This is a genomic window from Streptomyces sp. NPDC046727 (assembly GCF_040645635.1).
In the GTDB taxonomy this organism is placed as follows: Bacteria; Actinomycetota; Actinomycetes; order Streptomycetales; family Streptomycetaceae; genus Streptomyces.
In genome coordinates, this window is the sequence record NZ_JBEYYR010000029.1 from 72,294 (window position 1) to 119,582 (window position 47,289).

The 47,289-nt window shown below is 70.4% G+C and carries 38 protein-coding genes and 6 pseudogenes; 30 read left to right on the forward strand and 14 right to left on the reverse strand.

Translation table 11 applies throughout. The features are described 5' to 3' along the window. Positions 1–19 precede the first annotated feature (19 nt). From ABZ937_RS29860 to dpgC, 6 genes are read left to right on the forward strand one after another with little or no spacing between them, the layout of a single operon-like run. Positions 20–3,409 carry an amino acid adenylation domain-containing protein gene (locus tag ABZ937_RS29860; RefSeq protein ID WP_361696424.1) on the forward strand — a complete coding sequence of 1,130 codons (3,390 nt, stop codon included), beginning with the start codon at positions 20–22 and terminating at the stop codon, positions 3,407–3,409. Between the two features lie 11 nt (positions 3,410–3,420). Continuing rightward, positions 3,421–4,593 carry a phosphopantetheine-binding protein gene (locus tag ABZ937_RS29865; RefSeq protein ID WP_361696425.1) on the forward strand — a complete coding sequence of 391 codons (1,173 nt, stop codon included), beginning with the start codon at positions 3,421–3,423 and terminating at the stop codon, positions 4,591–4,593. Then, positions 4,590–5,909: a PLP-dependent aminotransferase family protein gene (locus ABZ937_RS29870; protein ID WP_361696426.1), complete on the forward strand. Its 1,320-nt coding sequence runs from the start codon at positions 4,590–4,592 to the stop codon at positions 5,907–5,909. The genes ABZ937_RS29865 and ABZ937_RS29870 overlap by 4 nt, the downstream gene beginning before the upstream one ends. Before the next feature lie 8 nt (positions 5,910–5,917). Continuing rightward, positions 5,918–7,000, forward strand: a complete 1,083-nt coding sequence (gene dpgA / locus ABZ937_RS29875; protein ID WP_361696466.1) for a 3,5-dihydroxyphenylacetyl-CoA synthase DpgA — start codon at positions 5,918–5,920, stop codon at positions 6,998–7,000. A gap of 31 nt (positions 7,001–7,031) precedes the next feature. After that, a complete protein-coding gene (dpgB, locus tag ABZ937_RS29880) occupies positions 7,032–7,727 on the forward strand; it encodes an enoyl-CoA-hydratase DpgB (protein ID WP_361696427.1) in 696 nt (231 codons plus the stop codon). Positions 7,728–7,783: 56 nt separating this feature from the next. Continuing rightward, the gene (gene dpgC, locus ABZ937_RS29885; RefSeq protein WP_361696467.1) at positions 7,784–9,061 is read left to right on the forward strand and encodes a (3,5-dihydroxyphenyl)acetyl-CoA 1,2-dioxygenase DpgC; all 1,278 of its coding nucleotides are present in this window, start codon (positions 7,784–7,786) and stop codon (positions 9,059–9,061) included. A 5-nt stretch (positions 9,062–9,066) separates the two neighbouring features. On the opposite strand, the gene ABZ937_RS29890 is transcribed toward dpgC, so the two are convergent. Both ABZ937_RS29890 and ABZ937_RS29895 read right to left on the reverse strand, forming a co-directional pair. Continuing rightward, positions 9,067–9,900 (reverse strand): ABC transporter permease, encoded by an 834-nt coding sequence (locus ABZ937_RS29890; protein WP_361696428.1) that lies wholly within the window; start codon positions 9,898–9,900, stop codon positions 9,067–9,069. Between the two features lie 33 nt (positions 9,901–9,933). Beyond that, a complete protein-coding gene (locus ABZ937_RS29895; protein WP_361696429.1) occupies positions 9,934–10,845 on the reverse strand; it encodes an ABC transporter ATP-binding protein in 912 nt (303 codons plus the stop codon). Positions 10,846–10,986: 141 nt separating this feature from the next. Here ABZ937_RS29895 and ABZ937_RS29900 point away from each other — a divergent pair, with 141 nt between their 5' ends. The 3 genes and pseudogenes from ABZ937_RS29900 (at position 10,987) to ABZ937_RS29910 (ending at position 14,414) form a co-directional block, all read left to right on the forward strand. Further along, on the forward strand, positions 10,987–12,321 hold the full coding sequence (locus tag ABZ937_RS29900) for a lysine 2,3-aminomutase (RefSeq protein ID WP_361696430.1): 1,335 nt from the start codon (positions 10,987–10,989) through the stop codon (positions 12,319–12,321). 118 nt (positions 12,322–12,439) lie between these two features. Further along, positions 12,440–13,552, forward strand: a pseudogene (locus tag ABZ937_RS29905) (penicillin acylase family protein); the annotation flags it as partial. 55 nt (positions 13,553–13,607) lie between these two features. Further along, a complete protein-coding gene (locus ABZ937_RS29910; RefSeq protein ID WP_361696431.1) occupies positions 13,608–14,414 on the forward strand; it encodes a methyltransferase in 807 nt (268 codons plus the stop codon). Between the two features lie 41 nt (positions 14,415–14,455). Here ABZ937_RS29910 and ABZ937_RS29915 read toward each other — a convergent pair. Then, positions 14,456–14,844, reverse strand: a pseudogene (locus ABZ937_RS29915) (VOC family protein). On the opposite strand from ABZ937_RS29915, the pseudogene ABZ937_RS29920 reads away from it, so the two are divergent. Together ABZ937_RS29920 and ABZ937_RS29925 are read left to right on the forward strand one after the other, a co-directional pair. Continuing rightward, a pseudogene (locus ABZ937_RS29920) lies at positions 14,845–15,179 on the forward strand (transposase family protein); the annotation flags it as partial. Then, positions 15,179–15,972, forward strand: a pseudogene (locus ABZ937_RS29925) (transposase family protein). The pseudogenes ABZ937_RS29920 and ABZ937_RS29925, both read left to right, overlap by 1 nt. A 235-nt stretch (positions 15,973–16,207) precedes the next feature. Here the strand turns inward: ABZ937_RS29925 and ABZ937_RS29930 are convergent. Then, positions 16,208–17,140, reverse strand: coding sequence for a LysR family transcriptional regulator (locus ABZ937_RS29930; RefSeq protein ID WP_361696432.1), 933 nt, complete (start codon positions 17,138–17,140; stop codon positions 16,208–16,210). A gap of 71 nt (positions 17,141–17,211) precedes the next feature. Between ABZ937_RS29930 and ABZ937_RS29935 the strand changes: the two genes are divergently transcribed. The 3 genes and pseudogenes from ABZ937_RS29935 (at position 17,212) to ABZ937_RS29945 (ending at position 19,547) form a co-directional block, all read left to right on the forward strand. After that, on the forward strand, positions 17,212–18,138 hold the full coding sequence (locus ABZ937_RS29935) for a dihydrodipicolinate synthase family protein (protein WP_361696433.1): 927 nt from the start codon (positions 17,212–17,214) through the stop codon (positions 18,136–18,138). A 198-nt stretch (positions 18,139–18,336) separates the two neighbouring features. Beyond that, a pseudogene (locus ABZ937_RS29940) lies at positions 18,337–18,411 on the forward strand (IS5/IS1182 family transposase); the annotation flags it as partial. Positions 18,412–18,731: 320 nt separating this feature from the next. Next, entirely contained in the window at positions 18,732–19,547 is an 816-nt protein-coding gene (locus ABZ937_RS29945) for a TauD/TfdA family dioxygenase (RefSeq protein WP_361696434.1), read from the forward strand. Between the two features lie 429 nt (positions 19,548–19,976). Here the strand turns inward: ABZ937_RS29945 and ABZ937_RS29950 are convergent, their stop codons facing one another. Next, positions 19,977–20,549 carry an XRE family transcriptional regulator gene (locus ABZ937_RS29950; protein WP_361696435.1) on the reverse strand — a complete coding sequence of 191 codons (573 nt, stop codon included), beginning with the start codon at positions 20,547–20,549 and terminating at the stop codon, positions 19,977–19,979. Positions 20,550–20,716: 167 nt separating this feature from the next. Here ABZ937_RS29950 and ABZ937_RS29955 point away from each other — a divergent pair, with 167 nt between their 5' ends. The 4 genes from ABZ937_RS29955 to ABZ937_RS29970 are packed head-to-tail and all read left to right on the forward strand — an operon-like array spanning position 20,717 to position 24,442. Continuing rightward, on the forward strand, positions 20,717–21,553 hold the full coding sequence (locus ABZ937_RS29955; RefSeq protein ID WP_361696436.1) for an ABC transporter permease: 837 nt from the start codon (positions 20,717–20,719) through the stop codon (positions 21,551–21,553). Beyond that, the gene (locus tag ABZ937_RS29960) at positions 21,550–22,299 is read left to right on the forward strand and encodes an ABC transporter ATP-binding protein (RefSeq protein ID WP_361696437.1); all 750 of its coding nucleotides are present in this window, start codon (positions 21,550–21,552) and stop codon (positions 22,297–22,299) included. The genes ABZ937_RS29955 and ABZ937_RS29960 overlap by 4 nt, the downstream gene beginning before the upstream one ends. 8 nt (positions 22,300–22,307) lie before the next feature. Further along, positions 22,308–23,300 (forward strand): NrtA/SsuA/CpmA family ABC transporter substrate-binding protein, encoded by a 993-nt coding sequence (locus ABZ937_RS29965; protein ID WP_361696438.1) that lies wholly within the window; start codon positions 22,308–22,310, stop codon positions 23,298–23,300. A gap of 8 nt (positions 23,301–23,308) precedes the next feature. Further along, positions 23,309–24,442 (forward strand): aryl-sulfate sulfotransferase, encoded by a 1,134-nt coding sequence (locus ABZ937_RS29970; RefSeq protein WP_361696439.1) that lies wholly within the window; start codon positions 23,309–23,311, stop codon positions 24,440–24,442. Positions 24,443–24,649: 207 nt separating this feature from the next. On the opposite strand, the gene ABZ937_RS29975 is transcribed toward ABZ937_RS29970, so the two are convergent. The 6 genes from ABZ937_RS29975 to ABZ937_RS30000 all read right to left on the reverse strand — a co-directional run bounded on the left by ABZ937_RS29975 (position 24,650) and on the right by ABZ937_RS30000 (position 29,797). After that, a complete protein-coding gene (locus tag ABZ937_RS29975) occupies positions 24,650–25,153 on the reverse strand; it encodes an AAA family ATPase (RefSeq protein WP_361696440.1) in 504 nt (167 codons plus the stop codon). Positions 25,154–25,156: 3 nt separating this feature from the next. Then, entirely contained in the window at positions 25,157–26,224 is a 1,068-nt protein-coding gene (locus tag ABZ937_RS29980) for a phosphotransferase (RefSeq protein WP_361696441.1), read from the reverse strand. Further along, entirely contained in the window at positions 26,221–26,982 is a 762-nt protein-coding gene (locus ABZ937_RS29985; RefSeq protein WP_361696442.1) for an ABC transporter ATP-binding protein, read from the reverse strand. The genes ABZ937_RS29980 and ABZ937_RS29985 overlap by 4 nt, the downstream gene beginning before the upstream one ends. Beyond that, positions 26,979–27,740, reverse strand: coding sequence for an ABC transporter permease (locus tag ABZ937_RS29990; protein ID WP_361696443.1), 762 nt, complete (start codon positions 27,738–27,740; stop codon positions 26,979–26,981). Before ABZ937_RS29990 ends, ABZ937_RS29985 begins: the two co-directional genes overlap by 4 nt. Beyond that, positions 27,737–28,768, reverse strand: a complete 1,032-nt coding sequence (locus tag ABZ937_RS29995; protein ID WP_361696444.1) for an ABC transporter substrate-binding protein — start codon at positions 28,766–28,768, stop codon at positions 27,737–27,739. The genes ABZ937_RS29990 and ABZ937_RS29995 overlap by 4 nt, the downstream gene beginning before the upstream one ends. Before the next feature lie 108 nt (positions 28,769–28,876). Next, on the reverse strand, positions 28,877–29,797 hold the full coding sequence (locus ABZ937_RS30000) for an ABC transporter substrate-binding protein (RefSeq protein WP_361696445.1): 921 nt from the start codon (positions 29,795–29,797) through the stop codon (positions 28,877–28,879). A gap of 373 nt (positions 29,798–30,170) precedes the next feature. Between ABZ937_RS30000 and ABZ937_RS30005 the strand changes: the two genes are divergently transcribed. Next, positions 30,171–31,052 (forward strand): rhodanese-like domain-containing protein, encoded by an 882-nt coding sequence (locus tag ABZ937_RS30005; protein ID WP_361696446.1) that lies wholly within the window; start codon positions 30,171–30,173, stop codon positions 31,050–31,052. Positions 31,053–31,086: 34 nt separating this feature from the next. Here ABZ937_RS30005 and ABZ937_RS30010 read toward each other — a convergent pair whose 3' ends face one another. Further along, the gene (locus ABZ937_RS30010; protein ID WP_361696468.1) at positions 31,087–32,232 is read right to left on the reverse strand and encodes a homoserine O-acetyltransferase; all 1,146 of its coding nucleotides are present in this window, start codon (positions 32,230–32,232) and stop codon (positions 31,087–31,089) included. Further along, positions 32,229–33,590, reverse strand: coding sequence for a bifunctional o-acetylhomoserine/o-acetylserine sulfhydrylase (locus ABZ937_RS30015; RefSeq protein WP_361696447.1), 1,362 nt, complete (start codon positions 33,588–33,590; stop codon positions 32,229–32,231). The genes ABZ937_RS30010 and ABZ937_RS30015 overlap by 4 nt, the downstream gene beginning before the upstream one ends. A gap of 538 nt (positions 33,591–34,128) precedes the next feature. Between ABZ937_RS30015 and ABZ937_RS30020 the strand changes: the two genes are divergently transcribed. From ABZ937_RS30020 to ABZ937_RS30065, 10 genes and pseudogenes are all read left to right on the forward strand, one after another. Further along, complete coding sequence (locus ABZ937_RS30020) at positions 34,129–35,154, forward strand: 2-oxoglutarate and iron-dependent oxygenase domain-containing protein (protein ID WP_361696448.1); 1,026 nt, start codon at positions 34,129–34,131, stop codon at positions 35,152–35,154. Beyond that, positions 35,151–36,447: pseudogene (locus tag ABZ937_RS30025) on the forward strand (PLP-dependent transferase). The gene ABZ937_RS30020 and the pseudogene ABZ937_RS30025 overlap by 4 nt, the downstream one beginning before the upstream one ends. A gap of 35 nt (positions 36,448–36,482) precedes the next feature. Next, positions 36,483–38,036 (forward strand): ABC transporter substrate-binding protein, encoded by a 1,554-nt coding sequence (locus ABZ937_RS30030; protein ID WP_361696449.1) that lies wholly within the window; start codon positions 36,483–36,485, stop codon positions 38,034–38,036. Positions 38,037–38,043: 7 nt separating this feature from the next. Beyond that, positions 38,044–38,994: an ABC transporter permease gene (locus tag ABZ937_RS30035; RefSeq protein WP_361696450.1), complete on the forward strand. Its 951-nt coding sequence runs from the start codon at positions 38,044–38,046 to the stop codon at positions 38,992–38,994. After that, complete coding sequence (locus ABZ937_RS30040; RefSeq protein ID WP_361696451.1) at positions 38,991–39,833, forward strand: ABC transporter permease; 843 nt, start codon at positions 38,991–38,993, stop codon at positions 39,831–39,833. The genes ABZ937_RS30035 and ABZ937_RS30040 overlap by 4 nt, the downstream gene beginning before the upstream one ends. Next, positions 39,830–40,618 carry an ABC transporter ATP-binding protein gene (locus tag ABZ937_RS30045; RefSeq protein ID WP_361696452.1) on the forward strand — a complete coding sequence of 263 codons (789 nt, stop codon included), beginning with the start codon at positions 39,830–39,832 and terminating at the stop codon, positions 40,616–40,618. The genes ABZ937_RS30040 and ABZ937_RS30045 overlap by 4 nt, the downstream gene beginning before the upstream one ends. Then, on the forward strand, positions 40,615–41,391 hold the full coding sequence (locus ABZ937_RS30050; protein ID WP_361696453.1) for an ATP-binding cassette domain-containing protein: 777 nt from the start codon (positions 40,615–40,617) through the stop codon (positions 41,389–41,391). The genes ABZ937_RS30045 and ABZ937_RS30050 overlap by 4 nt, the downstream gene beginning before the upstream one ends. Before the next feature lie 13 nt (positions 41,392–41,404). Then, positions 41,405–42,751, forward strand: a complete 1,347-nt coding sequence (locus ABZ937_RS30055; RefSeq protein ID WP_361696455.1) for an LLM class flavin-dependent oxidoreductase — start codon at positions 41,405–41,407, stop codon at positions 42,749–42,751. Further along, positions 42,748–44,073: an LLM class flavin-dependent oxidoreductase gene (locus ABZ937_RS30060; protein WP_361696456.1), complete on the forward strand. Its 1,326-nt coding sequence runs from the start codon at positions 42,748–42,750 to the stop codon at positions 44,071–44,073. The genes ABZ937_RS30055 and ABZ937_RS30060 overlap by 4 nt, the downstream gene beginning before the upstream one ends. Beyond that, positions 44,074–45,543 (forward strand): MFS transporter, encoded by a 1,470-nt coding sequence (locus ABZ937_RS30065; protein WP_361696457.1) that lies wholly within the window; start codon positions 44,074–44,076, stop codon positions 45,541–45,543. A gap of 355 nt (positions 45,544–45,898) precedes the next feature. On the opposite strand, the gene ABZ937_RS30070 is transcribed toward ABZ937_RS30065, so the two are convergent. Then, the gene (locus ABZ937_RS30070) at positions 45,899–46,672 is read right to left on the reverse strand and encodes a winged helix-turn-helix domain-containing protein (RefSeq protein ID WP_361696458.1); all 774 of its coding nucleotides are present in this window, start codon (positions 46,670–46,672) and stop codon (positions 45,899–45,901) included. Between the two features lie 204 nt (positions 46,673–46,876). On the opposite strand from ABZ937_RS30070, the gene ABZ937_RS30075 reads away from it, so the two are divergent. Continuing rightward, positions 46,877–46,957, forward strand: coding sequence for a putative leader peptide (locus tag ABZ937_RS30075; protein WP_361696469.1), 81 nt, complete (start codon positions 46,877–46,879; stop codon positions 46,955–46,957). Positions 46,958–47,289 lie beyond the last annotated feature (332 nt).

The following is a 47,289-nucleotide window of genomic DNA, read 5'->3' on the forward strand; positions in this document are numbered from 1 at the left end:
CTCGGCTGTGAGCGCGATCGTGGCGCGCCCCCTGACGGCCAACGGAAAGCTCCCCGGGGCCGCACGGCCCGCGCCGGCCGCCCAGGCTCCCGCGCGCCGCGCGGCGCGCACCGCACGCGAGCAGATCCTGCAGGGACTGTTCGCCGAGATCCTCGGCCTGCCGGACGTCGGGATCGACGACGACTTCTTCCTGCTGGGCGGCCACTCACTGCTGGCGGTCCGCCTGGTCAACCGCATCCGCACCGTCTTGGACACGCAGGTCGAGGTACGCGCCCTGTTCGAGACGCCCACTGTGGCCGAACTGGCCGCCCGGCTGGGCGAGTCGGCCGGCCGGCCTCGTCCGAGGCTGCGGCCGGCGGTGTCCCGCCCCGAGCGGCTCCCGCTGTCGCCCGGGCAGTGGCGCCTGTGGTTCCTCGACCGGCTCGAAGGCGCCGGTGCCGTCTGGAACGACCCGATGGTCACCCGGATCCAGGGCGAACTCGACCTGGCGGCTCTGCGCTCCGCTCTGCGCGACCTCGTGGCACGGCACGAGAGCCTGCGGACCGTCTTCGCGGAGCACGACGGCGAACCGTACCAACGCGTGCTCACCGTTCAGGAGGCCGGAGCGGAACTCCGCGTCACACGCTGCGCACCCGACGAGGTGGACAAGGTTGTGGCCGCCGAGAGCACCCGCCCCTTCCGGCTCGACCAGGACATCCCCATCCGCATGCACCTGATCGAGTACGCGACCGGCGCGTACACGCTGGTCATGGTGCTGCACCACATCGCCATGGACGGTACCTCCCTGCGCCCGCTCCACCGCGACCTGACCACGGCCTACGCGGCCCGCCGCGAGGGACGCGCTCCCGACTGGGAGCCGCTGCCGGTCCAGTACGCGGACTACACACTGTGGCAGCGCGAACTGCTGGGCGACGAGGCCGACGACGACAGCGAGGCCGCACGCCAACTCGCCTACTGGCGCGAGGCCTTGGCCACCAGCCCGGACGAGCTGAGGCTGCCCGCCGACCGGCCCCGCCCCGACCGGGCCTCGCACCGCGGCGAGGCACTCGAACTCCCGATCAGCGCCGCAACCCATCAGGGCATGCGCCAACTGGCCCGGCAGCACAACGCCACCACGTTCATGGTGGTGCAGGCGGCCCTCGCCACCACGCTCACCCGGCTCGGCGCGGGCCCGGACATCCCGCTGGGCACCATCATCGCGGGCCGTGGCGACGAGGCGCTGCGCGACCTGGTGGGGTTCTTCGCCAACACGCTGGTCCTGCGCACCGACACGTCCGGCGACCCGAGCTTCGCCGGGCTCCTCGCCAGGGTCAGGGACACCGACCTGGCCGCATACGACCACGCCGACCTGCCCTTCGAGCGCCTGGTGGAAGTCCTTCAGCCGGAGCGGACGCTCTCCCGCAATCCGCTCTTCCAGGTCCTGCTGTCCTGGGCCGGGGACACCGGCGGCGAGCTCGGACTGCCCGGACTGCGCTGCGTACCCGCCCCCACCGACTCCCGGTTCGCCAAGGTGGACCTCGGCTTCCAGGTCGACCATCGGGCGGCCGACGACGAGGATCCGGACGGCCTGAGCCTGCTGGTGCGTTACGCCCTCGACCTGTTCGACCGGGACACCGCACGGGCGCTGGGCGAACGCGTGATCCGTGTGCTCGATCAGGCCGTGACCGACGCGGACCGGCGGATCAGCGCATTCGACCTGCTGCTGCCCGAGGAGCGCCGGCAGGTGCTCGGAGCATGGAACAGGACCCCCGCCCCCGCTCACGAAGGCACCCTGCTGTCCGTCTTCGCTCAGCGCGTCGCCGCACGCCCCGACGCGGTCGCCATCGCCTCGACGGACACCACACTGACGTACCGGGAGCTGGACGAACGGGCGGAGCGGCTGGCCGATGCCCTCGCCGACGCCAGAGTGGGCCCCGGCTCGATCGTGCCCGTTCTCATGGAACGCTCGGCGGACGTCGTCGTCGCCTTCCTCGGAGTACTCAAGGCGAGCAGTGCCTATCTGCCGCTGCACACCGCGCATCCAGCCACCCATCTGCGCACCGCTCTGGCGGACGCCACCCCGGAGGTCCTGCTCGTGGACCGCGCGCTGGCCGGCCACGAACTCGTCGCGGAACAGCAGCGGACAGGGCGGCGCGTCCTGCGGGTGGACAGCGCGGTCGACGGTGTTCCGCAGCGGGCCCCGGCGCGGGCCGCCCGGCCCGTCGTACGACCCGCGGACCTGGCCTACGTGATGCACACCTCCGGTTCCACGGGCAGGCCCAAGGGCATCGAGATCACCCATCAGGGGGTGGTGGACCTCGCCCTCGACCCGTGCTGGGAGGTGACCCACACCGACCGGATCCTCTTCCAGGCCCCGCACGCCTTCGACGGCTCGACCTACGAGATCTGGGCACCCCTGCTGGCAGGCGGCCAGGTCGTCGTCGCCCCGCCCGGCGCACTGAACGCCGCCCGCCTGCAGGAGCTGGTCGCGCAATGGGGGATCACCCGGCTCAGTCTCACCGCCGGGCTGTTCCGGGTGATCGCGGAGGACGCGCCGGAGGCGTTCCGGGGCCTGGCGGAGGTGACCACCGGCGGGGACGTGATCTCGCCCGCCGCCGTCTCGCGTGTGCTGGACGCGTGCCCGGACATCGTCGTCCGCACCACCTACGGCCCCACCGAGATGACCCTGTGCGTCACCCAGCGGCCATGGCGTGCCGGAGAACGGCCGGAGGCCACGGTGCCGCTGGGGCGACCGCTGGACAACACCCGGGTGTACGTCCTCGACGAGTGGCAGCAACCGGTCCCCCCAGGTGTGACGGGTGAACTCCACCTCGCGGGCGCCGGCATGGCGCGCGGGTACCGGGGCCGGCCCGATCTGACGGCCGAGCGGTTCGTGCCCGATCCCTTCGCCGAGCCAGGAGATCGCATGTACCGGTCCGGCGACCTGGTGCGCTGGACCCACACGGGCGACCTGGTCTTTCTCGGCAGAGCGGATCACCAGATCAAGATCCGCGGGTTCAGGGTCGAGACCGGTGAGGTGGAGGCGGCCCTCGCGAACATCCCCGGGGTGCGGGAGGCCACCGTCGTGGCCGACGAGGACCGGCATGGAGCCAAGCGGCTGATCGGCTACTTCGTCCCCGACACGGACGGCACGCCGGACACCGCGGCGGTCGCCCGCGCACTGACCGCCCGGCTGCCCGAGTACATGGTCCCCTCGGCGCTGGTCGTGCTCGAGGCACTCCCGCTCACAGCCAACGGCAAGCTCGACCGGGCCGCGCTGCCCGCCCCGCCCGAAAGGACCGGGCTGCCCGACGCCCCTCGGCCCGCGGCGGTCCCGAGGGAGGCCGCTCCCGCACCCGGTCGGCTGGTCGATCGAATCCGCTCCGCCATCGAAGCGAAACCCGGGTGGCCGGCCAGGCGCCGGAAATAGAGGAGGACAGCGTGAGGATTCGCGGGTTCCGTATTGACACCGCAGCGGTCGAGGCCATGCTGACACGGGCCCCCGGGGTGGGGCAGGCCTTCGTGGACGCCCGTGCGGCTCGCCGGGGAGACACCCGGCTGGTCGGTTACCTGGTCCCGTCCCCCGGCGCGGACATCGACCCGGCAGCGGTCAGAAGCTACGTCCGCAACCGGCTGCCGGAGTACACGGTGCCGTCCGCGCTGGTGGTGCTCGACGCCTTTCCGCTGGAGCCCAATGGCAGGCTGAGCCGTCAGAGGCTGCCCACGCCCGACTTCAGCCCGGCCGGTGCCAGCCCGCCCCGCACACCGGGCGAACAGGTCCTGTGCAGCCTGTTCGCCGAGATCCTCGGCCTGCCGGACGCCGGGATCGACGACGACTTCTTCGACCTGGGCGGCACCGAGCGGCAGGCGACCGAGCTCGCGCGCCGGGCCACGGCCGAACTGCACACCGTCATGCGCCCGGACCTGTTGTCCCGCGCCCCGACCGTGGCCGGACTCGGTCAACTGCTGGGCGTCGGCAGGCCGGTGCGGCCACCGCTGGACCCCAGTCGCTGGCGCAGCAAGGTGAAGATCAACGGTCACGCGATCGCGCCGTGCGAGGCAGCGGCCAGCGTGATGGCCGCCCCCGGCGTGCGGCAGGCAGCGGTGATCGTCCGGGAGGACCGGCCCGGAGAGCGCGCACTGGTCGCCTACCTCGTCCCCGCCGACGACTCCGCATTCGACCTCGGAGCAGTCCGGGAGTACCTGGGCGGTCAACTCCCGGACTACATGACGCCGTCGGAGCTCGTCCTTCTGGACGGCATCCCGCTGACCGACCAGGGCGACCTCGACCGCCGGGCCCTTCCGGCACCCGACTACGGGCTGACCCCCGCCGGCGTCCGCCGGGCGGCCCGCACTCCGGGCGAGGAACTCCTGTGCGGGCTGTTCTCCGAAGTGCTGGACGTGGCCGAGGTCGGCGTCGACGAGGACTTCTTCGAGCTGGGCGGCAACTCACTGCTGGCGATCCGCCTGACGAATCGGATGCGCGCCGCCTTCGGCGTCCCCCTGGAGGTCAAAGCCGTCTTCGAGGACCCCACCGTGGCCGCACTGGCACGTCGCATGAGCGGCGAAGCGTCCCCGCAGGACGCACCGGCACCACCGGGAGGACGGCAGTGAACGCCCCCGACGCGGCGGAACTGAGCCTTCTCGACCTGCACGGCGCACTGGACTCTCCCGTCAGCGAATCCATGAACTTTCTCAACGAGGTGGCTCATCGGTACCCCGACGCCATCTCCTTCGCCGCGGGCCGCCCCTACGAGGGGTTCTTCGACCTCGACGCGGTGCACCGCTACCTGGACACCTTCCGCGAACACCTGCTCGCCCAGCCCGGTGCCGACGCGGTCCAGGTCCGTCGCACCCTCCTTCAGTACGGGCGGACCAAAGGGATCATCCACGACCTGATCGCCCGCAACCTGCAGGTGGACGAGGGGATCACCGTCGACCCCGAGGCCGTCGTGGTGACCACCGGCTGCCAGGAAGCCCTGTACATGACGCTCCGTGCGGTGCGCCGCACCGACCGGGACGCCCTGCTCGTCGTACCACCCACGTACGTCGGCGCGTACGGGGCGGCCCAGTTGACCGACATGCCGCTGCTGCCGGTCAGAGCGACCGCCGACGGCATCGACTTCGACGACCTGGAATCCGTCGTCATCCGCGCCCGGGCGCGGGGACTGCGGCCGCGCGCCTGTTATCTCACACCGGACTTCGCCAATCCCACGGGCGTCAGCCTCGATGTGGAATCCCGCCTGACCCTGCTGCGTATGGCCGCGCGGCACGACTTCCTGATCCTTGAGGACAACCCGTACGGGGTCTTTGGCGGGGACGCGGAGCAGGTGCCCACCCTCAAGGCGCTGGACCGCTCCCGCCGCGTCGTCTACCTGGGGTCCTACGCCAAGACCGGAATCCCGGGAGCCCGAGTCGGCTTCGCGGTCGCGGACCAGCGCGTGTCGGCGCCGTCCGGCCGCACCACCCTGCTCGCCGACGAACTGGCGAAGATCAAGAGCGTCCTCACGGTCAACACCTCCCCCCTCGCCCAGGCGGTGATCGGCGGAAAGCTGCTGGAACACGGATGCAGCATGCGCGCCGCCAACACCCGGGAGACCGCGGTGTACCGGAACAACCTGCGCACCCTGCTCGACGGGCTCGCGGCCCGCTTTCCCCGCGAGCCCGACTCACCCGTCGCCTGGAACACCCCCCAGGGAGGCTTCTTCCTGCGGCTGACCCTGCCCTTCCCGGCGGACGACCGGCTGCTGGAACAGTGCGCCCGCACCCACCGGGTCCTCTTCACACCGATGCACCACTTCTACGGGGACGGGCAGCCGCACCGGCAGATACGGCTGTCCTTCAGTCATCTGCGGCCCGAGGAGATCGAGGAAGGCCTGGACCGGCTGGCGGCCTTCGTTGCCGAACAGAGAGAGCGAGCGGCACAGTGACCTCCACCATGCACGGGCCGGGCCTCCCGGACACTTCCCTGCAGCCACGCGTCGTCGGCGTCGGCACCGCCGTGCCGGCGACGTCGTACACCCAGTCCGAACTGCTCGACACCTACCGGATCGAGGATCCGCGCATCCGCTCCGTCTTCCTCAACAGTGCCATCGAACGCAGATACCTGACCCTGCCGCCCACAGGCCCGGACGGGCTGCCCGTCCCGGAGCCGCAGGGCGAGCTCCTGGCCAAACACAAGCGGCAGGCCGTGGACATGGCCGTACGCGCCGTGTCCGACTGCCTCAAGGAGGCGGGCGCCGAACCGGGCGACATCAGCCATCTGTGCTGTGTGACCTCCACCGGCTTCCTCACCCCGGGCCTGAGCGCGCTGGTGCTGGCGGAGCTGGGGATGAGCCCGCACTCCTCACGGCTCGACATCGTCGGCATGGGGTGCAACGCCGGCCTCAACGCGCTCAACTCGGTCTCCGGCTGGGCACAGGCCAACCCCGGCCGACTCGCGGTGATGGTCTGCACCGAGGCCTGCTCCGCCGCCTACGTCTTCGACAGCACGATGCGCACCTCCGTGGTGAACAGCCTCTTCGGCGACGGAGCGGCGGCGATCGCCGCAGTCTCGGGCGAGGACCCCAAGGCCCGGCCAGGGCCCAGCATCCTCAAGTTCGCCAGCGTCATCATCCCCGAAGCCATGGACGCGATGCGCTTCGACTGGGACCACACACAGAACAGGTTCTCCTTCTTCCTCGACCCCGAAGTTCCCTATGTGGTGGGCGCGTACGCCGAGCGTGTGGTCCACCGCCTGCTCGACGGAACGGGGCTGCGCCGCAGCGGGATCGGGCACTGGCTCATCCACTCCGGCGGCAAGAAGGTGATCGACGCCGTCATGGTCAACCTCGGCCTGAGCCGCCACGACGTCCGCCACACCACCGCTGTTCTGCGCGATTACGGCAACCTGTCCAGCGGTTCCTTTCTCTTCTCCTACCAGCGCCTGCTCGACGAGGGCGCCGTCCGCCCGGGCGACCACGGCGTCCTGATGACGATGGGCCCCGGCTCGACCGTCGAGACCGCCCTGGTGCGCTGGTAGCGGCGTACTCGTGACGAACAACGGAGAGACCATGACGACCACGAGCTTCCAGACGGACCCAGGCATCGACACGCAACTGCTGCTACGGGTGGACGGTTCCCTCCCACCCTCGGCCCGGGCCGGCGCAGACCTGAACGCACTGTGTGACCGGGCCGAGGACACCACCACTCCGGCCGCCGTGCTCCTCCACGTCACCGGCGCACCCGAACTCCCCTTCCCGCCCCGCACCGACATGCAGGCGGTCAGCAGGTGGGAACGGGCCGTGCGCCGATTGGAGCGCCTGAACACGCCCACCGTGGCGGTCGCCGAAGGAGACTGCGGTGGACTGGCCCTGGACGTCCTGCTCGCAACCGACCTGCGCCTGGCGACGGCCGACGTGCGTCTCGTGATGACGGATCACAACGGGGTCGGCTGGCCCGGAATGGCCCTGTACCGGCTCGTGCAGCAGGTGGGTGCCGGGAGGGCGCGCCGCTGCGTCCTGTTCGGGGCGGCTGTCCCCGCCGACGAAGCCGTGGAGCTCGGCATCGTCGACACATTCGTCCCCGACGTGCGCAGCGGGATACGGCGCGGCCACCAGGCAGCCGTCGGCCGTGACGGAAGCGAACTCGCCGTCCGGCGCCGACTGCTGCACGAGGCGTCGACCGTGGCCTTCGAGGACGCGCTGGGCCGTCATCTCGCCGCGTGTGACCGGCTGCTGCGCCGCACACCCCCCAAGGACACGCCGTGAACACCTCTGCTTTCGACGAGCTGAAGCGGGTTGCCGGGGAACCGGTCGCGGTCGACCTGCGGCCGGCGAGCCGCACCCTGGCCGAGGCCGCCTCGCGGGCGGAGGAGACGCTGGCCGAGCTGCCCGAGCCCGAGCGGCGCACCCCGCCCGAGCGGGAACTCGCGGGCCAGGCCAAGAACGCGGTACGTGCTCTGCGCAGCCGGTTCCTGGCGGCCCACGCCGACACGGTGTACGACCGGCTCACCGAGGGCCGTACGAAGGAGCTCCGGCTGCCGGAACTGGCGTATGCCGCCGCCGCGGAGTTCCCCGGCCTGGCCCCCACCCCGGAGCAGATCAGCGCCGAGCGGGCCCGGCCGCAAGCCGCCAAGGAGGGCCGGGAGATCGACCAGGGCATCTTCTTCGGCGCCTTGCTGCGCTCCCCGCTCGCCGGCCCGCACTTGGTGGAGGCCATGCTGCGACCGACCCGGCGGGCCCTGGACCTGCTGCCGCGGTTCGAGCGGACGGGCGAGCTCGACCTGGGCTCGGTCCTCCTCGAACGCCGCGACGAAGCGGCCCATGTGACGATGTGCCGGGACGACTGCCTCAACGCCGAGGACGACGCCCAGGTCGAGGACATGGAGACGGCAGTGGACCTCGCCCTGCTGCACCCCGACGTCCGCGTCGGAGTCCTGAGGGGCGGCCCCATGAGCCACCCTCGCTATCTCAACCGGCGGGTCTTCAGCGCCGGAATCAATCTCAAGAGCCTCCAGGCCGGCCGGATCTCCCTCGTCGACTTCCTGCTGCGCAGAGAGCTCGGCTACATCAACAAGCTGGTCAGAGGGGTGCGGGTGGATCACGACCGGTCCTGGCTGACCCGCACCGTGGAGAAACCCTGGGTCGCCGCGGTCGACACCTTCGCCATCGGCGGGGGAGCACAGCTGCTGCTCGTCTTCGACCGCGTCGTGGCGGGGGAGGACGCCTATCTCAGCCTGCCGGCGGCCCAGGAGGGCATCGTCCCGGGTGCGGCCAACTTCCGGCTGGGGCGATTCGCGGGCGGGCGCACCTCACGGCAGCTCATTCTGTGGGGACGCAGAATCCGGGCCACCGAACCGGACGCGCGGCTGTTCATCGACGAGGTGGCGGATCCGCGCGAGCTGGACGCGCTGGTCGAGTCGAGCGTGGAGCGGCTCACCGGGCAGGCGGTGGTCACCAATCGCCGGATGCTGAATCTGGCCGAGGAACCCCGGGACGCGTTTCGCGCCTACATGGCGGAGTTCGCCGTGCAACAGGCGGTACGGCTGTACAGCGAGGACGTGCTGGGCAAGGTCGGGCGCTTCACGGAGGCCAGGGCATGATCGCGTCAGTCCAGGAGCCGGCGGCGCATGGTGGAGACGGCCAGGCACCAGGCGACCGCGCAGAACACCGCCAGGAACGCGGCGTGCCCCGCATCGCCGGGGTGCAGCGCGTCGAAGGAAAGGTGCCGTACGAGCTCGGTGCAGTGGTACAGAGGGTTGGCCAGGGCGGCGGTGCGGGCCCAGCCGGGCAGTCCGGTGAGCGGGAAGAACACGCCCGCCGCCATCACCAGGGGCGTGAGGAATCCCGAGGCGATCAGCCGCAGCCAGTCGGCCGCGGGCACGAGACAGGACACCCACATCCCGCACAGCGCGAAGCCGAGCCCCGTGAGCAACGCGATCGGCGGTACCAGCAGCAGTCCCGCCCGGAGGGGGAGGCCCGCCGCGAAGGCCACGAGCAGCGGAGCGGACCCGTACACAGCAGACTTGGCCGCGATCCACGATGCTTCGGCGCTCACCAGTTCCCACACGTTCACCGGCCGGCTCAACACCGCGTCGTACACCTTCTGGTACCGACGCCGGTTGTACGTCTCGAACATGCCGGTGAACACCGAGGAGAACAGAATCGCCGTTGCCACCATGCCCGTGCTCAGGAACTGTGGGTAGGGCTGGCCGGTCGCGGTGCCGATCAGCCGGCGGAAACCCAGGCTGAAACCGCCGATGTAGATCAGCGGCTCCACGAGCGAGCCGAAGGTGACGGCCGGCCAGTAACGGCGGAAGAGCAGGAGCTCGCGCAGCCACACAGCGCGGACGACCGGCCACAGCACGGTGTCCTGCTCGTCGTCGCGCGCCCCGGTGTCCTCACCGGAGCGCGCGGAAGATGCGGGAATCGCCCTGGTCACGGTGGATCCTCTCAGCAGCGGAGGGACAACGCGTCAGCCGAACAGCTCGCCGGTCAAGACCACGAAGACGTCTTCCAGAGTGGTGGGACGCAGCACGTCGGGCGGGCCCAGCTCCTCGCGCATGCGTGGGGACATCGTCTCCGCCCGCAGCACGGAGACGGACAGCCCGGTACGGCGGCTGGGCAGCCCGGCCTGCGTCGCGGCCGCGGAGACCTGGGCGTGCCGCCGCGTGTCGCCCCGATACTCGGCGGCCTGGGCGCCGGCATGACGACGCAACAGCTCCGCGGGTGTGCCGCGGGCGATCAGACGCCCCGCGAACATCACGGCCACTTCATCGGCGAGCCGCTCGGCCTCCTCGATGTAGTGGGTCGACATCACCACGGTCGTCCCGGCCGCGCGCAGCTCGCCGATGACCTCCCAGAGGGTCTGCCGGATCTGCGGGTCGAGGCCTATGGTGGGTTCGTCCAGCAGGAGCAGTCGAGGCGAACCCAGGATGCCCCGGGCCAGCAGCAACCGCCGGCGCATACCTCCGGACAACCGGTCCACGCGGGTCCCCGACCGGCCGCTGAGGTCCACCGCCTCCAGCGCCCCGGACACCGCCCGCCGGTAGCGGGACCGGGGCAGCCCTGTCAGCCGGATGAACACCTCCAGATTCTCACGGACTGTCAGCTCGGCGTCGAGATCGTCGTGTTGCGGGACGACAGCGGTCAGTGCCCGGACCCGGCGGGAGGCCTCGGGCAGCCGGTGCCGGAAGACCTCCACGGTCCCGTGATCGGCCCGCGTCTGTCCGGTGAGCAGCCGCATCGTGGTGGATTTGCCGGCTCCGTTCGGCCCGAGCAACCCCAGGAACATGCCCGAGGGAACCGTGAGATCCAGTCCGTCGACCGCGGCGAGGGAGCCGTAACGCTTCACCGCACCCTCGATGCGGACAGCGGTTTCGGTCATACGGGCGGCTCCCTCGGCCTCTGTATTCCAGCGAATTGTCCAAGGGTAGGCAGCATTTGAGGGGAAAGTCCAGAGGCGAGAAGCGCCCATGAGGAACTTGGCCGACAGTGCGCACGATGATCAGGGTGAAGGAACCCGCATATGACAACGCTCGCGCCCGATTGGGTTCAGACGACGAGATTCCGCGCCTATGGTCCGCGTCAGATAGACGAAATAGCGGCCCGATACGGACTGACGGACGAATTCCGGGACTCCCTGCGCCGAATTTCCCTGGTGCTGCCGTTCCGGGTGAACGAGTACGTGCTGTCACAGCTCGTCGACTGGGGGAACATCCCCGAAGACCCCGTCTTCCAGATGGTCTTTCCGCAACGCGGCATGATCACCGCCGACGACGAGCGGCTCCTGGCCGGACTTCTCGACGAAGGTGCCCCGACGGCCCGGATCGCCGATGCCGTCCGGGACATACGCGCTCGCCTCAACCCCCACCCGTCCGGGCAGAAGGAGCTCAACGTCCCCCGCCTCGACGACGTGCCGCTCGCCGGAGTCCAGCACAAGTACCGCGAGACCGTCCTGTACTTCCCCGCCAACGGGCAGAGCTGCCACGCCTACTGCACCTACTGCTTCCGCTGGGCCCAGTTCGTCGGCGATGCCGACCTGCGGTTCGCCGCGCGCGACCCCGGGCAGCTGATCGCCTACCTCCGGCGGCATCCGCACGTGAGCGATGTCCTGGTCACCGGCGGGGATCCCCTGGTGATGTCCACGAACCGGTTGCACGACCACGTGCTGCCGCTGCTCGGCGTGGACACCGTCCGTACGGTGCGCGTGGGCACCAAGTCCCTCGCCTACTGGCCGCAGCGCTTCACCACCGACAAGGACGCCGACGACGTGCTCCGCCTGTTCGAGGAGGTCGTCGCCTCCGGACGCACCCTCGCCGTGATGGCGCACTTCAGCCACCCCCGAGAACTGGAAACCGACCTCGCCCGCAGGGCCCTGGCCCGCGTCCGGGCCACCGGAGCCCTGGTGTACGGCCAAGCGCCGCTCATCGCCCGGGTCAACGACGACGCCCGCACCTGGACGCGGCTGTGGCGCGCGGAACTGTCGGCAGGTGTCGTCCCCTACTACCTCTTCGTGGAACGTGACACCGGCCCTCACGACTATTTCAAGGTCCGGCTCGCCCGGGCAGTCGACATCTTCCACAAGGCATACCGCGAACTGCCCGGCCTGGCGCGGACCGTGCGCGGTCCGGTCATGTCCGCAACCGCAGGAAAAGTCGTGGTGGACGGGGTCGAGTACACCAACCGAAGGAAATACTTCCGGCTTCGGCTGCTTCAGGCCCGTAATCCCTCCCTCGTCGGCCGCCCCTTCCGCGCCCACTATTCGGATTCGGCCGCCTGGCTGGACGATCTCGAACTCGATGCCGACACTCCCGCCGATATCGCGGCTGCACTGCTGACAGCGCCGACGGGCGGCCACTGACCGTCACGACCGAGGAGTGATCCCATTCCCATGCAGAAGAGGGAGGCCGGCGGAACGGATGCGCAACTGCTTGAGGCGGCTCGTCGTCACGGCCGCGGCGTTGTTCACCACCATGGCGGACGTGGCCACGAGGGCCTACGCCCTCGCTGTCCTCGCCGGCCAGGTGCGGGCCGTGAACGACATCACCTCCGCGCAGCCGCCCACCGCCTCGCTGCTGGGGTCACCCACCATCTCCCTCGGCTACAACGCCCACGTGGCGTGGAGCCATACCGTCGGGACCGGCACCCCACTCGGCCTCTGCCGGCTGACACTGGACCCAGTGGATCCGACGACCTATCTGGTGGACGGTCGACCGGAACGCATGGGGAAGCGGACTGTGACCGTCGCCGTCGAGGACGGCGCGCCGGTGACCCGCACCCAGTGGTGGACGCGCTACGGACCGGTCCTCGGCACCCTCGGCGGCGGGCAGTTGTCACTGCCCTGGACGACCACGACGGCGTACGCACCGAACGACCCCGACGCGCAGAACCTCCGCTGCGGCGACACCTCACTCGGCTTCGGCAAGGCTCACAGCACGGCCGGCGTAGTGAAGTCCCTGGAACTGCACCAGGGCCTGCCCTGGGTGAACACCGTCGCCGCCGACTCCTCGGGACGCTCCCTTTTCACCCAGTCGCAAGTGCTCTCCAGGATCGCCGACGAGTGGGCCACCCGCTGTTCGACGCTGCTCGACAGGTCCACCTATCCGGCCTCGGGGTTCGCGATCCTGGACGGTTCACGCGGCGACTGCGCGCTGGGCAGCGACCCGGACGCCGTCCAGCCGGGCGTTTTCAGGCCCGCGCGGATGCCGACGCTGAAGGACGCGCCGTACACGGAGAACTCCAACGACGGCGCCTGGCTCGCGAACGTGCAGCAGCCGCTGCGCGGATATGAGCGGATCTTCGGCGACATCGACACGCCGCGCCTCATCCGTACCCGCGGCGCGATCGAGGACGGCGACCGGATGGCCCGGAAGGGCGAACAGACCGTACGGGACCTGCACCAGCAGCAGTTCGCCAACCGTGTGCCGGCCAGGGATCTCGCCGGGAGCGACAAGGACGCCGCCTGCGCGGCGCTCCCGAGCGGCACCGCCACGGCGAGCGATGGCACGGCAGTCGACGTCTGCCAGGCCTGCGGCGTCCTCGCTGCCTGGGGGAACAAGATCGAGCGCACGTGGAATTCGGCGAGTGGCGGTTACTGGACTGCTTTGAGTCGCCATACCCATGCAAGGACAACACACTTGGAGAGTCATGCCCAAAAACGCGATCGCCACTTACGTTAGGCTGCTGCATGAAGTCGGTGATGCCTTACGTCGGCCGTCCTTGATCGAGCCCTACCTCCGCCGCGCCGTGCGCGATGGCTGGCTGTGGCTCAAGAGCCCAGATCATGTGTCGTATTATCGTGCGGTCATGGCTTCGGACGTCGCTCGTAACCCCGACAGAGCGGTAGGCAGCCCGAGTCGCGATCAATGGCTGGAGACGGGCAAAATGCAGTTCGACTACCTGGTCGAGCACGGTCTCCGACCGGACGACCGGGTACTGGAGATCGGCTGCGGCAACCTCCGTGCCGGGTGGCGGCTTATCGACTACCTGGACACCGGTCACTATTACGGGATCGACATATCCCCTGACGTCCTCGTTGCGGCCAAGAAGACACTGGTGATGCAAGGGATTCAGAGTAAGGTACCGCATCTCACTCTGGTCCAGGACCTGAAGTTGGATTTCTTGCCGGCAGGCTACTTCACGGTGGTGCACGCTCACTCTGTCTTCTCGCATACTCCACCCGAAGATATTGAGGAGTGCCTGGCGAATGTGCGGAGGGTGATGGCCCCGGAGGGTTTCTTCGACTTCACTTTCTATCGGACCGAGGGGGAGGAGCATCATCTTCTTCGCGAGGACTTCTTTTATCGTTCTGGCACGCTGATTGCCCTTGCCGAGAAATACGGGCTCAGAGCCCGATTTATGAATGATTGGGAGAATCTCCCTCACAATCAGTCCAAGATTCGCGTCACTGTGGACCAACCAGTCCTTGATGGTGAGGTCTTCTCGGCAACGTAACGGTTGCGGTGTGTGACGGGGTGCGGGTGCCCGCTCGCGGCCTAGGTCTGCGGTGCCAGGGTGCGTAGGACGTCGCACTCGTTGTCCTCGGGGTCTGCCATGACTACCCAGTTCGGTCTGGCCCCTGGCCCACATCCGTCTTGGTGGCGCCGAGGCCGAGCAATCTGGTCACCTCGTCCTCGGTGCTGCCGTCGATTGGGCTGACGTCGAGGTGAAGCCGGTTCTTCACGGTCTTGCCCTCAGGTACCTGGATGAACACCAGGGTGGGCGGCATCTGACGGGCCCGAACATCCTCGACGGTCGGCACCCAGGAACCGATCTTGACCTTGCCCTCGCTCCGGTCGATCACCTTGAAGTCCAGGACCTCGCACCAGAAGGCCGCGAGCTTTTCAGGATCGTGGCAGTCAACGGCCAACTCAGTGAATCCCACCTCTGGTGGTCCGGGAAGCACAAGCACCACGGCGGCAACGCCCAGGTCATCTCCGCCCCCGACGGCTGGCAGATCTGAGTCTCCCCGGTCCGCCCCGGCCGCGAGCATGACGCCACCTGCGCCCGCACCCACGGCCTGGTCGACGCCCTCAACCGGCTCGCATCCACCCTGGACATTCCCACCCTGACCGACCTCGGCTACGAGAACGCCGGCGACGGCTTCCGCCACCCGGTCAAGAAGCCCAAGGGCAGCGAACTCGATGATGAGTGGCAAGCGTTCAACTCGGTCATCCGAGGCGTCCACGCGGCGCCGAGCGGGCCAACGCCCTGTTGCGGTGGTGTTCTCTACGCACCACCCATCGTCCGAGGAGCCTCGCTTGGTCCCGTATCGCGCCGATGTCTCGTATGGGCTGGTTGAGCATGTGTCCTGGCTCATCTATGCCCGAAGGTGTGAACGTCGCTCGCGACGGCGCAAGTCGGGCTGCTTCAAGCAGGCCCTGCTGGCGCCGGTACACCTGCGCAGGAACGAGACGCTGCCCCAGCTCGCGGCGGGGTTCGGTGTCCCCACCGCGACGGCGTGGCGGTACGTGCACGAAACTCTTGAGGTCCTGGCCTCCTGGGCGCCCGGCCTGCACGAGGCCCTCGTCGGCCTGGGCGAAGGGGACTTCGTCATCGTCGACGGCACGCTCATGCCCATCGACCGCATCGCCGCGGACGAGCCGTACTACTCCCAGAAACACAAGCAGCACGGCATGAACATCCAGGTCATCGCACGTCCCGACGGCACCCCCCTGTGGTTCTCCCGCGCAATGCCGGGCCGCACCCACGACCTGACCGCAGCCCGCGCGCACGGCATCGTCCAAGCCTGCCTCACGAGGCAGATCCTCGTCCTGGCGGACCGCGCCTACCAAGGCGCCGGCGCCACCGTCCGCACCCCTACCACCGCGAACAACTCGCCCACTACCAGCACTACAACCGCGACCACGCCCGTCTCCGCGCCCCCGGAGAACGCGCCTTCGCTCAACTCAAGACCTGGCGGTTGCCATGACGAGCACGCTGTTCCACCCGCCGCACCGGCACAGCAGATCAAGCCGTCCACACCCTGATGACCTGCACATGTTCAGGATGAAAACGGTTCGGGGCCCAAAAGCGGTCCCAGCCCGGTCGACCGCGCACGGCCCGGCAGCACGGCACGGGCCTGGGGACCTTCCCGGTGGGGCGCAGAGCGGACGATCTCCTGGCTCCACGGCTTCCGCCGCCTGCGGATCCGCTGGGAGTGACGCGACGACATTCACGAAGCCTTCCTCGGCCTCGCCACCTGCCTCATCACCCACCGCCACCTCCAACGCCTTTGTCAGGATCGCTCAGGCGGCACCGCCCGTTGTGCCCACCGCTGTTCGCGCCGCCGCCACGAATGCTGCGATCGCCGGGTGCGTGCCGCCGCCCGCGCGGAAGGAGACTTTCGTGCGACGGAAGAGAGGCAGCCGGGTCAGGACCACGCCCTCGGGGGCGTGTGCGGTGGCCATCTCTGGTACGAATCCGGCACCTTGCCCGATCGCGGCCAGCGCCAGGACTGTACGGAAGTCGTTGACCTGATGGCGGATGCGCGGTTGGAAACCGGCCGCCTGACAGGCGCGTACGGCCATCGCGTGACCGGTCGTACCGTCCCGGGCCGTGATCCACGGAGACGTGGCCCACGGTCCGAGCAGCTCCGCCAGCGTGTCGCCGCGGACGGCAGGACCGGCAGTGGGAGGGCTGTCGTCGGCGCCGCCCGTGGCCAGATACATCGGTTCCTCCAGCAGGGGCACCTGATCGACTGCGGTGTCCGGAGACGCGGGAACGAAGTCGTAGTCGTGGACGAGGGCCACGTCGAGTTCGCCGGCGCGTAGACCGTCGGAGACTCGCGCCGAGTCGATCTCCTGCACCATCGGTTCCAGCGCGGGATGCCGCAGGGTCAGCTCGGCCAGCGTGACGGGCACGATGGAGGGGCCGCCAGAGGGAAAGGTCCCGATCCGCAGCGGCCCGCCGATGCCCTCGCGCGCCCCGGCCAGCTCAGAGACCGCCACTTCGAGCCGTTCGAGAACGGCGCCGGCGTGGAGGACGAGGATGCGGCCTGCCGGTGTGAGCACCACTCGTCTGCCGCTTCGTTCCAGCAGGGGCACGCCTGCCTCGCGCTCAAGCACACCCAGCTGCTGGGAGACGGCCGAGGCAGTGAAGGCCAGGGCTTCGGCCACGGCCGCGATGGTGCCGCGTCGGTCCAGTTCGCGCAGCAGGTGGAGACGTCGGACATCGAGCATAAGCTGAGCTTACGTATAAGCGAAGAAACGCGGACTGGATCTACCGGGTTCGGGTCGGTCAGGCTGGATGCATGAAGCCCGAAGCGAACTTCACTGGCCTGTTTGTCCCCTTGGTGACTCCGTTCACCGACGACCTGCGCCTCGCCCCGGACGCGCTCGCCCACCTCGCCGACGAGGCGTTGTCGGCCGGCGGCGCTCGCGGGCTCGTTGCCCTGGGCACCACTGCGGAGGCGGCCACGCTGACCACCGAGGAGAAGCGGGCGGTGGTCCGTATCTGTTCGGCCGCCTGCCGGGCACACGGGGCTCCGCTGATCGTCGGTGTCGGCAGCAACGGCACCGCGGCCGCCATCACGACATTGCGAGAGCTCGCTGAGAGGGGTGACGTCACCGCGGCGCTGGTTACCGTGCCGCCCTACACCCGGCCCGGTGAGGCGGGAACGCTGGCACACTTCACGGCACTCGCCGAATACGGGGGCCTGCCGCTGGTCGTTTACGACATCCCGTACCGCACCAGTCAGCCCCTCAGCACCAGCACTCTGAACGCACTCGGGCATCTACCGGAGGTCGTCGGGGTCAAATATGCGACCGGCCGGATCGACGCAGCCGCGATGGAGCTGCTCGGCTCGCCGGCACCGGGCTTCGCGGTGCTGGGCGGCGATGACGCTGTCATCTCGCCCCTGCTCGCCGCCGGCGCCCGCGGCGGCATCCTGGCGTCAGCCAACGTCCGCACCGCCGACTACGCCGAGCTGATCTCGCTCTGGCAGCGCGACGCTGCCGGACCGGCCCGCAGGCTGGGAGCTGAACTGGCCCGGCTGTCCGCCGCGCTTTTCACCGAGCCGAACCCGACCGTGATCAAGGGAGTGTTGCACGCCCAGGGCCGCATCCCCAGCCCGGCCGTCCGGCTACCGCTGCTGGCCGCCTCCGCCGATTCGGTCGGGCGGGCGACTGACCTGGCCACCGCACTGACGCCCCAGGCCCACCAAGAGACCGCGGCCTGACACGGGCTCGTGGCCACCGGCGGAACCCGGTGGACTTCTGTGCAAGCCGATTGTGCCCACGGGGAGCGCGAACCCCGCCAGTAGCGTTCCCGTGAGGTAGCGTTGGAGCCGCATCCACTTCGGGCGCTGTCTCAAACAGGAGGCGAGAGACCCAGCGGTCAGGACGTAGACCGCGTCGATGCTGAGCGGGATGCTGATCTCGCCCACGCTCGCGCTCCCGTCGAACAAGGCGTCGCCCTTTCGAAGTCTTGGCGGACCTTCCGCAGAAGCCGTCGCTGGTTCAGTGGCGTCGTGGGCGGCACAATCGCGACCATCCTTGACTCGATGCCCTCGTGGGGCGCGATCGCCTTACCGCTTCCCGTTGGTCGGCCCGGTCGGCCCGGAATTTTCATGCAGCTGCAACGATTCGTTCCTCAACTGCCTGCTACACATGGTGAGATGAACCCCTCAGCGCTGTACCGCAGGTTGTACGTGGATCTGGCGCGCGTCGACGCCTCCGCGTGTCGACGCTTCTGACGTCGCTTTCACCCCTTCCCGTGTGCGGCGACCACTCGCGCGTCATTCCTGTACGGCAGCACTGAAAGGGAAAAGCCATGACCACCACTGTCACGAGCCACGACATACGGCGGGCCGGTCCGCGGTTCGGCGCCGAGGTGACCGGCATCGACCTGACGACCGGCGTCGACGACGCAACCGCCGAAGAGCTGCGCCGGGCGTTTCGGGAGCACAAGGTGTTGGTGTTCCGCGGCCAGCACCTCACACCGGAGCAGCACGTCGAGGCCGTACGCATCTTCGCGCAGCCCTTCGACCACCCGACCGCGGTGAAGGACCCCGCCCACCCCCTGGTCTACCCGTACAACGTCCAGCAGACAGGCAAGGCCAGCACGTGGCACATCGGCGGACTGTGGCGGCAGCCGGTCTTCGCGATCGAGTCACTGACCTACGAGGTTGTGCCCGCGCTGGGCGGCCACACCCTGTGGGCCGATCTCCAGGCGGCATACGACGACCTGTCCGAGCCCTTCAAGGAGCTGCTCGAATCGGTCGGCGCGGTCTACGACGCCAACGCGGGGAACTACGCGCAGGGCAGCAAGCGTGTCGCGGTCGAGGAGACCGTCGAGCATCCGGTCGTGCTGACCCACCCCGAGACGGGCCGGAAGGGCCTGTTCATCAGCACCTCGGCGCTCGGCCTGACGGGCGTCACGGCGCAGGAGGGGAAGGTGCTGCTCGACCACCTGCTCAGGCATGCGTCATCGCCCGACTACTCCATCCGTTTCGGCTGGAACGCCGGTGACTTCGTGCTCTGGGACAACCGGGCGACCTGGCACTACGCCGTGGACGACTACGGAGACAGCGCCCGCGTCTACCGCAAGGTCATCGGAGTGGAGCCGGTGCGTCAGCCCACGGCCTGAAACTTCCGGTCGCGGTGACAGACGATCACCGGCCCTTGCGGCGCTGAGGACTCGGCCTTCGGGGCACATCGGATCGACGTCCGTGGCGGCGAAGCCCTGGCCGACCTGAAGCACGCACCCCCTCGACAACGCCGTCCGGGCCGCCCGCGAGGGCCCGGACGCCCGCTTCGCCGGGCGCCGCGCCCACCCTTGTGCGAGGGCCCGGAGATCTCGTTCACGTCCGAGAGTCCGGGGTGATGAGAGTCGGGCGGTGGGCCGGCGGGTACGGCCGAAGTGCATCAGTTCCCACTGGGCTTCCTGGGTGACGGACTCGACCTGGGCGCATCGCGCTCGTGTGTGATCTCCGGGTCACCTACGAAGCGGGTGGTACGCGCCGTCGGACTCGGCGGACAGGCTCGCGCGACCCGGCGGCGCAGTCCCCGGACGTGCTCAGCGGCCCAGGACGACGACCAGGAGAGTGCGGGCGGGCTCGGCTCCGACGAGGCGGCAGCGGTGGGGGATGTCGCCACGATGATGGGCGCTCTGGCCTGCCCGCAGCCGGATCGGTTCCTCGTCGCGCAGTTCCAGGTCGACCTCGCCTTCGAGGACGTAGATGAAGTCCTCCCCGGTGTGCTCGAACCAGCCGCGCTCGCCCTGCCCGGGTGTGAAGTGCTGCTCGTACGCCTCCATGACGTCGCTCTGGCCGCCGGGGATGAGGACGCGGGCGAACTGGCCGGTTCCTTCGGTGACCCGGATGACCTGCGGATCCTCCTCATGAGCCACGGTGTCGCCGGTGCTGGACGGACGCAGGAAGATGCCCGGCGGGAGGGCGAGCGCCTCGGCGATCTTGTAGATCGAGGCGAGGCTCGGAGTCGTCAGGCCCCGCTCCAGCTGGCTGAGGAAGGGCTGGGACAGGCCCGAGCGGGCCGCGAGTTCGGCCATCGGGACACCGAGCCGCTTGCGGTGTCCGCGGATCACGGATCCGACGGCCAGGGACTCGGGGGTCGGGTCGGGTCGGCGCACAGGACCGACGGTAGCGCAGTGGCGGCGGAAGCGGAGGCGTGGGCCGAGAGAGCCCTGGTGAGGCTTCATGGTGCCGACACGCTGCGGCAATAAACCACGCGAATTATTGACGTCGTCAATATCGCTGCCCTGGGGAGACCCGGGGACCCGTCATGAGGAGCCGCGCCATGGCTCGCACAGCACCGCCGCCTCGTCCGGCACGGCCCCCGGACACGGCCGTGCCCCGCTCGCCCCGCAACGGGATCCGAAAGGTTCTCGCCCCCTGCGCGGCACCGCTCACGTCGGCGGTCCTCGTGCTTGCCCTGTGGTGGGCGGCCGCACGGGCCGGCGTGCTCGGCGAGGGTCTCGTCCCCACGCCCTGGCAGACTCTGCGCGCCGCGCATGCGATGTGGGCCGACGGCACGCTCGCCGCCGACCTGCGGGCCAGCCTGGCGCGGGCCGGACAGGGCTTCGCGGCCGGGGCGTCGGCCGGGATCGCGCTCGGGTTCGCGACCGGCCACCACCCCCGCGTCGCGGCACTGGCAGGCCCCGTGATGTCGTTCCTGCGCCCCATCCCGGCCATCGCCCTCGTGCCGCTGGTCACCGCCTGGTTCGGGATCGGCGAGCGGGCCAAGCACTTGGTCATCGCCTACGCCGTCCTCCTCGCCGTATGGCTGTACGTCCACGACGGCGTCGCCCGCGTCCCCGCCGACTATCTCCGCGCGGCCCGCACCCTCGGTGTGCCGGCCTGGCGGAGGATGACCGAGGTCCTGCTTCCGGCGGCCGCCCCGTCGGTCGTGGCGGCACTCCGCTACGGCGCCGGACTCGCCTTCCTGGCCCTGGTGGCCGCGGAGTTGGGCGGTGCACAGAGCGGCATCGCCTACCGCCTCCAGGTCGACGGCCAGTTCCTGCGCACCGGCCACATGTTCGTCGGCCTGATCGAACTCGGACTGCTCGGCGTCCTCGCCGACGCGCTGATCAGCACGGCCGGCCGTCGTCTCGTCCACTGGAGCAGCGGTTCATGAGCGCCGACGTCCGTCTCGAAGGTATCGAAGTCCGCTACGGCGGCTCCCTCGCCCTCTCCGCCACCGACCTGGAGTTCGGCCCCGGCTCCTTCACCTCCCTCCTCGGCCCGACCGGCTGCGGCAAGTCCACGCTGCTGAACACCCTCGCCGGGTTCGTGACCCCGGCCTCCGGCCGGATCCTCGTGGACGGCGCCCCGGTCACCGGACCCGGCCCCGACCGGGGCATGGTCTTCCAGCACTACGCGCTGCTGCCCTGGTTCACCGCCCGCGGCAACGTCGAATTCGCCCTCAAACGCTTTGGTCTGCCCCGCGCCGAGCGCCGTGAGCGCGCCCTCGAGTCACTCGCCGCGGTCGGACTCGCCGACGCCGCCGAGAAGTACCCGGCACAGCTGTCCGGCGGTATGCGGCAACGCGTGGCACTGGCACGGGCTTTGGCCGCCGAACCCCAGGTCCTGCTGATGGACGAGCCGTTCGGCGCTCTCGACGCCCTCACCCGGGCGCGCATGCAGCGACTGCTGACCCAGCTGTGGCAACGCACCCGCACCACCGTCGTCTTCGTCACCCACGACGTCGACGAGGCCCTCGCCCTGTCCCAGCGCGTGATCGTCATGGCCGCGGCTCCGGGACGCGTGATCGCCGACCACCGGCCGACCGACGACGCGGCCCCGGACCGGGCGGCCCCGGACCGGGCGGCCCTCCACCCCCTCCGTGCGCGCATCGTCGCGCAACTCGGCACCGACTCCTGAGGACTCCCATGCGCAGAACACCACGCGGCCCACTGGCCGCCCTACTCGCCCTGACCGCCCTCCTCACCGCCTGCGGCACCGGCACGAAGAGCACGACGGCCACGACCGCCCAGGTCACCATCGCCGGCAGCGACTACCTCGGCGGTGCCCCCGTCTACACCGCCACCGAGAACAAGAACTGGGCGGCCAACCACCTCACCCCGGAACTCCAGTCCTTCGCCACAGGCCGCGACGCCCTCAACGCCGTCCTCGGCGGCCAGGCCCAGTACGCGGTGGTCGGCGACCTGCCCGCCGTATCCGCGATCCTCACCGACCGGAAGATCAAGATCCTCGCCGCCCTGTCCGGCTTCACCGACTGGCGCCTGCTGGCCACCGCCTCCGCCGGCATCACGAGCTTTGCCGACCTCAAGGGAAAGAAGATCGGCCTGCCGGAGGGCACCAACGTCCAGTATGTGCTGAGCGGCATGCTTACCGAGGCAGGTCTGAAGCCGTCCGACGTCACCCTGGTCAACCTCGCCCCGAACCAGGTCACCGCGTCCCTCGCTCGGGGCGACATCGACGCGGGCCTGACCTTCCCCAGCTTCTACGACGCCACGAAGACGACGCTCGGCTCGAAGTACCGCGAACTCCGCTATGACGGCTACACCTACCGCACCCTCCTGATCGCCGCTCCCAGCACGAGCACCGCCACCTCCACCGCGGTCCTGCGCACCCTCACGACTGCGACGAAGACGATGGCCGAGCACCCGGCCGCCGCCCGCAAGGCGGTGATGGCCCAGGCCGCCGGGGCCGTACAGCCCGCATTCGTCAACAGCCACTACGGCTCGTACGACTACGAGGTCACCCTCGACGAACCCCTGCTCAAACTCCTCATCGCCGAGGGCACCTGGGCGAAGTCGACACAGAAGCTGCCGGGGACCCCCGACCGGGCCACCTTCCTCCGGCACATCGACCGCGCGCCGCTCACAGCCGCCGCCCCCACCGCCGTAACTCCCCACTGAAGGACGCCATGACGACCGTCGACCAGAACACCCTGCGCCGCCGAGGCACCGGCCTGCGGGCGCACGACCCCGCCCGCAGCTACGGCGGCCACACCCTCTACACCCCCATCGCGGGCATGGGCGACGTGTACCTCGTGGACATCCACGGCGAGGTCGCCCACCAGTGGACCCTGCCGCATCCACCCGGTCGCCACGCCCAACTCCTTCCCGACGGCACGCTGTTCTACCAGGGAAAGGACACGGAGGCCGGGAACCCGCTCTTCCCGATCTGGGAGGTCTACCACGGCGGCATTTTCCAACTCGTCGCCCCCGACGGCACGTTGCTGCGCGAGGCCCGCCACCTCTATCACCACCATGACGCGAGCCTGCTGGCCAACGGCAACCTGATTCTCCTCGCCGTCGAACCGGTCCCGCCCGCGCTCGCGGCCCGCATCCCCGGCGGGATCCCCGGCACTGAGGCGCCGGACGGCCGTATCTGGGGAGACGTCGTCTACGAGATGACCTGGGACGGCGACATCCTGTGGCGCTGGGCGTCGTTCGAGCAGTTGGACATCGAAGGGACACCGCTGAACCGGCACTTCGCCCGCGAGCACTGGCCGATGGCCAACACGGTCAACGAACTGCGCGACGGCAGCATCATGGTCGGCTTCCGCAGCGCCTCGACGGCCGTCGTCATCGACCGCGCCACTTCACACGTCACCTGGCGGCTGGGGCCGGATGTCCTCGCCCAGCAGCACCACCCCCACGAACTGGACTCCGGCACGATCCTGATCTTCGACAACGGTTCCTACCGCGACGACACGTCCGTTCCCTACTCCCGCGTGATCGAGGTCGACCGCGAGAGCCGGAAGATCGTCTGGTCGTACGAGGACAACCCGCCCCAGAACTTCTACAGCCCCTACATGTCCAGCGCCCAACGCCTCCCGAACGGCAACACCTTCGTCGCCGAGGGCTCCTTCGGCCGCCTCTTCGAAGTCACACCGGACGGCGACATCGTCTGGGAGTACGTCGTCCCGCACTTCGGCACCTTCGGCACCGGCGTCGGCCTGGAGTCCTCCCGCGGCGCCCAGAACGCGGTCTTCCGCGCTCACCGCTACGGACCGCAGTACACGGCCTGGCTCCGGCCTCACGAGGGGAGATGACACAAGAGGTCAGTGTGCCGATCTGCGCAGGTGACAGGCCGTGCAGCGACAGCAGCACCAGCAAACCGCACCGCCGCCTGCCACGGCCCGCAGCAGGCCACGTAACCTCGCGACTCGGTCGCCCGGCGAGGGCCATGCCAATACCCCCCGGCCCAGAAGGCCCCCAACTCCCGTTACGCACAGTACTTCTGGAAACACGCTCACCCCTCAGCCCGACCGAAGGCGAGCGAGCAGCGCGGCCAGTGAGTCGCGCGGTTCCTGCCCGGCCGTGTCGACGACGACGCGGTCGCGGTCCCATGGCTCGTATTCCCGGTCGACGACCTGCTGCCAGTCCGGCAACGTCAGGCCCGGAATGTCGACGGACCGTGAGGTCACGCGGCGCCGGTGTTCAGCCGGGTCGGAGCAGACCACCTCCACCTCGAGGACAGGCACACCCGCTCCGACGGCGGTGGCCCGCCAGGCGTCACGCGTCACACTCAGCGGGTTCACCGACTCCGCGATCACGGCCAGCCCCTGCCGCAGATGCTCCTCGGCCAGGGCGTATCCGACGACGTAACCCACCGGGCCGACGGGGTGCCGTGCCAGCCCGGAGCGGACGATCGCCTGCTCGATGGTGTCCACCCTCAGGTGGACCGCACCGATCCGGGCCGCCAGGAGACGGGCGAGGGTGGTCTTGCCGGCACCGGGCAGGCCGCCCATGACGATGAGCACGGTTCATCCTTTCGCCAGTCGCCGCAGGAGACGCTTGCCGTCGGCGCCGGCGAACCACTCCGCGTGGCCGACGTAGTACTCGTAGGCCAGGCGGGCGTTGTGCGCCGAGCGTGTGACGCCGTGGAAATAGCCGAGCTCGGATAGCGCGAACTCCGCGTGTACCAGCGGCAGCAGTGCGGGGAGCGCGGCTGACTCGTCGGCCGTCAGCGGTCGCACCGAGCGGTAGCCCTCCAGGAGGGCCACGGCGTCCTCCTCACGCACCGGGTAGCCCGGCTGCAGCCATTGGACCGCGTTGCGTTCGATGGCCGTGGCCAGGTCGTGCACGGCGGTGGTCCGATCGCTCATGCCGAAGTCCAGGACCGTGGCCACCTGGCCGTCGGCGTCCCACAGCAGGTTGGAGGCGTGCCAGTCGTTGTGGGTCCACAGCGGGACGAGGCCGCCGAGGTGTGGGGAGAGCCGCTCGTGCAGCGGCACCAGGACGCGTTCGGTGTCCTGGCGCCACGGGAAGCCCTTGAGGGCCTCGGCCAGTTCGGGCCGCTCGGCCACATGTCCTTCCAGAGCGAGCAGGGGCTCGCTGGACGCGAACACCGTGAACGACGCGACCAGCGGCTGCACTCGGCGGCGCGGCGCGTCGAATCCCTCCGCCGCCAGATGCAGCCGGGCCAGTGCCTCGCCGGCCGCTCGCGCGTGCACGGCGGACTGGAACGGCGACCAGGACAGCGCGTCCCGGTACAGGTCCATGCCGACGCCGGCCGAGTGGACCTCGTAGGCCCACTCACCGCGCTCCGCCGTGTCCAGTACCTCCACCACCGGGGCGCCGTGGCGTCGCAGATGACGCAGGAACGCGTGCTCCTCGGCCAGCCCTTCAAGGGTTCGTACGGTGATGTGGTGCCGTTTCACGAACAGGCGCCGCCCGTCCCGTTCGACGACCGCCGCCGCCGACAGCGGACGCGGGCTGCGCCACACCACCCGTGCCGGACCGACGACGTCCGTCACCTCGGCTTCCGTGAGCGGCGCCCAGTCGGGTTCGACCGGGTCGGTGCCCAGGCCGTGTGCCAGAAGTGAACTCATCCTGTGCTCACCGCCGTTGTGCCACGCAGGGACTCCAGGACCCGGCGTTCGGTCGCCGCGAACTCGGATGCGGTGAAGTCCGCCTCGCCGCGCGGGCGGGGGAGTGGCACTTCGATGCGCTCCACGACCGTGGCGGGGCGCGGGGACAGCACATGTACGGTGTCCGCGAGCAGGACCGCCTCGCGGATGTCGTGGGTGACCAGGACGACGGTCCAGCGGTGTCGCTGCCACATGTCGGCCAGCCACAACTGCATCTCGGTCCGGGTGAGCGAGTCCAGTGCGCCGAACGGCTCGTCCAGCAGCAGGACCGGCCGCTCCAGCACCACTGTGCGCAACAGCGCTGCTCGCTGCCGCATACCGCCGCTGAGCTGGGACGGATACGCCTTCTGGAAGCCGTCGAGCCCGAAGTCGGCGAACAGCGCGTCGGCCCGCGCCCGCGCCTCCCTCTTCCTCACCCCCTGGGCCTCAAGGCCGAGTGCCGTGTTGTCGAGGACCGTCCGCCACGGGAACAGCAGGTCCTTCTGCGGCATGTAGGCGACCTTGCCGGACTCCACTGAGGCCGGTTCGCCCTCCACCAGCACCTGTCCCGACGTGGGTCGGTCGAGGCCGGAGACCAGGTTGAACAGGGTGCTCTTGCCGGAACCGCTCGGCCCGATGACCGCCGCGAACTCGGCCGTTTCGACGGAGAGTTCGAGGTCCCGCAGAACCTCCAGGTCGTCGAAGGACTTGCCCACACCCTCGATGCGCAGACTGCTCACTCGCCCACCTTTCGCTCCCACGGCAGCACCAGCCGCTGCAGCAGATACGTGGCCCCGAACAGCGCGATACTCAACGCCGCCGTCACCCCCACCGCCGCGAACACCAGGTCCGTTCGGAACGCGCTCTTCTGCGCCTGCATATAGATCCCGAGTCCCGCCTCGGCGCCCGCGTACTCGGCGAAGACGGCGCCGACGACGGCGTAGGTGATGCTCACCCTCAGGCCCGCGAAGAAGTACGGCATCGCGCTCGGCACCCGCACCAGACGGAAGGCCCGCCACGGGCCCGCGCCCAGGGAGCGGAGCAGCCGCATCGCCTCGCGGTCGGTCGCCGCGAAGCCGGCGGCCAAGTTGGCGGCCAGGGGGAAGAACGTCGTCAGCGTCACCACCAGCATCTTCGGCAGCAGCCCGAAGCCGAACCAGATGATCATCAGTGGCGCCACTGCGACGATCGGGATCGTCTGTGAGGCGACCAGCAGCGGGTACAGGCCGCGGCGGGCCGCCGCGGAGAAGTCCAGCAGGACCGCGACCAGCCAGGCCGCCGCGAAGGAGAGCGCGAAGCCGAGCAGGGTTTCCTGGAGGGTCGGCAGCGTCTGTGCCCACAGGTCCGCGCGGTTCGCCCAGCCCTGCTCGACGACGCGTGCGGGCGACGGCAGTGTCATCGGATCGACCCCGCCGGCGGTGACGTACAGTTGCCAGCCGCCGACCACCACGGCCAGCACCAGCAGCGGCGGCCACAACGACCGCAGCAGCGGCCTCACTTGGCGGCCGGGAGGTAGTCGTTACTGAAGAAGGCCGAGGCGTCCGGGGCCTTCGTCAGCTTCTTGCCGTCTCCGTCGACCAGCAGTCCGGCCTTGTACTCGAAGTCGGCGAAGCCCTGCCAGCGCTCGGCGCTCTGGGTGCCGATCGTGCCGTCCGCGCCCTTGTAGTACTCCTTGGCCAGCAGCGCCTCGCTCTTCTTCACCAGCTCGGTGTTGGTGAGCACACTCCTGTTCTCGGCGATCAGCAGGTCGGCCGCCTTGCCGGGGTTGTCGGCGGCGTAGCGGTAACCCTTGTCGAGGGCCGCCACGAACTTCTTCGCGACCGCCGGGTTCTTCTTCAGGAACTGGTCGGAGGACGCGACGAGCGTCGAGTAGATCGCCGGGAAGCCGTAGTCGGAGAGCTGGAAGTTCTTGAGCGGCTTGCCGCTCAGCTCCGCCTCCAGGCCCTCCCACGTCGGCATCGGCATCGCGAAGTCGGCCTTGTCCGCGTAAAGCGCCGCGTACGCAGAGGTGTTGAGGGTGATCTGCTTGAAGTCGCCCTTGCCGCCCGCGTTCCGGATGACCTTCTGCAGCAGCGGCTCCTCGTAGGGGGCGCCGAAACCGGCGTATGTCTTGCCGTCGAGATCCTTCGGAGAGTCGATGTCGTCGCGGCCCGCGCGCACGGCGATGGTGACGTTCGTCTTCTGCGTGATGGCGTAGACGGAGGTGATGTCGGCACCGGCCGCCCGTGCGGTCGTCACGCCCTCCTGGTAGGAGATGCCGAAGTCGGCCTTGTGGTTCGCGAGCAGCGTCTCGGGCGCGGTGGAGCCGTACGGCACGATCCTCAGGTCGATCCCGGCGTCCTTGAACCAGCCCTTGGCCCGGGCGACGTAGATGCCGGTGTGGTTGGTGTTGGGCGTCCAGTCCAGGGCGAGGGTGACGGTCGTGGTGCCGTCCTTCGCGGCGGCCGAGGAGTCGGCCTGGCATCCCGTGGTGACGGCGAGCAGGGAGGTCGCGGCTATCGCGGACAGCAGGGTACGGCGGTGCATGACGGGTCCTTCGTACGGAGGGAAGACAGGCTGTGCGAGGCGGTCACGCCCGACACAGCGCGCTGGCCACCCGCTTGAAGTCGACGGCGAGCCGCCGGGTCAGAAACGTCACGCGGCCACGTCCAGCAGGCCGTTGGTGAAGGACCTGTCCCAGTCGCGATCGTGCGCGATCGCGCCGTTCTCCGCGAGCCAGTGCGCGTAGGGGCCCATCCGGCTCTCGTCGATGACGCCCCAACGGCCGTTCGGGTTCGTCCAGGTGGGGGCGATCAGCGCGAGCGAGCGGGCGATGAGCGGGCGCGGGAAGTACGGGATCACGCCCTCCATCAGCGTCAGGGTGTCGTCCTGCTCACGGGCGGCGGCGGCATAGCCCCGGGCCGTGACGGCGAGGAAGTCCCGTACGAGGGAAGGCCGTTCGGCGAGCAGGGACTCGCTCGTACCCAGCAGGTAGCTGTGGTAGCGGGGTGCGCCGATCTCGTCCACCGGCCAGGTCACCCGCCGCTCCTCGGGCAGGTCGCCGCGCAGGGCGTCCCAGGACCAGTAGGTGCCGAAGGTGGCGTCGGCCTCGCCGGCCTCGATGTCGTCCACGGTCAGTTCGCGGGTGCCTGCGTCGACGAGGAGCACGGCACCCGGGTCGCCGCCGTCGGCCGCGACCAGGTGCCGGACCATGGCACGGCCGCGCGGGGTCGGGTTGAGGGCGAGCCGTCGGCCCGCGAGGTCACGGGGACGGGTGATGCCGGTCGAGGTCGTGGTCTGGATCGCCTCCAGGCCCCGGTGGTTGACCGCGGCCACCGCGATCAGCGGCTGACCCTGCGTGGCGCGGCGGGCGAGCAGCCGGTTCGGCGGGAAGATCCCGAAGTCCACCTCGCCTCGCGCCAGGTATTCCAGCGTGTCACCGCGTCCCGGATCCTGGACGACCAGTTCCACGTCGAGCCCGGCCTCGGTGAACCAGCCACGGGCACGGGAGACGTACAGACCGGCGGAATTCGGCCAAGGGTGGAAATAGTCGAGCATGACCCGGATGTGCGGCATGGGGGTACTCCGAAGAGGGTGCGCGAGAGCGCGTGGCGGACGGCGAGAGGGGTATGAGGAGTGTCAGCGACAACAACAGGAGCAGCGCACCGGGGTGTGGGACACCGGTCGCTTCGGCTCGACTGCTGCGGACACGTGAACTCCTACGCGGGACGCCTGGATGGCGTGGTTGGTGCGGTCGGCGTCCCCATGGGGACCGCGTTCGAACGAACGGATCCCAGACGCCCTCTCAGCCCAGCCGGGTAGGGGCTCCCGCGTAGATGGCCGAAACCATAACGGCATGCCCGGGGTGCTGTGCAAGCGCGGTCCGAAATATGGGATGACCATGCTCGATAGGCAAGACGCCCAGCTCACGGGCGTACTATCGGCCGCTATGACCTCCCTGCTGCCCGGCCCCCTGGTCGACGACACCTGGCTCGCCGACCGCCTCGACGACCCGCGTGTGGTCGTCCTCGACGCCACCGCCCTGCTGCCCTCGCCCCGGCATGACGGCGACTACCGGTGTGCGAGCGGCCGGGCCGCCTGGGCCGAGCGGCACCTCCCCGGCTCCCGCCACGCCGACCTGATCGGCGATTTCTCCGACCACGACGCGCCGTACCACTTCGCCGTGCCGTCCCCCGACGCCCTCGCCGCCGCGCTCGCCCGGCTCGGCGTGGGGGAGGGCGACGCGGTCGTGGCGTACGACAGCGGTGGGGGCATCTGGGCGGCCCGGCTGTGGTGGATGCTGCGGGCGATCTCCGTGCCGGCGGCCGTCCTCGACGGTGGCCTGGAGGCGTGGCAGACGGCCGGGCGTCCGCTCGTCAGCGGCGACGACACCGGCCGGGCTCCGGTCGTGCCGCATCTGACCCCGCTCCCGCGTGCCGAACTGTGGGTGGGGATCGAGGAAGTGGCCGCCATCAGCCGCGGCGACCGTCCCGGCACACTGGTGTGCGCCCTGCCGGCCGGCGGCTTCGACGGCTCCGCCCCCACCCGCTACAGCCGCCGCGGCCACATCCCCGGCAGCCGGAGTCTTCCGGGCCGTCAGCTGCTCGACTCCGTGGGCCGCGTGCTGCCCGGCCCCGAACTCGCCGCTCGGGTCGGCGCGGTCCTCCACGGCGCCGACTCGCCGGTCGTCCTGTACTGCGGCGGCGGCATCTCGGCCGCGGCCACGGCGCTCGCCCTCACCCTGCTCGGCCGGGACGACATCGCCGTCTACGACGGCTCGCTGGAGGAGTGGTCCAAGGATCCGGCGCTGCCGCTGGAACTCGGCGGCTGAGTCGGTCGGCGGGCTGGGATCTCCCCGGACCCGCTCAGGGGACGAGCTCTCCCATGAGCGCGGCGACCTGCTCGACCTCGATGAGGAAGCCGTCGTGGCCGTAGGGGGATTCGATCAGCCGGAGGTCATCGGCAGTGGGGATGCCCGACGCCAGTTCCGCCTGCTGGGACGGTGGATAGAGGCGGTCGGAGTCGACCCCGGCCACGAGCGTTCTGGCGGTCACCCGGCGCAGGGCGGCGCGCAGGCCGCCCCGGTCCCGGCCGATGTCGTGACTGTTCATGGCCTCGGACAGGACGACGTAGCTGCCCGCGTCGAAGCGGCGCACCAGCTTGGCGGCGTGATGGTCGAGATAGGACTCGACCTGGTACCGGCCGCCGCTCCAGGGGTCCTCCGTGCCCTGGGACGTACGGCCGAAGCGGACCTGAAGCTCCTGCTCGCTGCGGTAGGTGACGTGGGCGAGCCGTCGGGCCAGGCCGAGCCCGGTGTGCGGGCCGCGGCCGGTGTCGTGGTAGTGGCCCCCGTGCCAGTGCGGGTCGGAGCGGATGGCGTTCAGCTGGATGTTCGCCCAGGCGATCTGCTGGGCGCTCGCCGCGGCCGTGGTGGCGAGCAGCAGGAGCGCGCCGGTGCGCTCCGGATGCGCCACGGCCCATTCCAATGCCCGCATCCCGCCCATCGAGCCGCCGGCCACCAGCGCCCACCGGTCGATACCCAGCGCGTCGGCCAAGTCGGCCTCGGCCGCAACCTGGTCGCGCTGTGTCAGGAAGGGAAAGTCGCCGCCCCAGCAGCGTCCCGCCAGCGTGAGCGACGACGGCCCGGTACTTCCTTGGCAGCCGCCGAGGACGTTCGGCGCCACAACGAACCAGCGGTCCGTGTCCAGGGCCCGTCCCGGTCCGATGAGTCCGTCCCACCAACCGGGGGTGGGGTGCCCGGGTCCGACGGGTCCGACGACGTGGCTGTCCCCGGTGAGTGCGTGCAGCACGAGGACGGCGTTGGAGGCGTCAGGCGCGAGCCGTCCCCACGTCTCGAACGCCAGCCGCACGGCCGGCAGTTCACCGCCCGCCTCCAACGGAAGCGGCTTCTCGCGGACGTACCACTGGCGACGCCCGGGCGGGTCCCCCTCCCGCCAGGCCCCGGTGGCCGGCGGGAGGGGGACCTCGGAGGGCGTCAGTACGGTGTTCAGGACGCGCCCTTCGCCGCGCGGAACCCTGCCTCCAGGTCGGCCTTGAGGTCGGCGAGGTTCTCGATGCCGACCGACAGTCGCACCAGGCCGGGCGAGGTGCCAGTGGCTGCCAACTGCGCCTCGTCCAGCTGGCTGTGGGTGGTGGACGCCGGGTGGATGATGAGGCTGCGGACGTCGCCGATGTTGGCGAGATGGCTGAACAGCTCGACGGCGTCCACGAACCGCTTGCCCGCCTCGATGCCGTCCCGCAACTCGAACGAGACGATGGCACCGGCACCGCGCGGCAGGTACCTCTGCCCGGCCTCGTACCAGCGACTGGACGGCAGTCCCGGGTAGTGGACGGCGGCGACCTCGTCGCGCTGACCCAGCCACTCGGCCAGTGCCTGGGCGTTCGCGGAGTGCCGCTCAATGCGCAGGCTCAGCGTCTCCACGCCCTGGAGCAGCAGGAACGCGGAGTGCGGGGAGAGCGCCGGGCCGAGATCGCGCAGCAGCTGCACCCGCAGCTTGATGGCGAAGGCGCCGGGGCCGAGAGCGGGCCAGTACTGCAGACCGTGGTAGCTGGGATCGGGTTCGGTGAAGTCGGGGAAACGGTCGGCGTGGGCGCCGAAGTCGAAGGTGCCGCCGTCCACGACGACACCCGCGATCGCGGTGCCGTGACCACCCAGGAACTTGGTCGCCGAGTGCACGACGATGTCCGCGCCGTGCTCAATGGGCCGCAAGAGGTAGGGAGTCGGAACCGTGTTGTCCACGATCAGCGGCACACCCGCCGCGTGCGCCACGTCCGCGACCGCCCGCACGTCCAGCACATTGCCGCGCGGATTGCCCAGCGTCTCCGCGAACAGTGCCTTGGTGTTCGGCCGGATCGCGGCCCGCCAGGCCTCGGCGTCGTCCGGGTCGTCCACGAACGACACCTCGATGCCCAGCTTCGGCAGCGTGTGCCGGAACAGGTTGTACGTGCCGCCGTACAACGACGTACTGGAGACGATGTGGTCCCCCGCGCTCGCCAGCGTCAGAATCGCCAGGGTCTCCGCCGCCTGACCGGAGGACAGTGCCACCGCGGCAACTCCGCCCTCCAGCGCGGCGATCCGCTGCTCGAAGACGTCCTGGGTGGGGTTGTGGATGCGGGTGTAGATGTTGCCGGGCTCGGCGAGCGAGAACAGGTCGGCGGCGTGCTGGGTGTCCCGGAACACGAACGACGTCGTCTGGTAGATCGGCGTCGCCCGCGCCCCGGTCGTCGGGTCCGGCGCGGCACCCGCATGGATCTGCTTGGTCTCGAAGGACCACGCGGAGGTGTCAGGCCCGGCGGACGTTTCCTCGGGGGTGTGGCCGGCGGTGACGGAGTCGATGGGCTGGCTCATGGCGGTGCTCCCTGTGCGGAGGGTGGAGACGGGAAGACGCGAGGGAACCGCAACGCTGGCCGCCCCCGACGGAGGGCGGCGGCCAGCGTGAAGCGGTGAGAAAGATGCTGGTCAGAAGCCGGAGCGCGGCGTCAGCTCGCGGCGGAACAACCCATGGTGGTGACACGCACGTAGTCCACGTGGCGGCGGGTCACGAGCACGGTCATGCAGCCAGATAACCACAACGGCGGCGGTACTCACCAGCACAACGAGGGTGTCTCACGTTGCGGGATGCGTGGTGGACGCACCTTCCCGGGTGTGCTTTGATCCGGTCATGGCGACCACTGGCACGGCACACACGGTGCTGCTCGACCCGTTCTGGGTGAGCCGCCGCGCCGACCAGTTCGACCAGGTCTGTTGCTGATCGCCGTTGCACGGCTCGCGACCCGCACCCTCTCTCTTCCTCTTTCCGTCTGATCCCGCTTCTGCCACGCAACCAGCCCACCTGCCTGGGCAGTTGTGATGCGTAGCCGGTCTGCCGTGCCGCGAAGGAATCCCCATGGCCCAGCCCACAGCCCTGCCGGTCATCGACATCTCCCGCTTCCGCGCCCCGGACGCCGACCGTGACGCCTTCCTCGCCGAACTCCGTTCCGCCGCACACGAAGTCGGCTTCTTCTACGTCACCGGGCACGGTGTCCCCGCACCACTGCGCGACGAGGTGCTGAGCGCGGCCCGCACCTTCTTCGCGCTGCCCGAGGAGCAGCGACTGGAGATCGAGAACCTCAACTCGCCCCAGTTCCGCGGCTATACGCGCACCGGAACCGAGTACACGGCGGGCAGCGCGGACTGGCGGGAGCAGATCGACATCGGGCCGGAACGGAAGGCGCTCGATGTCGGCCCGGACGATCCCGACTACCTGCGCCTGATCGGCCCCAACCAATGGCCCTCCGCACTACCGGAGTTGAGGGACACCGTGCTGCGCTGGCAGGCGGAGGCGCTCCGGGTGAGCCGTGAGGTGCTGCGGGCCCTGGCGGCGGCGCTCGGACAGGACGAGGGCTACTTCGACCAGTGGTTCGACGACGAGGCGGCCGTCCACGTGAAGATCGTGCACTATCCGCCGCGCGCCGCCGAGGACGCCGACCAGGGTGTGGGCGCGCACAAGGACTACGGCTATCTCGCGCTGCTCCAGCAGGACGAGGTGGGCGGGCTCCAGGTGCAGCGCGAGGACGGCGAGTGGATCGACGCGGTCCCGGTACCCGACGCCTTCGTGTTCAACATCGGCGAGATGCTGGAGATCGCCACCCAGGGCTATCTGAAAGCCACGCAACACCGGGTCGTCAGCCCGCAGTCGGGCGTGCACCGCTACTCGATCCCCTTCTTCCTCGGCCCGCGCCTCGACGCGGTCGTCAAGCCGCTGAACCTCCCTGCGGAACTGGCGGCGCTGAGCCGTGGCGTCACCGACGACCCGGACAACCCGCTGCTCGCGGCCTTCGGCGAGAACGCGGTCGTCGGCTGGCTCCGCTCCCATCCACGGGTCGCCGAGCGCTGGTGGTCCGACGTACTGGAGAAGCGAGAGAACCGATGAGCAACTGGGCCTTCGAGACCCGGCAGGTGCATGCCGGGGCGGTACCCGACCCGGCCACCGGCGCGCGAGCTGTGCCGATCCACCCGGCCACCAGCTACGTCTTCCGGGACACCGGGCACGCCGCCGCGGCCTTCGAACTGGCCGACCTGGCCACCCACGCCTACACGCGGCTGTCGAACCCGACCACCGCCGTGGCCGAGGAGCGGATCGCCGCCCTGGAGGGCGGAACGGCCGCGGTCGCCGTGGCCAGCGGACAGGCCGCGACGAGCCTCGCCCTGCTCAACCTGGCGCGCGCGGGCGACCACATCGTCGCCTCCTCGTCCTTGTACGGCGGCACCCGCACCCTCCTGGAGCACACGTTCGCCGACCTCGGCATCGACGTCACCTTCGTCGACGACCCGGACGACCTAGGCGCCTGGTACACGGCCGTGCGCCCCACCACGAAGGCGTTCTTCGGGGAGACTCTCGGCAACCCGCGCGGCAACGTCCTCGACACCGAGGCGGTGGCCGGCATCGCCCATGAGATCGGCGTGCCGCTCGTCGTCGACAACACCGTGCTCACGCCGTACCTGCTACGGCCCTTCGACCACGGTGCCGACATCGTCGTGCACTCCACCACCAAGTTCCTGTCCGGTCACGGCACCGGCATCGGCGGGGCCGTCGTGGACAGCGGCCGCTTCGACTTCGGTGCCGATCCCGACCGGTGGCCGGGGCTGACCCGCCCGGATCCGACGTACAACGGGCTGTCGTTCTGGGACTCCTTCTCCGACCTCGGCCTCGCCTACGCGCTGCGGCTGCGCACCCGGCTGGTCCGGGATCTGGGGCCGGCCGTCTCGCCCTTCAACAGCTTCCTGCTTCTGCAGGGCCTGGAGACGCTCAGCCTGCGCATCGAACGGCACGTCTCCAACGCCCAGTCGCTCGCCGAGTGGCTGGAGCAGCAGCCGCAGGTCTCGCAGGTGCACTACCCCGGACTGTCCTCCAGCCCCTGGCACGTGCCGGCCAAGCGGTACCTGCCGCGCGGCGCCGGCGCGGTCCTCGCGTTCGAACTGGCAGGCGGCCTGGAGGCGGGCCGACGGTTCGTCGAAGGGGTCCGGCTGTTCAGCCATCTCGCCAACATCGGCGACGTACGCAGTCTCGTCATCCACCCCGCCTACCACCCACGCCCAGCTGGACGCCCGTCAGCAGACCGCGGCCGGGGTCACGCCCGGCCTGGTGCGGCTGTCGGTCGGCCTGGAAGGCGTCGGCGATCTGATCGCCGACCTCGAAGCAGGCCTGCGGGCAGCCGCCGTATGAACCCCACCGCACGCACCCAGGGAGCACGATCCGCCATGCGCCGCACCACCGCCCTCCGGCTCGCCGCCACCGCAGTTCTGACCGGCCTGGCCGCGACGGCGTGCGGCACCGGTTCGACGGACGACCCCGCGAACGCCGGACAGACCAGCCAGGCCGCCGAGCCCGCCGCCATCGACACCGGCGCCACGGTCGACGTACGCCTCGTCCTGGAGCCGACCAGCCTCGACATCGCCTCCACGGCGGGCGCGGCCCTCGACCAGATCCTGCTCGACAACGTCTACCAGGGCCTGCTGACCCGCGACGAGAACAACAAGATCGAGCCGAGCCTGGCCACGTCGTACGAGACGTCGTCGGACGGGCTCACCTACACCTTCCACCTCGCCGACAACGCCACCTTCCACGACGGCGCCAAGCTCGCCGCGGCCGACGCCGTCTGGTCCCTGCAACAGGTCACCGCGAAGGGCTCGAAGAACCCCGACGCGGCGGCGCTCGCCTCGGTCAAGAGCGTCTCCGCCCCCGACGACCACACCGTCGTCGTCACGCTCAAACACCGTGACACCGGCTTCACCTGGGGTCTGACGGGCCGGGCGGGCGTCGTCTTCAAGAAGGGGACGGACTTCGCCTCCCTCGCCGGGAGCGAGAACGGCACCGGGCCCTTCAAGCTGTCCGGCTGGAAGCGCGGCTCGTCCATCACCTTCGTCCGCAACGACGCCTACTGGGGGAAGAAGGTCAAGGTCGCCAAGGTCGTCTTCCACTACATCAAGGACGACAACGCGGCCAACAACGCCCAGCAGACGGGCCAGACCGACATCGAGACCGCCGCGGACGCGTCCCTGCTCCAGCCGTTCTCCGACAAGAGCAAGTACACCGTCCTGCGCGGAGACACCACCGACAAGTTCACCCTCGCGTTCAACAACGCCTCCGGCCCGACCAAGGACGTGCGGGTACGGCGCGCCATCCGCCGGGCCATCGACAACGCCGGTCTCATCAAGGCCCTCGGCGGCGCGGCCAAGCCGGTCGGCGGCCCCATTCCGGCCACCGACCCCGGCTACGAGGACCTCACCGCGATCGACGCCCACGACCCGAAGGACGCCAAGAAGCTGCTCCAGCAGGCCGGTTACGGCGGCGGCCTGAAGCTCACCGTCCAGATCCCCAACATCTACCCGACGGAGATCGGCGACTACCTCGCCTCCGAGTTCAAGCAGGTGGGCATCCAACTCACCGTGCGCGAAGTGGAGTTCCAGACCTGGCTCGACGCCGTCTACACCAAGCACGACTACCAGCTCAGCCTCGTCGACCACGCAGAAGCCCGCGACCTGAACAACTTCGCCAACCCCGCCTACTACTTCGGCTACGACAACGCGAACGTCCAGAAGTGGTACGCCGCCGCCCAGACCGCCACCGGCGACGCCGAGCGGGACGCCCTCCTGAAGAAGGCGGCGCGGCAGGTGGCCGAGGACGCCGCCGCCGACTGGCTGTTCGTCAACCAGACCCTCACCGTCGTCCGTAGCGGCGTCACCGGCGTGCCGCGCAACTTCACCAGCAACCGTTACGACCTCGCGGACCTCGCCGTGGCGAAGAAGAAGTGAGGCCCGCGTGACCCTGTATGTGGTGCGCCGGGCCGCACTGCTGGTGGTGTCCCTGCTCGCCGCCAGCGTGCTGATCTTCCTGGTGCTACGGCTGCTGCCCGGCGACATCGCCCAGACCATCGGCGGCATCAAGGCCACACCGGCCCAGATCGCGGCCGTACGCCAGGACCTGGGCCTGGACCGGCCGCTCGCCGCGCAGTACGGCAGCTGGATCGGTGGAGTCGTCACCGGCGACTTCGGGCGGTCCGTCCTCGACGGTACGTCGGTGTCGGGGCAGCTCGCCGAGAAGTTCGCGGTGACCGGACCGCTGGCCGCCGGCGCGGTCGTCCTCGCGCTCGCCTTCGCCGTGCCGTTGGGCATCCTCGCCGCCGTACGCCGGGACGGGCGGCTCGGTGGCGTGGTCAACGCCTTCGGGCAGCTCGGCATCGCGTTGCCGACCCTGTGGGTGGGGCTGCTGCTCGTCCTCGTGTTCGCAGTCCAGGTCCGCTGGCTGCCCGCCCAGGGGTTCCCCGTGGACGGCTGGGCCGAGCCGGGGCAGGCGCTGCGCAGCCTCGTCCTGCCCTGGCTGACCCTGGCCCTCTCCGAGGGCGCCGTCCTGCTGCGGTTCGTGCGCTCCGCCGTACTGGACGTCCTGCACCAGGACTGGCTGCGCACCGCCCGCGCCAAGGGCCACACGCGCACCGGCGCGCTGGTGCGGCACGGGCTGCGCAACGCGGCGGTGCCCGTGGTCTCCGTGCTCGGCCTGCAGATCGCGGCGCTGGTCGCGGGGGCGGTCGTGGTGGAACAGGTCTTCGTGCTGCCGGGCGTCGGCCAGATGCTGATCACGGACGTCGGCAACCGGGACCTGGACAAGGTACAGGGCGAGATCCTGCTGCTCACGGGGGCGGTGCTGGTCATCGGGTTCCTCGTGGATCTCGCGCACCGGCTGATCGACCCTCGGCTGCGGAGCGCCGTATGACCGTCTCCAGAGCGCTGCTGAAGAGCCGCAGCGGCTCGGTCGGGCTGGTCCTCGTCGGCCTGCTCGTCCTGTCCGCCCTGGTCTCCCTCGTCTGGACGCCGTACGACCCCACCCTCGCGCGTCCGCAGGACGGCTGGCTGCTGCCGTTCTCCGGCGGCCACCTGCTCGGCACCGACCGGCTGGGCCGCGACGAGCTGAGCCAGCTGCTGGCCGGAGCGCGCGGCACCCTGCTGACAGCCCTGCTCGCCGCGGCGATCGCGGCTGTCGTGGGGCTCGCCCTGGCGCTGGCGGCGGTGCTCGTACCGCGCTGGATCGGCGCTGCCGTCGTCCAGCTCACGGACGTGCTGATCGCCTTCCCCGTCCTGCTGATCGCGATGATCCTCACCGCGGTGTACGGCGGCTCCACCTGGACCGTGGTCACCGCGGTCGGCGTCGGAGCGGGCGTCAACCTCGCCCGGGTCGCCCGCGCCGAGGCGGGGCGGGTGCTGAACACCGACTACGTGTTGGCCGCGCACGCCGCCGGGTCCGGTACCTGGCGCACCGTCCGCAAGCACCTGCTGCCGAACATCGCGCCCACCCTGGTCGTGCAGCTCTCGCTGGTGCTGTCCGTGGCGGTGCTCGCCGAGGCGGCGCTGTCGTTCCTCGGGTTCGGCGCGCCGGCGCCCGCGGTCTCCTGGGGGCGCATGCTGCACGAGCAGCAGCAGTACATCGCGGCCCGCCCGCTGCTCGTCATCTGGCCGGGGCTCGCCGTGGCCGCCTCCGTGCTCGGGTTCAACCTGCTCGGCGACGGGCTGCGCGAGGCGGCCGACGCCCGCCTGCGCGTGAGGGAGGCGTCATGAGCCTGCTGACGATCACCGATCTGAGCGTGCGGATCGCCGGGACGACCGTCATCGACGAGGTGACCCTGTCGATGAACCCTGGCGAACGGCTCGCCCTGATCGGCGAGTCCGGCTCCGGCAAGTCCCTCACCGCACTCGCCGTGCTGGGACTCCTCCCGGACGGCGCCCAGACGACCGGCAGCATCCGCCTCGGCGGCCAGGAACTGCTCGGCCTCGGCGACAGGGAACTGTCCCGGCTGCGCGGCGCGCGCATGGCCATGGTCTTCCAGGAACCCATGAGCGCCCTCAACCCCCTGATGCGCATCGGGAAGCAGCTCGCCGAGCCCCTGCGGCTGCACCGCGGGCTGAACCGGCGCCAGGCCCGGGCCGCCGCCGTCGAACTCGCCGCACAGGTGGGCCTGCCGGACCCGGACCTCATCGTCCGCTCCTGGCCACACCAGCTCTCCGGCGGCCAGCGCCAGCGCGTCGGCCTCGCGATGGCCCTCGCCACCCGCCCGGCCCTGCTCATCGCGGACGAACCCACCACCGCCCTCGACGTCACCGTCCAGGCCGACATGCTCAAGCTCCTGGACGAACTGGTCCAGCAGCGCGGCACCTCCCTGCTGTTCATCAGCCACGACCTCGCCGTCGTCGCCCAGCTCTGCTCACGAGCCGCCGTGCTCAAGGACGGACGGCTCGTCGAGGAAGGTGCCACCGACACTCTCGTACGAACTCCCCGACACCCCTACACGCAGCGGCTGGTGGCGGCCGCCCGTGCCACTGGGTCCGAGGAGGTCACTCGATGACACAGCTCCTGAAGGGCACTGGCCTCAGCCGCACCTTCCGGTTGCCGCGTACCTCGCTGTTCGCGCCTGCCGTTCACCGCCACGCCGTCCAGGACGTGTCGCTGGAGCTGCGGGAAGGCGACAGCCTCGGGATCGTGGGGGAGTCCGGCTCCGGCAAGTCGACCCTGGCTCGGCTCCTGCTCGCCCTGGACCGGCCCGACTCCGGAACGGTGCACTACCGTGGGCGCGAGGTGAAGCCGGGCAGGCTGCCCTGGTTCCGGCGCGAGGTGCAGGTCGTGCTGCAGGACCCGATGGGCTCCCTCGACCCGCGTGCCACTGTCCGCGACATCGTCGCCGAGCCACTGGAGTGCCTTGGGCTGCCCGGCGACCACGACGACCGGGTGGACGAACTGCTGCGCGCGGTCGGCCTGGGCCCGTCCGTGCGCGGCCGGTATCCGCACGAGTTCTCCGGCGGACAGCGGCAACGCATCGCCCTCGCACGCGCCCTCGCCCCCGGTCCGAAGGTCCTCGTCGGCGACGAACCGCTCAGCGCCCTCGACGTCTCGGTGCGCGCCCAGATCCTTGCCCTCCTCGACGACCTCGCCGAGGCGTACGGGCTGACGCTGCTGCTTGTCTCCCACGACATCGGCGTCGTACGGCGTCTGTGTACCGACGTGCTGGTGATGAAGGACGGCCGCGCCGTCGAACAAGGTCCGGCCGCGTCTGTCCTGGTCGACCCCCAACACCCGTACACACGCCGTCTGTTGGCCGCCGTACCCCGGCTGCCCGCATGACCGGGAGGACCGCATGACCGAACCCACCGCACGTCGGCTCACCCTGGGGGCCCTCGTCCACGGCTCCGGCGGCCACATCGCCGGCTGGCGGCACCCGGACGCCCGCCCCGACGGACAGCTCGACTTCGCCTTCCACGCCGACCTCGCCCGCACCCTCGAACGCGGCCGGTTCGACGCACTGTTCGTCGCCGATGTCGTCGCCCTCTGGGGGCATCAGCTCGATTCCCTGTCCCGCACCGGCCGCGCCGAGCACTTCGAACCGCTGACGCTGCTGGCCGCGCTGTCGCTGGTGACCGAGCACATCGGCCTGGCGGCGACGGCGACCACGACCTACAACCACCCCTTCCACATCGCCCGTAAGTTCGCCTCCCTGGACCACATCTCGGGCGGCCGCGCGGGCTGGAACGTGGTCACCTCCGTCGTACCGCTGGAGGCGGCGAACTTCGGTTACGACCGCCATCTCGAACACGAGCTGCGCTATCGCCGCGCGGACGAGTTCGTGCAGGTGGTGAAGGCGCTCTGGGACAGCTTCGACGACGAGGCGGTCGTACGGGACAAGGCGGCCGGCCGCTACTACGACCCGGCCGGTTTGCACACCCCGCACCACCGCGGCGAACACTTCGCCGTCCGCGGCCCCCTGAACATCTCACGACCGCCGCAAGGGCACCCGGTGGTCTTCCAGGCCGGATCCTCCGAGACCGGGCGGGAGTTCGCGGCCCGCCACGGGGAGGTCCTCTTCACGACCCAGCACGAACTGGGCGCCGCGCAGGCCTTCTACGCCGACATCAAGGCGCAGGCGGCCGCCCATGGCCGCGACCCCGCCCATGTGCTGGTCTGGCCGGGCCTGTCCCCACTCGTCGCGCCCACCGAGACGGAGGCGCGGCGGCGCCTCGCCGAGCTTCAGGACCTCATCCACGACGACGTCGCCCGGCGTCTCGTCCAGGACAACATCGGTGACCTCGACCTGACGGACCACCCGGTGGACGGTCCGCTGCCGGACATCCCCGAGACCAACCGCAGCACATCGCGCCGCGATCTGCTGCTGAAGCTCGCCCACGACGAGAACTTGACGATACGTCAGCTCGCACACCGTTTCGCCGCGGGCTCCGCCGTCGCCGGTACGCCCGAGCAGATCGCCGACCACATCGAGACCTGGTTCCGCTCCTTCGCGGCCGACGGCTTCAACATCTCCTTCCCCTATCTGCCCGGACCCGCCGAGAACTTCGTGGACCATGTCGTGCCACTGCTCCAGGAGCGGGGGCTGCTGCGCACCGAGTACGAGGGCACCACCCTGCGCGAGAACCTGGGGCTGCCGCGTCCCGTCGCCCGTGACCGACACCTCCAGGAGGCCGGACGATGAGCCGTCGCACCGGACAACTGCACCTCAACGCCTTCCTCAAGCCGCCGGGGGAGTACCTCGCCGCCTGGCGGCACCCGGACACGGAGGCGGACGCGGGCGTCAACATCCGGGAGGTCCTCTCCTTCGCGCGGACCGCCGAACGGGCCGCCTTCGACGCGGTGTTCCTCGCCGACCTCGTCGGCGTGCCGTTCGCGAGCGAGGACGTCCTGAGCCGGGTCAGCGTGGTCAACGACTCCTTCGAGCCGACGACGCTGCTGGCCGCGCTCGCCGCCGGCACCTCCCGCATCGGCCTCATCGCGACCGCCTCGACCAGTTACAACGAGCCCTACCACGTGGCCCGCACCTTCGCCTCCCTCGACCACATCTCCGGCGGCCGGGCCGGCTGGAACGTGGTGACGTCCCTCAATGACGGAGAGGCCCAGAACTTCGGCCTCGACACCCACCTCGACCACGCCACCCGCTACGATCGCGCCGAGGAGTTCCACGACGTGGTGACGGGGCTGTGGGACTCCTTCGAGGACGACGCCTTCCGCCACGACCAGGCGAGCGGCGTCTACTTCGACCCCGCCAAGCTGCACGCGCTGAACCACGAGGGCAAACACCTGAAGGTCGCCGGGCCGCTCAACATCGCCCGGCCGCCGCAGGGGCACCCGGTCATCGTGCAGGCCGGCGCCTCCGAGGCGGGCAAGAAGCTCGCCGCCCGCATCGCCGACGTGATCTTCTCCGGTATCAAGGACCTCGGCCGGGCCCAGGAGTTCTATGCGGAGATCAAGGAGCGCGCCGCCGCCCACGGCCGCGACCCGGACCACCTCAAGGTCCTCCCGGCCCTGTCCGTCGTCACCGCCCCCACCGAGTCCGAGGCCCGCGACAAGCTGGCCCGACTCACCGAACTCCTGCCACCACAGGTCGCGTTGGCCGACCTGTCCTACTGGCTCGGCGGCTTCGACCTCAGCGCCTATCCGCTGGACGGCCCGCTGCCCGAACTCCCCGTCTCCAACCAGTCGCACACCGCCCAGCAGCAGATCTACGAGGACGCCCGTCGCGACCACCTCACCATCCGCGACCTCGTCCGGCGCGTCGCGAGCGACGACCGCACCATCACCGGCACGCCCCAGCAGATCGCCGACCACATCGAGGAGTGGTTCCACGGCCGCGCCGCCGACGGCTTCAACGTGATCTTCCCGTATCTGCCGGGCACCCTGGACGACTTCGCCGAACTCGTGATCCCCGAGCTGCGCCGCCGCGGCCTGTTCCGCACCCACTACACGGGCGGCACGCTGCGCGACCACCTGGGCCTGCCGCGGCCGTCCCGGCGGCCGTAGATGCTCGCGGGAGACGACCGCGCCGCACGACGGGTGCTGCTGGTGTGCATGGCCGCGGGCGCCACCACCCTGCTCGACCAGGCCGTCCTGAACATCGCGGTACCGAGCATGCGCCAGTCGCTCGGGGCCACCGGGGCGGACGTCCAGTGGATCGTGGCCGGTTACTCGCTGGCCTTCGGCCTGGCGCTCGTCCCCGGGGGCAGCCTGGGCGACCTGCACGGCCGCAAGCGTCTCTTCCTGGCCGGGGTGGCGGTCTTCCTGGCGGCCGGGGTGACGGCCGCGACCGGCGGCGGGCCGGGGACCCTGATCGGTGCCCGGCTGGTGCAGGGTGCGGCGGCCGGGCTCGTCAACTCACAGGTGATCGGCACCATTCAGGACGTCTTCCACGGTGTCGACCGCGCCCGTGCGCTGGGCATGTACGCGGTCACCGGTGGCGTGTCCACGGCCCTCGGCCCGCCACTCGGCGGTGCGCTCGTCGCCGGGCTCGGCCCCGGGGCGGGCTGGCGGTGCTGCCTGTTGCTGAGCCCACCGTGCGCCGTGCTCACTCTGGCCCTCGCGGCCCGCTGGTTGCCCCCGCCCCGGCGCACCGCCCACGACTCCCGGCTGGACGTCCTCGGCCTCGCCCTGCTCTGCGGCTGCACGCTGGCACTGATGGTGCCCTTCATCCGCACCCCGGACAGCGGGGGAGTGGCGCTCCAGTGGGGCACTGCGGTGTGCGCGCTGGCAGCCGTGTTCGCCGTGCACCAACGCCTGCGGGTTCGACGGGGCCGTCCGCCGCCGGTGCATCCGGCGCTGACCTCGTCGAAGCCATACATGCTGGGCACGGCCGTCGCCATGGCCCAGTTCGGCTCCTCACTGGCCGCGTTCCTCGTGCTCACCGTCTTCCTGCAGGACGGGCTCGGCCTGTCCGCTCTGCTCACGGCAGCGGTCACGTTCCCCGGGGCAGTCGGGATGGGCATCTCCTCGGCCTTCGCGTGGCGGCTGGTGCGGCGGATCGGGCCGCGTACGGTGACCGTCGGCCTGACCCTGGGCATCGGCGCCGCGCTGGCGGGGGCGGTGGCCGCGCTCCATGTGCCGACGGCGGTGCTGCCCGTGGCTCTGGCGGGAACGCAGCTGATGTCCGGCGTCGCCGGAGGGCTCACCGTCTCACCCAACCAGGCCCAGGTGTTGCAGCACGCTCCGCCAGAGGCCGCGGGAGTGGGTGGCGGCATCCTGCAGATGGCCCAGCGCATCGCGGCGGCCGTCTGCCTCAGCGCCGCCCCCGCGGTGTATCTGCATGCCGCTTCCGGTCCGTCGGGCGGCAGCCACCCCCGGGCCGGGTACGCACTGGCCTCCTGCGTCTGCGCCGGCCTGCTCGCCGCCGCCCTGCTGCTGTCGCTGCTGCGCCGCGCCGCAACACCACCCGGCCCGTCAGCACCCGCGTCGGCGCACCACACCGTCGCGGTCCCCCGCACCCAGGAGACGACCTGACCACCCGCGCCGCTCCCGCTCGACGGCAGCGGCGGCGAGGTACGCGGAGTGGGAGCCGACGCCCTTGCTCCCTACGCCTGATTCGCCTGTTACGCGCCTTCCCTGGTCGCCGAACCGCAGAGGCGCCGCACCGCGTACCGGGGCCCGATCCTGTGCGCACACCTGGACCCGCCACCACGTGCCGCCAGGCGGGCTGACTGAGAGTACGGAGAGGAGACCGGCTGCGGGCCGCGGACCTGACAGCGCCGGATCCACCCGCGGACCACCGACGATGCGAGCCCGTGACGGAGGGGGGAAGGGAAGGCAGTCGGCGCGGAGGGCAGCCTTCCGGCCGCGGCGGTCGCGACCTGTACCGTCAGCCGTCGTCGGCCGGTGCCAGTGTCGCCCGCAGGCGGAAGCCGACGCCCCGTTCCGTCGTCAGCAGAGCCGCGGCACGCGGGCCGAGTTTGCGGCGGATGCGGTGGATGTGCAGGTCGACGGAGCGGCTGCGGCTCCCCGCCCATTCACCCAGCCCCGAGCGCAGGTCCTCGCGGGAGACGACCCGGCCGTTGCCCCGCAGGAGGGCGGTCAGCAGCCGGAACTCCAGCGGGGTCAGAGCGACCGGGGCGCCGTCCACCAGCATGCGCTGGCCGCCCGGGTCGAGGCTGATCGGGGACGGCGCGGCGGCCACGTAGGAGCCGGGCATCGTGCCGCCCGGCACCACCGGCAGGCCCGCGGCGCGCCAGGCCTCGTAGCCGCCGACGATGTCGGTGGCCCGCACCATTCCGAGGTCGTGCAGGCCTGCGGCGGCCATGCTCGACATGTACCCCTGCGAGCACATGATGATCGCGCGCAGGGAATGGTCGGCGGCCTCCTCGATGCGCCAGGCGCTGCAGGGGTCCAGCCGCCACTCCAGCACGTTCCGGTCCATGACGAGGGAGCCGGGGACCTCGCCCTCGGCGCGCCGCACCATGTCCGCGCGGACATCCACCAGCAGGGCGCCGTCCGCGAGTTCGCGGGCCGCGTCCTGGGGGGCCAGCCGTCGCAGGCGGGTGCGGGCGCGGGCCAGCAACTCGTCGATCGACGAGTGACCGATGTCAGGCGTGCCGCCCGAAGGCCCATCGGGCCGTATGTACGCCGGTGACTGCATCGCGAGCAACTCCCTTGTCGTGCCTCGGAGACGGCCGGTGGTCGTCACAACCGTGGCGGCGACAGTCGGCGTCGAGACGCGAGGGCGCGCGGCGGGAGTCGGTCATGCCGGGGAGTCTACGGGCGGAGTTTTGCGGCAGAGTTTCTCGATTCTGAAACAGATCCCGCATTGTCTGGCGCCGAGCCGCGCTGTTATCAATGAGTCGTGACCGCAAACACGTTGCTGACCAGGAGAATCCACGTGGATCTGCTGCGCGTCGGCACGTGCGCCTGTCCGCGGCGCTGAGGTATCCGACCGGGCGCACCGCGCCGGCCCTCTGACGGTCCTCGGCCCCGCGCTTCCTCACGTTCCGTCTTTCTCTTCACCTGTCACCTTTCTGCTTTCCGCCTGTACCGCACACGCCCGCGTGCAGCTCCCCCAGGTTGTGCCGTGCCGTCGGTCGTTCCTTGGAGAACCCATGCCTGCTTCCGATGCCGACGCACTGCCCCAGCGCTGGCAGGACGTCCTGCCGGCCGGCCCCTCTCGCCGCGGCTTCCTCACCCTGACCGGCGGCGGTGCCCTGGCCGCCCTGCTCGCGGCCTGCGCGCCGGGCGCAGGGGACGACGCGGCGGCCGGGG

Coding starts and splice junctions, on each gene's coding strand:
- ABZ937_RS30060 (WP_361696456.1), top strand. CDS start 42,748: ATGAGCCGTCGCACCGGACAACTGCACCTCAACGCCTTCCTCAAGCCG.
- ABZ937_RS30030 (WP_361696449.1), top strand. CDS start 36,483: ATGCGCCGCACCACCGCCCTCCGGCTCGCCGCCACCGCAGTTCTGACC.
- ABZ937_RS29930 (WP_361696432.1), bottom strand. CDS start 17,140: ATGCTCGATGTCCGACGTCTCCACCTGCTGCGCGAACTGGACCGACGC.
- ABZ937_RS29900 (WP_361696430.1), top strand. CDS start 10,987: ATGACAACGCTCGCGCCCGATTGGGTTCAGACGACGAGATTCCGCGCC.
- ABZ937_RS29980 (WP_361696441.1), bottom strand. CDS start 26,224: ATGAGTTCACTTCTGGCACACGGCCTGGGCACCGACCCGGTCGAACCC.
- ABZ937_RS29965 (WP_361696438.1), top strand. CDS start 22,308: ATGCGCAGAACACCACGCGGCCCACTGGCCGCCCTACTCGCCCTGACC.
- ABZ937_RS30065 (WP_361696457.1), top strand. CDS start 44,074: ATGCTCGCGGGAGACGACCGCGCCGCACGACGGGTGCTGCTGGTGTGC.
- ABZ937_RS29945 (WP_361696434.1), top strand. CDS start 18,732: ATGACCACCACTGTCACGAGCCACGACATACGGCGGGCCGGTCCGCGG.
- ABZ937_RS29895 (WP_361696429.1), bottom strand. CDS start 10,845: ATGACCGAAACCGCTGTCCGCATCGAGGGTGCGGTGAAGCGTTACGGC.
- ABZ937_RS30020 (WP_361696448.1), top strand. CDS start 34,129: ATGGCCCAGCCCACAGCCCTGCCGGTCATCGACATCTCCCGCTTCCGC.
- ABZ937_RS29970 (WP_361696439.1), top strand. CDS start 23,309: ATGACGACCGTCGACCAGAACACCCTGCGCCGCCGAGGCACCGGCCTG.
- ABZ937_RS30000 (WP_361696445.1), bottom strand. CDS start 29,797: ATGCCGCACATCCGGGTCATGCTCGACTATTTCCACCCTTGGCCGAAT.
- ABZ937_RS29955 (WP_361696436.1), top strand. CDS start 20,717: ATGGCTCGCACAGCACCGCCGCCTCGTCCGGCACGGCCCCCGGACACG.
- ABZ937_RS30045 (WP_361696452.1), top strand. CDS start 39,830: ATGAGCCTGCTGACGATCACCGATCTGAGCGTGCGGATCGCCGGGACG.
- dpgA (WP_361696466.1), top strand. CDS start 5,918: ATGCACGGGCCGGGCCTCCCGGACACTTCCCTGCAGCCACGCGTCGTC.
- ABZ937_RS29995 (WP_361696444.1), bottom strand. CDS start 28,768: ATGCACCGCCGTACCCTGCTGTCCGCGATAGCCGCGACCTCCCTGCTC.
- ABZ937_RS29935 (WP_361696433.1), top strand. CDS start 17,212: ATGAAGCCCGAAGCGAACTTCACTGGCCTGTTTGTCCCCTTGGTGACT.
- ABZ937_RS29910 (WP_361696431.1), top strand. CDS start 13,608: ATGCCCAAAAACGCGATCGCCACTTACGTTAGGCTGCTGCATGAAGTC.
- ABZ937_RS30015 (WP_361696447.1), bottom strand. CDS start 33,590: ATGAGCCAGCCCATCGACTCCGTCACCGCCGGCCACACCCCCGAGGAA.
- ABZ937_RS30050 (WP_361696453.1), top strand. CDS start 40,615: ATGACACAGCTCCTGAAGGGCACTGGCCTCAGCCGCACCTTCCGGTTG.
- dpgB (WP_361696427.1), top strand. CDS start 7,032: ATGACGACCACGAGCTTCCAGACGGACCCAGGCATCGACACGCAACTG.
- ABZ937_RS30040 (WP_361696451.1), top strand. CDS start 38,991: ATGACCGTCTCCAGAGCGCTGCTGAAGAGCCGCAGCGGCTCGGTCGGG.
- ABZ937_RS29960 (WP_361696437.1), top strand. CDS start 21,550: ATGAGCGCCGACGTCCGTCTCGAAGGTATCGAAGTCCGCTACGGCGGC.
- ABZ937_RS30055 (WP_361696455.1), top strand. CDS start 41,405: ATGACCGAACCCACCGCACGTCGGCTCACCCTGGGGGCCCTCGTCCAC.
- ABZ937_RS30070 (WP_361696458.1), bottom strand. CDS start 46,672: ATGCAGTCACCGGCGTACATACGGCCCGATGGGCCTTCGGGCGGCACG.
- ABZ937_RS30005 (WP_361696446.1), top strand. CDS start 30,171: ATGACCTCCCTGCTGCCCGGCCCCCTGGTCGACGACACCTGGCTCGCC.